The 56,260-nt window shown below is 42.1% G+C and carries 53 protein-coding genes and 1 pseudogene; 28 read left to right on the top strand and 26 right to left on the bottom strand.

Annotated elements, in window-relative coordinates; all coding sequences use genetic code 11:
• Positions 1-332: 332 nt before the first annotated feature.
• Entirely contained in the window at positions 333-1,376 is a 1,044-nt protein-coding gene (locus AAEZ02_RS12590) for an IS110 family RNA-guided transposase (protein WP_124012322.1), read from the bottom strand.
• 968 nt (positions 1,377-2,344) lie between these two features.
• On the opposite strand from AAEZ02_RS12590, the gene AAEZ02_RS12585 reads away from it, so the two are divergent.
• Positions 2,345-3,703 carry an NCS2 family permease gene (locus AAEZ02_RS12585; RefSeq protein WP_124012323.1) on the top strand — a complete coding sequence of 453 codons (1,359 nt, stop codon included), beginning with the start codon at positions 2,345-2,347 and terminating at the stop codon, positions 3,701-3,703.
• A 180-nt stretch (positions 3,704-3,883) separates the two neighbouring features.
• Here the strand turns inward: AAEZ02_RS12585 and AAEZ02_RS12580 are convergent, their stop codons facing one another.
• The gene (locus tag AAEZ02_RS12580; RefSeq protein ID WP_351123309.1) at positions 3,884-4,102 is read right to left on the bottom strand and encodes a hypothetical protein; all 219 of its coding nucleotides are present in this window, start codon (positions 4,100-4,102) and stop codon (positions 3,884-3,886) included.
• Positions 4,103-4,259: 157 nt separating this feature from the next.
• Complete coding sequence (locus AAEZ02_RS12575) at positions 4,260-5,030, bottom strand: spermidine synthase (protein WP_124012325.1); 771 nt, start codon at positions 5,028-5,030, stop codon at positions 4,260-4,262.
• Positions 5,031-5,848: 818 nt separating this feature from the next.
• Between AAEZ02_RS12575 and AAEZ02_RS12570 the strand changes: the two genes are divergently transcribed.
• The 3 genes from AAEZ02_RS12570 to purT all read left to right on the top strand — a co-directional run bounded on the left by AAEZ02_RS12570 (position 5,849) and on the right by purT (position 9,367).
• Complete coding sequence (locus tag AAEZ02_RS12570) at positions 5,849-7,150, top strand: DEAD/DEAH box helicase (RefSeq protein WP_101034414.1); 1,302 nt, start codon at positions 5,849-5,851, stop codon at positions 7,148-7,150.
• Between the two features lie 114 nt (positions 7,151-7,264).
• A complete protein-coding gene (locus AAEZ02_RS12565) occupies positions 7,265-7,897 on the top strand; it encodes a peroxiredoxin-like family protein (protein ID WP_351088453.1) in 633 nt (210 codons plus the stop codon).
• A 273-nt stretch (positions 7,898-8,170) separates the two neighbouring features.
• The gene (purT, locus tag AAEZ02_RS12560; protein WP_124012327.1) at positions 8,171-9,367 is read left to right on the top strand and encodes a formate-dependent phosphoribosylglycinamide formyltransferase; all 1,197 of its coding nucleotides are present in this window, start codon (positions 8,171-8,173) and stop codon (positions 9,365-9,367) included.
• A 98-nt stretch (positions 9,368-9,465) separates the two neighbouring features.
• Here purT and AAEZ02_RS12555 read toward each other — a convergent pair whose 3' ends face one another.
• From AAEZ02_RS12555 to AAEZ02_RS12535, 5 genes are all read right to left on the bottom strand, one after another.
• The gene (locus AAEZ02_RS12555; RefSeq protein ID WP_124012328.1) at positions 9,466-9,924 is read right to left on the bottom strand and encodes a hypothetical protein; all 459 of its coding nucleotides are present in this window, start codon (positions 9,922-9,924) and stop codon (positions 9,466-9,468) included.
• Between the two features lie 98 nt (positions 9,925-10,022).
• A complete protein-coding gene (locus AAEZ02_RS12550) occupies positions 10,023-10,976 on the bottom strand; it encodes a D-2-hydroxyacid dehydrogenase (RefSeq protein ID WP_351088471.1) in 954 nt (317 codons plus the stop codon).
• A 42-nt stretch (positions 10,977-11,018) separates the two neighbouring features.
• Entirely contained in the window at positions 11,019-11,792 is a 774-nt protein-coding gene (djlA, locus tag AAEZ02_RS12545) for a co-chaperone DjlA (RefSeq protein WP_101034409.1), read from the bottom strand.
• A gap of 59 nt (positions 11,793-11,851) precedes the next feature.
• Positions 11,852-12,541, bottom strand: a complete 690-nt coding sequence (gene murU / locus AAEZ02_RS12540) for an N-acetylmuramate alpha-1-phosphate uridylyltransferase MurU (RefSeq protein WP_335689335.1) — start codon at positions 12,539-12,541, stop codon at positions 11,852-11,854.
• Positions 12,538-13,566 carry an aminoglycoside phosphotransferase family protein gene (locus AAEZ02_RS12535; RefSeq protein ID WP_351123305.1) on the bottom strand — a complete coding sequence of 343 codons (1,029 nt, stop codon included), beginning with the start codon at positions 13,564-13,566 and terminating at the stop codon, positions 12,538-12,540. Before AAEZ02_RS12535 ends, murU begins: the two co-directional genes overlap by 4 nt.
• 143 nt (positions 13,567-13,709) lie before the next feature.
• Here AAEZ02_RS12535 and lptD point away from each other — a divergent pair, with 143 nt between their 5' ends.
• The 7 genes from lptD (at position 13,710) to AAEZ02_RS12500 (ending at position 22,697) form a co-directional block, all read left to right on the top strand.
• Positions 13,710-16,010, top strand: a complete 2,301-nt coding sequence (gene lptD / locus AAEZ02_RS12530; protein WP_351123302.1) for an LPS assembly protein LptD — start codon at positions 13,710-13,712, stop codon at positions 16,008-16,010.
• A gap of 144 nt (positions 16,011-16,154) precedes the next feature.
• A complete protein-coding gene (surA, locus tag AAEZ02_RS12525) occupies positions 16,155-17,459 on the top strand; it encodes a peptidylprolyl isomerase SurA (protein ID WP_124012330.1) in 1,305 nt (434 codons plus the stop codon).
• Positions 17,460-17,468: 9 nt separating this feature from the next.
• Entirely contained in the window at positions 17,469-18,452 is a 984-nt protein-coding gene (gene pdxA, locus AAEZ02_RS12520) for a 4-hydroxythreonine-4-phosphate dehydrogenase PdxA (protein WP_101034404.1), read from the top strand.
• Positions 18,453-18,461: 9 nt separating this feature from the next.
• Entirely contained in the window at positions 18,462-19,268 is an 807-nt protein-coding gene (rsmA, locus tag AAEZ02_RS12515; RefSeq protein WP_101034403.1) for a 16S rRNA (adenine(1518)-N(6)/adenine(1519)-N(6))-dimethyltransferase RsmA, read from the top strand.
• A 48-nt stretch (positions 19,269-19,316) separates the two neighbouring features.
• On the top strand, positions 19,317-19,697 hold the full coding sequence (gene apaG / locus AAEZ02_RS12510) for a Co2+/Mg2+ efflux facilitator ApaG/CorD (RefSeq protein ID WP_101034402.1): 381 nt from the start codon (positions 19,317-19,319) through the stop codon (positions 19,695-19,697).
• A 3-nt stretch (positions 19,698-19,700) separates the two neighbouring features.
• Entirely contained in the window at positions 19,701-20,519 is an 819-nt protein-coding gene (locus tag AAEZ02_RS12505; RefSeq protein ID WP_351076729.1) for a symmetrical bis(5'-nucleosyl)-tetraphosphatase, read from the top strand.
• Positions 20,520-20,675: 156 nt separating this feature from the next.
• Complete coding sequence (locus AAEZ02_RS12500; RefSeq protein ID WP_351076732.1) at positions 20,676-22,697, top strand: methyl-accepting chemotaxis protein; 2,022 nt, start codon at positions 20,676-20,678, stop codon at positions 22,695-22,697.
• Between the two features lie 345 nt (positions 22,698-23,042).
• Here the strand turns inward: AAEZ02_RS12500 and AAEZ02_RS12495 are convergent, their stop codons facing one another.
• The 7 genes from AAEZ02_RS12495 to rplU all read right to left on the bottom strand — a co-directional run bounded on the left by AAEZ02_RS12495 (position 23,043) and on the right by rplU (position 27,280).
• Positions 23,043-23,429: a DUF3718 domain-containing protein gene (locus AAEZ02_RS12495; protein WP_351076735.1), complete on the bottom strand. Its 387-nt coding sequence runs from the start codon at positions 23,427-23,429 to the stop codon at positions 23,043-23,045.
• Positions 23,430-23,524: 95 nt separating this feature from the next.
• Positions 23,525-24,007, bottom strand: a complete 483-nt coding sequence (gene folA, locus AAEZ02_RS12490) for a type 3 dihydrofolate reductase (protein ID WP_101034398.1) — start codon at positions 24,005-24,007, stop codon at positions 23,525-23,527.
• Between the two features lie 19 nt (positions 24,008-24,026).
• Positions 24,027-24,497, bottom strand: coding sequence for a threonine/serine exporter family protein (locus AAEZ02_RS12485; protein WP_101034397.1), 471 nt, complete (start codon positions 24,495-24,497; stop codon positions 24,027-24,029).
• Between the two features lie 55 nt (positions 24,498-24,552).
• Positions 24,553-25,311, bottom strand: coding sequence for a threonine/serine exporter family protein (locus AAEZ02_RS12480; RefSeq protein WP_101034396.1), 759 nt, complete (start codon positions 25,309-25,311; stop codon positions 24,553-24,555).
• A 20-nt stretch (positions 25,312-25,331) separates the two neighbouring features.
• Positions 25,332-26,498 (bottom strand): Obg family GTPase CgtA, encoded by a 1,167-nt coding sequence (gene cgtA, locus AAEZ02_RS12475; RefSeq protein WP_351076743.1) that lies wholly within the window; start codon positions 26,496-26,498, stop codon positions 25,332-25,334.
• A gap of 199 nt (positions 26,499-26,697) precedes the next feature.
• Positions 26,698-26,952 carry a 50S ribosomal protein L27 gene (gene rpmA / locus AAEZ02_RS12470; RefSeq protein ID WP_006080527.1) on the bottom strand — a complete coding sequence of 85 codons (255 nt, stop codon included), beginning with the start codon at positions 26,950-26,952 and terminating at the stop codon, positions 26,698-26,700.
• Between the two features lie 16 nt (positions 26,953-26,968).
• Positions 26,969-27,280: a 50S ribosomal protein L21 gene (gene rplU, locus AAEZ02_RS12465; protein WP_011638532.1), complete on the bottom strand. Its 312-nt coding sequence runs from the start codon at positions 27,278-27,280 to the stop codon at positions 26,969-26,971.
• 404 nt (positions 27,281-27,684) lie between these two features.
• On the opposite strand from rplU, the gene ispB reads away from it, so the two are divergent.
• Positions 27,685-28,656: an octaprenyl diphosphate synthase gene (gene ispB, locus AAEZ02_RS12460; protein WP_351076750.1), complete on the top strand. Its 972-nt coding sequence runs from the start codon at positions 27,685-27,687 to the stop codon at positions 28,654-28,656.
• 101 nt (positions 28,657-28,757) lie between these two features.
• On the opposite strand, the gene ung is transcribed toward ispB, so the two are convergent.
• Complete coding sequence (gene ung, locus AAEZ02_RS12455; protein WP_124012335.1) at positions 28,758-29,417, bottom strand: uracil-DNA glycosylase; 660 nt, start codon at positions 29,415-29,417, stop codon at positions 28,758-28,760.
• A gap of 89 nt (positions 29,418-29,506) precedes the next feature.
• Here ung and AAEZ02_RS12450 point away from each other — a divergent pair, with 89 nt between their 5' ends.
• Positions 29,507-30,058 carry a prepilin-type N-terminal cleavage/methylation domain-containing protein gene (locus tag AAEZ02_RS12450; protein ID WP_372491490.1) on the top strand — a complete coding sequence of 184 codons (552 nt, stop codon included), beginning with the start codon at positions 29,507-29,509 and terminating at the stop codon, positions 30,056-30,058.
• Positions 30,059-30,130: 72 nt separating this feature from the next.
• Entirely contained in the window at positions 30,131-30,457 is a 327-nt protein-coding gene (locus AAEZ02_RS12445) for a DUF3144 domain-containing protein (RefSeq protein WP_101034392.1), read from the top strand.
• Positions 30,458-30,675: 218 nt separating this feature from the next.
• Here the strand turns inward: AAEZ02_RS12445 and AAEZ02_RS12440 are convergent, their stop codons facing one another.
• On the bottom strand, positions 30,676-31,293 hold the full coding sequence (locus AAEZ02_RS12440) for a LysE family translocator (protein WP_351076756.1): 618 nt from the start codon (positions 31,291-31,293) through the stop codon (positions 30,676-30,678).
• 138 nt (positions 31,294-31,431) lie between these two features.
• On the opposite strand from AAEZ02_RS12440, the gene AAEZ02_RS12435 reads away from it, so the two are divergent.
• Complete coding sequence (locus AAEZ02_RS12435) at positions 31,432-31,962, top strand: thioredoxin family protein (protein ID WP_372491488.1); 531 nt, start codon at positions 31,432-31,434, stop codon at positions 31,960-31,962.
• 82 nt (positions 31,963-32,044) lie between these two features.
• Here AAEZ02_RS12435 and AAEZ02_RS12430 read toward each other — a convergent pair whose 3' ends face one another.
• On the bottom strand, positions 32,045-34,630 hold the full coding sequence (locus tag AAEZ02_RS12430) for a TonB-dependent receptor plug domain-containing protein (protein WP_124012339.1): 2,586 nt from the start codon (positions 34,628-34,630) through the stop codon (positions 32,045-32,047).
• A 509-nt stretch (positions 34,631-35,139) separates the two neighbouring features.
• Between AAEZ02_RS12430 and AAEZ02_RS12425 the strand changes: the two genes are divergently transcribed.
• On the top strand, positions 35,140-36,738 hold the full coding sequence (locus AAEZ02_RS12425; protein ID WP_351123296.1) for an AMP-binding protein: 1,599 nt from the start codon (positions 35,140-35,142) through the stop codon (positions 36,736-36,738).
• A gap of 337 nt (positions 36,739-37,075) precedes the next feature.
• Here AAEZ02_RS12425 and AAEZ02_RS12420 read toward each other — a convergent pair whose 3' ends face one another.
• Positions 37,076-38,896 (bottom strand): ABC transporter transmembrane domain-containing protein, encoded by a 1,821-nt coding sequence (locus tag AAEZ02_RS12420; protein WP_164839444.1) that lies wholly within the window; start codon positions 38,894-38,896, stop codon positions 37,076-37,078.
• Between the two features lie 135 nt (positions 38,897-39,031).
• Between AAEZ02_RS12420 and AAEZ02_RS12415 the strand changes: the two genes are divergently transcribed.
• Positions 39,032-39,301 (top strand): type II secretion system protein, encoded by a 270-nt coding sequence (locus AAEZ02_RS12415; RefSeq protein WP_351123293.1) that lies wholly within the window; start codon positions 39,032-39,034, stop codon positions 39,299-39,301.
• Between the two features lie 33 nt (positions 39,302-39,334).
• On the top strand, positions 39,335-39,511 hold the full coding sequence (locus AAEZ02_RS12410; protein WP_351123290.1) for a hypothetical protein: 177 nt from the start codon (positions 39,335-39,337) through the stop codon (positions 39,509-39,511).
• Between the two features lie 16 nt (positions 39,512-39,527).
• On the opposite strand, the gene AAEZ02_RS12405 is transcribed toward AAEZ02_RS12410, so the two are convergent.
• Positions 39,528-39,938 carry a hypothetical protein gene (locus tag AAEZ02_RS12405; protein WP_124012674.1) on the bottom strand — a complete coding sequence of 137 codons (411 nt, stop codon included), beginning with the start codon at positions 39,936-39,938 and terminating at the stop codon, positions 39,528-39,530.
• Positions 39,939-40,268: 330 nt separating this feature from the next.
• Here AAEZ02_RS12405 and AAEZ02_RS12400 point away from each other — a divergent pair, with 330 nt between their 5' ends.
• The 3 genes from AAEZ02_RS12400 to AAEZ02_RS12390 all read left to right on the top strand — a co-directional run bounded on the left by AAEZ02_RS12400 (position 40,269) and on the right by AAEZ02_RS12390 (position 43,495).
• Positions 40,269-41,453, top strand: coding sequence for a methyltransferase (locus AAEZ02_RS12400; protein ID WP_124012342.1), 1,185 nt, complete (start codon positions 40,269-40,271; stop codon positions 41,451-41,453).
• A gap of 207 nt (positions 41,454-41,660) precedes the next feature.
• Positions 41,661-42,602, top strand: a complete 942-nt coding sequence (locus AAEZ02_RS12395) for a sugar kinase (RefSeq protein ID WP_351123287.1) — start codon at positions 41,661-41,663, stop codon at positions 42,600-42,602.
• A gap of 119 nt (positions 42,603-42,721) precedes the next feature.
• On the top strand, positions 42,722-43,495 hold the full coding sequence (locus tag AAEZ02_RS12390) for a class I SAM-dependent methyltransferase (RefSeq protein ID WP_124012344.1): 774 nt from the start codon (positions 42,722-42,724) through the stop codon (positions 43,493-43,495).
• 24 nt (positions 43,496-43,519) lie between these two features.
• Here the strand turns inward: AAEZ02_RS12390 and AAEZ02_RS12385 are convergent, their stop codons facing one another.
• Both AAEZ02_RS12385 and AAEZ02_RS12380 read right to left on the bottom strand, forming a co-directional pair.
• Positions 43,520-44,407, bottom strand: coding sequence for a sterol desaturase family protein (locus AAEZ02_RS12385; protein WP_124012345.1), 888 nt, complete (start codon positions 44,405-44,407; stop codon positions 43,520-43,522).
• Between the two features lie 188 nt (positions 44,408-44,595).
• Complete coding sequence (locus AAEZ02_RS12380; RefSeq protein ID WP_351123284.1) at positions 44,596-45,663, bottom strand: DUF2804 domain-containing protein; 1,068 nt, start codon at positions 45,661-45,663, stop codon at positions 44,596-44,598.
• 230 nt (positions 45,664-45,893) lie between these two features.
• On the opposite strand from AAEZ02_RS12380, the gene AAEZ02_RS12375 reads away from it, so the two are divergent.
• The 4 genes from AAEZ02_RS12375 (at position 45,894) to AAEZ02_RS12360 (ending at position 49,267) form a co-directional block, all read left to right on the top strand.
• Positions 45,894-46,460 carry a YajG family lipoprotein gene (locus AAEZ02_RS12375; RefSeq protein ID WP_351123281.1) on the top strand — a complete coding sequence of 189 codons (567 nt, stop codon included), beginning with the start codon at positions 45,894-45,896 and terminating at the stop codon, positions 46,458-46,460.
• Between the two features lie 57 nt (positions 46,461-46,517).
• Positions 46,518-47,102: a peptidylprolyl isomerase gene (locus AAEZ02_RS12370; RefSeq protein ID WP_124012348.1), complete on the top strand. Its 585-nt coding sequence runs from the start codon at positions 46,518-46,520 to the stop codon at positions 47,100-47,102.
• A gap of 331 nt (positions 47,103-47,433) precedes the next feature.
• On the top strand, positions 47,434-47,766 hold the full coding sequence (locus tag AAEZ02_RS12365) for a hypothetical protein (protein WP_124012675.1): 333 nt from the start codon (positions 47,434-47,436) through the stop codon (positions 47,764-47,766).
• A 100-nt stretch (positions 47,767-47,866) separates the two neighbouring features.
• A complete protein-coding gene (locus AAEZ02_RS12360) occupies positions 47,867-49,267 on the top strand; it encodes an AmpG family muropeptide MFS transporter (RefSeq protein ID WP_351123278.1) in 1,401 nt (466 codons plus the stop codon).
• A 164-nt stretch (positions 49,268-49,431) separates the two neighbouring features.
• Here AAEZ02_RS12360 and AAEZ02_RS12355 read toward each other — a convergent pair whose 3' ends face one another.
• Entirely contained in the window at positions 49,432-49,731 is a 300-nt protein-coding gene (locus AAEZ02_RS12355) for a type II toxin-antitoxin system RelE/ParE family toxin (protein WP_351123275.1), read from the bottom strand.
• On the bottom strand, positions 49,719-49,976 hold the full coding sequence (locus AAEZ02_RS12350) for a type II toxin-antitoxin system Phd/YefM family antitoxin (RefSeq protein WP_351123272.1): 258 nt from the start codon (positions 49,974-49,976) through the stop codon (positions 49,719-49,721). The genes AAEZ02_RS12355 and AAEZ02_RS12350 overlap by 13 nt, the downstream gene beginning before the upstream one ends.
• A gap of 268 nt (positions 49,977-50,244) precedes the next feature.
• Between AAEZ02_RS12350 and AAEZ02_RS12345 the strand changes: the two genes are divergently transcribed.
• Together AAEZ02_RS12345 and AAEZ02_RS12340 are read left to right on the top strand one after the other, a co-directional pair.
• Positions 50,245-51,135, top strand: a complete 891-nt coding sequence (locus tag AAEZ02_RS12345; protein ID WP_351123269.1) for a tyrosine-type recombinase/integrase — start codon at positions 50,245-50,247, stop codon at positions 51,133-51,135.
• 19 nt (positions 51,136-51,154) lie between these two features.
• Positions 51,155-52,007: pseudogene (locus AAEZ02_RS12340) on the top strand (IS91 family transposase); the annotation flags it as partial.
• Between the two features lie 267 nt (positions 52,008-52,274).
• Here the strand turns inward: AAEZ02_RS12340 and AAEZ02_RS12335 are convergent.
• Entirely contained in the window at positions 52,275-52,565 is a 291-nt protein-coding gene (locus AAEZ02_RS12335) for a hypothetical protein (protein WP_351123266.1), read from the bottom strand.
• A 630-nt stretch (positions 52,566-53,195) separates the two neighbouring features.
• Here AAEZ02_RS12335 and AAEZ02_RS12330 point away from each other — a divergent pair.
• Positions 53,196-54,146 (top strand): IS110 family RNA-guided transposase, encoded by a 951-nt coding sequence (locus AAEZ02_RS12330; protein WP_351123263.1) that lies wholly within the window; start codon positions 53,196-53,198, stop codon positions 54,144-54,146.
• A gap of 42 nt (positions 54,147-54,188) precedes the next feature.
• Here AAEZ02_RS12330 and AAEZ02_RS12325 read toward each other — a convergent pair whose 3' ends face one another.
• Complete coding sequence (locus tag AAEZ02_RS12325) at positions 54,189-55,775, bottom strand: LA2681 family HEPN domain-containing protein (RefSeq protein WP_351123260.1); 1,587 nt, start codon at positions 55,773-55,775, stop codon at positions 54,189-54,191.
• Positions 55,776-56,260: the final 485 nt, after the last annotated feature.

The raw sequence follows: 56,260 nt of genomic DNA, 5'->3' as shown, positions 1-56,260 counted from the left end.
TTAAGTGATTTATTACCTTGGCATGCCGATCTAAAAGCTTGATGATATCGGGCTCCACCGCTTAATTGACCGCTTACATATATACGGGCTTAACAGCCAAGCTGCGCCCCTAATGAAATCCGTACCACTGCGCCTGTCAATTGAAACACCCATGCGGATTAGGCTTTTCCTATCCTTGGCCTATTCGGGCTAGCACTGGTTGGACTGAGCCATTTCTTCATCGTTCACAACAACCCCGGTGAGTATTTAATGTGCTATCTTGCGGCTCTTATCACCCAGTCGGACTCGGAGTCCTTGGCCAGACCGAGCTCTGCAAGATAGCGACAACAGTGTTAACAAGTACCATGGTTTACACCTTGATTTGCTGCATATTGCGGAGCATAAGGCACTTGTTTTTGTAATAAAATCCATATCAGTCTGGCGAGTCTATGAGCCGTGGCAACCACCGTACTGCAGATGCTTTTTCGGCTTCTTAGCTGCGTTATCCAGAGGTTTAAATCATCTTGTTTTTTACTCGCATGGCTGACGACGGTTCTGGCTCCATGAATAAGCTGTTTGCGTAAATAGCCGTTGCCACGTTTGGTAATACTGCCATTAACACTTCGATGGCCTGAGGCAAATTGCTTGGGGGTTAACCCCAGCCACACACCCAGTTCTTTAGCAGTATTAAACGCCTGACCTTTGCCAATTGATGCAACAAACGCTGACGCGATAATGGGCCCTACACCAGGAATGCTTAATAAAATTTTGCCATTAGGGTCACGCTCGACAAGTTTTTTTATCAAGGTATTAATTCTGTCTAAATGAGTATTAACACTTTGATATTCATCCCAGAAATCATTAGCCATCAACTTAATGATAGGGCGTTGTGACGCATCGTTAATGATGTCCCACATAGCAACTTCAAATGTTTTATAGCCTTGGGCAAAGCAAATCCCAAAATCGACTAATACACCCCGAATTTGATTAGTGCAGGCCGTTTTCTCCTTCACTAAACGTTCTCTGACTCGGTGTAACATCAATATTTCTTGCTGCTCTTCGGTTTTCACTGGCACGAAACGAATGTTTGGCCTAAAGCTGGCTTCAAAAATCGCCATTGTGTCATTGTTGTCATTTTTACTGCCTCGCACGAACGGGGTGACATGTTGGGCAGGAATGAGCTTAACGTTATGCCCCATAACGAGAAACTTACGTCCCCAGTAATGGGATGAATAACAAGCCTCAAAGACCACATCGCAATGGGGTTGTTGCAACATAAACTCAATCAGTTGAGTGCGATTTAAACGTTTATTGAAGACTTGCTTTGCATGGCTATCCATTCCTAAAACTTGGAAAACATTTTTTGCCAAATCAATCGCAATAGTGGTAACTTTCATGGTGGACGCTCCTTAAGTAACTGTATGGTTCAACATCAGTTTGGCGCATTGACGCCGTATTAGGGAGCGTCCATCTCATCACCCAAAATACTGACTTTAAAACGGCTGATTCAACTCTGAACTTGAGGACGTTGAAGAAAATAGTGTGAGTCCTGACATGGATGTCAGGCTAGCTTTCGAGGTACAGGATGTACCATCGGAAGCGTTAGCATTTTCGAATAAGTCCGAAGCAGCATACAAATGAAGTCCAAAGCTGGATTAATCCCCATGGCGACCTTTTCGCTGTTTGAAAATGTTGCGGGGCGGCTGGGAGTTCCAAGAGGGAACAGCCGTTGGTTTCCTCTTGGTCTGGTGTGGGTGAAGCGCCACGACGTTAGTGGCCGCAGGCCATAGCTTAAAAATACTTTGGGCCACTAACGAATTTAGCATTAACGCTTCACTGTCACGTCTTCACGGATACACAGCAATAATAGCTAACGATTTTCGACCTCGATAATCGACTACTGCGAGTTAATTTTCCACTCGCGGCAAACACTGTTATGCCTTCATATCGGCATTGAGTTGCCGGACTAAGGCCGCTGATAAGTTATTGGCAATACATACTGGAGAGTAGTTGTCACTGCAGTGAGTCATTTTATGATGCGGCAGGTAAAACAGCCGGTTACTTTTGTGTGTTTATGGGCGTTGTTTTATCTATGTAACAAAAATTGTTAACTGCTTCCTGTTTCCTTATGGTCGATTGTTGTAAACTCCGCGCCAACAAAGGCTATGTTGGTAAGAGTAAATTTTACCAGACATGTGGATAACAAATTTGTTTACCACAATACTCGCAGGTCACTAACGCCATAAGCGCCAAGTGGATCTCTCACCTAAGTCTATCTCGATTGGGGCTCTACCTGCCATAGCTGTGTCGCCAATGAATGATCATTGGTTAACTCATATTTAAGAGATCAAAAGGTATAATATCTATGAAGTCTGAACAGACTCTCTCTAACTCGACTGCTGCTTCTGATCCATTTTTGGATAGCTATTTCAATATTTCTGCCCGTGGAAGTACCTTAAAACGTGAAGTCATTGCGGGCTTAACGACGTTTTTGGCTATGGTTTATTCGGTAATTGTAGTGCCTAACATGCTTGGCACTGCAGGGTTTGACCCTGCTGCGGTATTTATCGCGACTTGCTTAATTGCCGCTTTTGGTTCGTTACTCATGGGGCTATGGGCTAATTTGCCGATGGCCATAGGGTGTGCAATATCACTCACGGCCTTTACGGCATTTAGTATGGTGCTGGGCCAAGGCATATCCATTCCTGTCACCCTTGGCGCTATTTTTCTTATGGGTGTCGTATTTACCTTTGTGAGTGTCACGGGTATTCGTCAGTGGGTACTGACGAACTTGCCAACCGGTATCGCTCATGGTACGGGTATTGGTATTGGTTTGTTTTTACTGCTTATTGCGACCAATAGCGTGAAATTAATTGTCTCCAACGATGCCGGTTTACCCGTACAGCTTGGTGATATTAATAGCTTACCGGTTATCGCAACAATAATTGGCCTTGCTATGACGATTGGGCTTGAGCGCCGAGGCATGCCAGGTGGCATATTGCTGGTGATTGTCGGACTCTCTGTCTTTGGGTTAATATTTGATCCGAACGTGACATATCAAGGCTTATTTGCATTGCCTGACTTGATGTCGGAAACATCACTGATTGGCCAGCTCGATATTATGGGCGCACTGAATCCAGTGGTACTGCCGATTGTGTTGGCGTTGGTGATGACCGCAATATTTGATGCCACTGGCACGATTCGAGCGGTGGCAGGCCAAGCGGAACTTCTTGATGAAAATGACAATATTGTGGGTGGTGGTAAAGCACTGACATCAGATTCTGTCAGCAGTATTGTTGCTGGCCTAGTCGGCGGTGCCCCTGCGGCCGTTTATATTGAATCCGCTGCAGGAACCGCTGCAGGTGGCAAAACTGGCCTGACCGCTACCATAGTTGGCTTGCTGTTTTTGATGATGATGTTTTTAGCGCCGTTAAGCTATTTAGTGCCGGCTTATGCGACCGCGCCAGCGCTTATGTATGTTGGATTACTGATGCTAAGCAACGTCACTAAGCTTGATTTTGACGATAAAGTGGATGCGATGGCAGGCCTAACCTGCGCAGTATTTATCATTTTAAGCTGTAATATCGTCACTGGGATCATGCTTGGCTTTGTGACCTTAGTGATTGGCCGCATATGCAGCGGCGAGTGGCGTAAACTGCGACTTGGCGTCATCGCCATTACACTCGGTTTAGTCGCGTTCTATCTAGGTGGTTGGGCAATTTAACCCGATAATAGACTCAATAGTGAGGCCAGCCATAGAGGCTGGCCTTTTTATTAGCGGCTTTTTGTTAGCGGCGTAATACGGCTAAGGCCTAGAAAGACGAGGCTCTTGTTAGTGGCCTACCATAGCGACTTTCATCTTCAGCAGGTGCTGGTGGTAGCTGGCCGCTAGCAATATGGGCGTTTAACCATAATAGCTGCAGGGGTTACGGAATTCATCGCGGCGCAGTGATACATCTAAGTCCACATCTAGGCCCACATCTAAGTCCACATCTAAGTCCACATCTAAGTCCACATCTAAGTCCACATCTAAGTCCACATTTAAGTCCACATCTAGGCCCACATTTAAGCCCGCTTCACTTATCCATGTCAGGGCAATCCCCTTGCTTTTAAACGCCAGCATCACCTTGAATACACTATAGTGTTAGCTAGACAGCAAAAGCGCTAAGGCCCATAAGCAAACCCTTGTCTTGACCCATAGGAGGCATTCACCCTTTTCTAGCAATCATAAAACCAAAGATATATCTCAATAGCGTAGCCAGTAAAAATAGCTATCCGCATCACTCTTCGCAAAAATCTTGTGTCTCTAACAGTAATTTGGCATAAGGTTCCATCGGAATGTTCATTTCCTGTTGCAACCATTGACCTTTAGCCAGTAGATCTTGTTCTTTTAGCGCGGGAATGTCATTTTTGAATGCAAGAACAATCGTGTTTCCACTATCGACTTCGAAACTGAGTAGTTGGTTGTCAAATACGCCCGCGAGTAATTCATCTAACTCTTCTCGTAAGTTAACTGTCGTATGCCAGATATTGAGCACGAGGACACCTTGTTGGTTGAGTGCCTGTTTACAATCACGCAAGTAGGATTGTTGTACTTGCTTCGGTTCCATGCCCTTAGCGTTGTAGAGATCTGAAAAGATAATATCGCTTTTTATGTCGGTGTGTTTCATGTAGTTAACCGCATCATCTATATGAATACACAGGCGATCCGTGTCGGGTAAGTAAAAATATTCTGTTGCAGTATTGGCCACGGCTGCACGATATTCGACCGCATGGACCTGCAATTCGGAGAAACTACTGAGTAGATTTTTTGCCATTGAGCCGGCGCCCAGCCCCATAATCGTGGCCGTTTTTACTGTGGGGATAAACAATAAACCCGCCATCATGGCCTGAGTGTAGCCCAGAGCTAATCCATTAATGTCTTTTAGTTTCATACTACTTTGATAGATTTTCCCATCAAAGCTGAGGATCCGGCTGGTCCTTGTTTGGTAAACATAAATTGGGCCGTGCTCATCGTTTATTGATGAGATGCAGTTTCCTTTGATATCCATGATCTTTTTAATACCTTTTAAATACGGGTATATAACGGGTAGAGCATTATAACGAAAAAGAGGGCTAGGTGTTTCTCGATGATTTTTTCTGCTTTAATCAATAAAATCCTTTAGCGGACAGCCACTTTTATGTCTTGCGCTATCACGCGACAAAGGACGATGCTTGGATCGGAGATATCTTGTTAACCAAGCCAAGAGGGTCTAGGCCGCGATGAACATCGACCATATCGTCAAGTATCATAATGAGTGTCGGCTAAATCATTGATAACGGATGGCCAGTATTTAAGCTGAATGTGAATTTAAATCTAAATATGAACCGAATATAAAGATAGAAAAACCACTAAGATGCCCAAAATTGTCAGTTGAAATAGGCAAAAATTGATACCTTGGTAAGCGCTTGGATCACTAGACACGGCACATTTGCTACGGGTACTGGCTGCAGTTCAATGTCAAAAAACATGTTCGCGGATTTTGCTAGAACACGACACCTCAATGTCGTTGCCATCGAGTCATTTCCGTTAGAACGATATCGCCTAAAAAATCTTAGCGCCAGACACAGATAAAGTTCAGGATTTATACAAAAGTTTGTTATACTCCGCGGCCGCTTATCTATGGCACAAAATTGGCGCTTAATTCAGGCTTAACGTTTTTCAACTATCCTAAGATGTTAATCACGCTAAATTAAGCATAGAATCGACCATTAGATAAGGCTCTAAACCATAAAATTCCAGATTAATTTGCGAACACTTTTTGTTAACTGATGTTGACTGAATCGCATATCAATCGCTTTGTTTTGATGTACATACAGGAACTGCACCATGAAATTTGAATCTTTTAGCTTCGCCCCAGAATTACTACGCGCGATCGCTGAGTGCGGTTATCAAGCTATGACACCCGTTCAACAACAAGCGATCCCTGCGATCCGTCGTGGTGAAGATGTGTTAGCCAGCGCCCAAACCGGTACCGGTAAAACGGCGGCGTTTGCATTGCCTATTTTACAAAAAATGTGTGACACCCCCAAAGAGACGCTACCGTCTAACACTCGCACCTTAATTCTAACGCCAACCCGTGAGCTTGCTGCGCAGGTTGCCGACAATATTAGCGCCTACAGTAAATACCTTAACGTAACGGTATTAACCATTTACGGTGGCGTTAAAATGGACTCTCAATCACAGAAACTTAAACGTGGTGCCGACGTGATTGTGGCTACCCCAGGGCGTTTGCTTGAACACATTGTAGCCTGTAACTTAAGTTTATCTAACGTTGAATTTTTAGTCCTAGATGAAGCCGATCGCATGCTCGATATGGGCTTTAGTGCTGATATTAAAAAAATTATCCAAGCGGTAAACAAAAAGCGTCAAAACATGTTGTTTTCTGCGACCTTCTCTACTGAAGTGAAAAAGTTAGCCAATGAGATGCTTAATAAGCCTAAAATTATTGCCGCTGATAAGCAAAACACCACGGCGGACACCGTTAGCCAAGTGGTGTATCCGGTTGAGCAACGTCGTAAACATGAATTATTATCTGAGTTAATTGGCACTAAAAATTGGCAACGTGTCTTAGTGTTCACCGCGACGCGTGATGCGGCAGATAAATTAGTGAAAGAGCTAAACTTAGACGGGATTGTTTCTGGTGTGGTTCATGGCGAGAAAGCCCAAGGTAGCCGTCGTCGTGCACTGCGTGAATTTGTTGAAGGTAAAATTCGCGTATTAGTCGCCACCGAAGTGGCTGCTCGCGGACTCGATATCCAAAATCTAGAATATGTTGTTAACTACGATTTACCGTTTTTAGCCGAAGATTATGTCCACCGTATTGGCCGTACTGGTCGTGCGGGTAAAACCGGTGTTGCCATTTCATTTGTGAGCCGCGAAGAAGAACGCACCTTAGCGGACATTGAAAAATTAATCGGCCAGAAAATCCGCCGGGTCACAGTGCCAGGTTACGAAGTCGGCAGCCGTGAGGTATTGCTCAAGCAAATTGAACAACGCCGTAGCTTTGCTAAAAAGCAACAACGTAGCGATAACGTGGGCGAGCAGATGATTGCCGAGAAAAACATGGATGGACGTCGGGTTAAAGTCGGTAAAGCCAGTAGCACGGTAAAATACAAAAAGATTAAATAGCATCACACTATTTAATCAACTAGGCGCTTAGGCGCCTTTTTTGTGTTTGGATGAAATTATTGTGTTTATGCTATGGTCTATTGTTGTTGGGACATCACTTCACAAGGACTTACTATGCTAAAAACGCTACTTATCGCTACCGCACTGACCCTAACCAGTTTAGCCAGTATGGCTAAACCCATTGCCAGTGACGAAAATCATGTAATACCCCTGCTTAATGGTCATCAAATTCCGGCGATTACACTGCAAGATGTTGATGGCAAAGCGGTTGATCTGAGTCAATTGGTAGCCCAAAAACCCACGGTCTTTTTCTTTTATCGTGGCGGCTGGTGTCCATTTTGTAATTCGCAAATGGGCCAGCTCAAAGCCATTGAACCTAAACTCATTGAGCTAGGTTTTCAGTTAGTGGGGATTTCACCCGACACCCCAGAAAAAATGCGCGCCTCGATAACGACTAAAAAACTGGATTATTTACTGCTGTCCGATGCATCAATGGCCGCTTCACAAGCTTTTGGTTTGGCGTATTACACCAGTGAAAAAACCACCCAGACTTACCAAGCTAAGCTGAATGTCGACAATACCCTGTTTACCACGCCACAAGGTGATAAACGCTTGGTGTTGCCTGTGCCTGCGGTATACGTGGCAGACAAAACCGGCTTAATCCATTTTCAATATGTTAATCCCAACTATAAAGTTCGCCCGGCTCCTGAATTGATTTTAACTGCAGCAGAGCTGTTGGTTAACTAATCGCGCCCTGTGCAATCGATTCCAATGGCACAGCCAACATCAGCGATGTAGTCAATGATGTTGGCTTATTCAACTATTTTTTATCACATGCAGAGCATTTATTCTAAGCATACAAACACCTACTTATCGCCATAAAACACAATCATCGCTCACATTTTATCGCCTTATCCCCCTTGGTTTAGCTAAACAATGCTTTTTCTGTTGGATTTATAACACCATATCTCGTTACACTGTTCTTCATATAAAAATATATCCTATTTAGTAAGGCCGCACATGACCATAGCAACCCCAACGACTTTTGGCACAGCAAACACCCCAGGCACAATCAAAGCGATGTTGTTAGGCTGTGGCGAACTCGGTAAAGAAGTCGCCATAGAATTACAACGTTACGGCATTGAGGTGATTGGGGTCGACCGCTACCCGAATGCACCAGCCATGCAAATTGCTCATCGTTTTCATGTGATCAACATGCTCGATGCCGATGCACTCAAAACGGTTATTGAACTCGAGCAGCCTGACTTGGTGATCCCTGAAATCGAAGCGATTGCGACTAAAACGTTATTGGAACTGGAGCAACAAGGCTTGCGGGTGGTGCCGACAGCAAAGGCGACCCAACTAACCATGGATCGCGAAGGCATTCGACGCTTGGCGGCAGAAACATTAGCCGTGCCCACATCGGCTTACTTTTTTTGCGACAACCAAGATGAATTTGAACAAGCTGTTGCCACCATTGGAATGCCTTGTGTGGTTAAACCTGTGATGAGTTCATCGGGTAAAGGCCAAAGTGTGATTAAAACGGCAAAGCAAGTTCAACCGGCGTGGGCTTATGCTCAAGAAGGTGGCCGAGCAGGTCAAGGGCGGGTGATTGTTGAAGCCTTTATTCCTTTTGACTATGAAATCACCCTACTGACCATCAGTGCGGTCAATGGCATCCACTTTTGTGACCCGATTGGTCATCGACAAGAAGACGGTGATTACCGTGAATCTTGGCAACCACAAGCGATGCCCGCGAAGGTATTGCACAAAGCCCAAGCCATGAGTCAGCGAGTTGTTGAAGCCTTAGGGGGTTATGGACTGTTTGGTGTAGAGCTATTTATTAAAGGTGATGAGGTGTATTTTTCTGAAGTGTCACCCAGACCACATGATACCGGTTTAGTCACCTTAATCAGTCAGGATTTGTCAGAGTTTGCCTTACATGTGCGCGCCATTTTAGGCTTACCCATCAGCAATATTGTGCAACACGGTCCCAGCGCCTCTGCGGTTATTCTGGCTGAAGGCACATCAACCAATATCCGTTACCAAGGCATGGCTGAAGCACTCGCGCCTGTTGATACTCAACTGCGTTTATTTGGTAAACCAGACATTGATGGACGCCGTCGTTTAGGGGTAGCGTTAGCCAGAGACAACACGGTTGAAGAAGCCATCGAAAAAGCCAAAACGGTTGCCAGTAAGATTAAGGTATTGTTTTAAGCAAAGCTGAAGTGAACTGGATCAAACTAAAGTTAATTAACAACAAACTAAGCCGCAGATTATCTGCGGTTTAGTTTTTTGCAACTTAGCGTTAAGAATTAGGCTTTTGGTTTTGGCAGTGGTTTTGGCAGTGGTTTATTGGCTAAATGAAAGTGGACTAACATCAGTAAACGAAACAGTGCTTTAAGCTTACGATCTTGATCAAGCTTACCTGCGTTAATCAGTTTTTGCAGCAGCGTTATTTTCAGGTACAGATTTTTAACCAGCACATCACTTGGCTCACCTAAATACTTATCAAACTCTTTATAACCCTCAATGGTGCGCGACGCTAACTTACCCTGGCGAATATGTAATCCCGACAGCATCGCATGTTCAAACGCTTTGGTTTCTAGGCCGTTAATAATGTCTGCGGTGCTAACAGCTTGCGCTACGCCATCAACAAAAAAATGAATGTTGGCTTCAATTTCAAATTGCAGCGCATGGGTATCATGACGCACGTTATCAAACCTGGTGCGCTCTTTATCGACAAAATCAAACAGGACTTTCCATAGTGACATGTGCAGAACTCCGTTCTAAATGAGAGTTTAAGCGATGGTGATTAGTGCTCGTTGCTAAGAATGCGAGTGCCTAAGAGCACTCATTGTTAGCGACTGATTTAGCCGTTGATTCTATTCAATATTTTACCTTGCTGGAAATGGCGCACATTCTCAATGGCAATATTGAGTAGATTTTGTCTGGCTTGTAATGTCGCCCATGCAATATGCGGCGTGATGCTAATATTGGCGGCACTGAGTAGCGGATTATTCGCACTCGGTGGCTCAGTCGATAATACGTCGACTCCGGCAAAGCCATTATGGTCATTTAACCATTGGGCCAAATCTGCTTCATTAATTAAATCACCACGGGCAGTATTAATCAGTAAACAACCGGATGGAAGTAAAGCTAAACTGGATTTATTCATCATGTGTTTGGTTAATGGATTAAGTGGGCAATGCAGTGACACAATATTGGCTTGGGTTAATAACGTCTCCAGTTCACACCAGTGAACGCCCTTGGGTAAAGCGGTTTTAGGTTTGGCACTGGTGATCAACACCTTCATGCCAAACGCCACGCCTAATGTTGCCACTTGTTGGCCAATATCGCCATAACCGACAACACCTAAGGTTAGGCCTTTTAGCGAGGTTAATGGGCTTAAGGTAAAACAAAAATCTCTATTAGCAGCCCACTCTCCAGCTTTAACAGCTTGATTGTGTAACGCCACCTGTTGATGATGATGCAAAATATGCGCAAATACCATTTGTGCCACAGCATCTGGACCATAGGCAGGAATATTGGTAACGCTAATACCCTGCTCTGTCGCCGCCTCAACATCGACCACATTGGTGCCGGTCGCGAGCACACCGATGTAGGTTAACCTGGGCAGTTGTTTTAAGGTCTCTGCGCTTAACAGGGTTTTGTTAGTCAGTACTATATCTGCTTCGTGACAGCGATTAACCACCTGATCGAGTGTTGTATGATCGTAAATATCACACTGGCCTAGCGCTTCAAGCGCCTGCCAACTCAAATCACCTGAGTTAAGTGTATAACCATCTAATACCACTATTTTCATCACGTACTTCAGTCCTTTGCTTGGTCTACTCTCAGTGTAAAATTAACGCATACCACGCGAGGTTTTTATGCGTTCATAAGCGACTTGAATATCTTGAGCTTTGGTTTTAGCCAACTCCATCATTTCAGCTGGTAACCCTTTTGCCACAAGCTTGTCAGGATGATGTTCATTCATCAATTTTCGGTAGGTTCGTTTAATATCTTGATCGCTAGCAGATTCTTTTACCCCGAGTAACAAATAGGCATCAATCAGCGAAATTTTATTACCTTGCGGCGCCTGATGATGGCTAAACTCTGCTTGCCAACGAGCCAGTAAGGCATCAAGTTGTGCACCAAGACCAAGTTTAGCGGCAATCACTGACAATATTTGTTTTTCATTTGCATGTAATTCACCATCAGTCAAAGCAGTTTGAATTTGGATTTCCAAAAACATCTGCGCCAACTCAACCCGGCCTTGTGTGGCTTGTCGAAACAGTTCTAGCTGCTTGAGTAAATCAAAATCCGCTTGGCGACCTTGACGAAAAGCGGTTTGCGCATCGACACGTGATTGCCCAGACAGCTTCATTTGATCCATTAACAGGGTTGCAATGCGAACATCAGTTTCGGTCACCCTCCCAGAGGCTTTGGCTACATGACCCATAACCGCAAAGGTGGAATTAAAAAACATCGCCTGACGTTCACTACCTTTACGAATTAACGACTTGAATCCTTGGCGTTTATCAAAAGCATGACCTAACCATAACCCTAATATTGCCCCGAAAAAACGCCCAAACATAAACCCAATGATAAACCCAAAAATTTTACCCCAAATTCGCATTTTTTCTTCCACTATATTTAAAATAATTACGCCACTGTGCGCCCATCATTTGACCTAACTTAAGGCAACAACAAAGAGACTAAACGTGTTTGTAACTGTTCAAGTCGCTCGAGTGTTCCTACGTCACACCAATAAGCATTAAAATATTCACCATAGATCCGCTGTTGGGTAATCGACTGTTTCAATAACGGTCCCAAAGCATGCTTACCTTGAGGCAATGCGCTAAATAATTGAGGATGATAAATCCCCAGTCCAGCAAATGTTAACCTTTGTTCATCCTGCAAGGTTAATTGCCCTTGCGCAGCAATCGAAAAATCGCCTACTAGATGGTGGTCTGGATTGTCGACTAACCATAAATAGCCCAAGGCATCACCTTGGCTCACTCGCTGATAAGCCGCGGTCATATCGGGCAAGTGATCGATAAAAATATCACCATTGATCACTAAAAAAGGCTCGTCACCCAACAAAGGTAATGCTTGCTTTATGCCACCGGCGGTTTCTAACGCCGTGGTTTCTTCACTGTAGCTAATCTGCAGTCCCCAACGACTCCCATCGCCTAACATTTCAGGTAACTTATACCCTAACCAAGCTTGATTAATTACCACGTCGGTCACACCGATTAACGCCAATTTTTCTAAGTGATATTCAATTAAGGGTTTACCCGCAACACTCACTAACGGCTTAGGTAACGAGTCGGTTAATGGTCGTAAACGCTCCCCACGTCCCGCAGCTAAAATCATCGCTTTCATGCTTCGCTTACCGCCTCATTGATGATCTTATGGTTTACTAACGGTAAAATCACCTTTTTAATCCATACGCCAAAATCAGCAATTTGTGGGTATTGCATCCCAATATCAGCTATATACTGTAAGGTTAATGGAATATCAGCTAGATAACCGTCTTTGCCATCACGATGGTATAAACGCGCAAAAATACCTGCCGCTTTAATGTGGCGCTGTAAGCCCATTAAATCAGACCATTGTTTATAGGTTGAAAACTTAACCTCTTTAGCCATCAATTTATGATCTATTGCAAGTTGATAGTGATACCTCATCAAGTGATCAATAATATCGTCTGGCCAACGCACGTAACAATCGCGCAGCAATGATACCGCATCATAAGTCACCGGCCCATGCACCGCATCTTGAAAGTCGATAACCGCTAATGCATGATCATTTATCAGTAAATTACGGCTATGGTAGTCACGGTGCATCCCCACTTTGGGTTGTGCAAGCACATTTTGGGTCAACGCACTAAACGTTGACGTCACCATTTTTTGCTCATTGTCCGTCAATACGTAATCTAAATGTTTGTTTAATAGCCAATCAACAAAAATAGCTAACTCTCTCGCCACAAATGCACCATCGTAATCTGCTAACGGTCCATTTTCGGTATCGGTCACAGTCGCAATCACCGGGAGTAAATTTAATGCCTGCTGATAATAGTCGGCTACATTGTCTTTATTGAGCACCGACAATAGTTGTAACTCACCCACATCAGTTTGCAAAACAAAACCATACTCATCGCAGGTTGCAAGCACTTCGGGTACCAGTAGCCCAACGCGTTGGTAGGCCTTTGCTATTGCAACAAAAGGGGCGATGGGCACTAAATCGATGGGCGAATCAGAGACAATATAATGGTTATCTTGATGATGAATACGAAAATAGCGTCGAAAACTGGCATCACCACAGATCAAGTTAATGGCAACTCCATCGCCGAAATATTGGTTTAACCAGTCACTTAACGCGATAAATCTTGGATCAGATAAAATCATCTCAATGGCTCTTAACGAAAAATTGCTTTATTATAGCCAGCATAACATTTGGAAACAGCTAAAGAATGGAATGTTTCATTTAGCTGAGTATCTTTTCTCTCCAAAACTTTTCCAGCATCAGAATTCATAAATTATTGACAACAATGCAGATCCGTTATTTTCTGGCATTATGCCTACTCCCAAATATCGTGTTGGCTGATGAGCCAACAACGACACCAGCGCCTGCGTTGCAATGCGTTGTAGTTCCTCCGGTTTCTCGTTCATTCGAAGACCGCGCAGCATTAACTGGCATCTCAGACGATCAGATTGTTATCATTAGCGATCAATCCACCGTAGCTTACAATAACCAGGCTGAGTTTTCGGGTGATGTGAGTTTCAGCCAAGGACGTCGTCATATTGCCGCTGACAATGCCGTGCTGGATCAAAAGCAGCAACGTTTAAATGCAAACGGTAACCTTATATTTAAAGATGAGTTATTTACCATCACCGCAAATTCATTAGAAGCACAAATGAGCGCCAATAATGCCACTCTGAAAGGAGCTCAATATTGGTTACATGGACAACAAGTGCATGGTGACGCAGAAAAGCTTCAGATCACTTCAGACAATAATCTATTGCTGACAAAAACTAACTTCACTACCTGCCCTCCCGGTGATGAATCATGGTTACTCGAAGCTGAAATGATCAAAATTGATAGCGAAGAAGAATGGGGCGAAATTTGGAATGCCAAACTGCGTATTGCCAACATCCCAGTGTTATACATTCCGTATATGACGATCCCAGTGTCAGATAAACGTAAATCAGGCTTTCTATTCCCTAGTTTTAGCACGAGTACCACCAACGGCGTTGAAATTAGTACCCCGTATTATTGGAATATCGCGCCAGAATTTGATTTAACGTTTACGCCAGACTATATGTCATCTCGTGGTTTATACACCAAAACTGAATTCAGATATTTGGCGGGTGAACGTCAGAATGGCCAAGTTAATTTTGAATATTTAGGCAGTGATAATAAGCTCACTAATAACGCAAATCGTTACCTTTACCACTGGAGTCATCAAGGTGCGGTGAATGACAATTGGCGGGTAAGAGCAAATTATACAGATGTATCTGATAATAATTATTTCAACGATTTAAATTCCGACGTCAATCAGTCAACCGACAACCAGTTATCACGTATTGGTGAAGCCAGTTATTTTGAACGTGACTGGGACTTCAACATGCGAGTACAAGACATTAAAGTACTTGGCGAAGATGAAAAACCGTATCAAGTGATGCCACAGTTAAACTTTAACTATCGTTCTGCGGACATTATTAATTCTATTGATTTCAGGTTTAATTCTGAACTGACCAATTTTCGCCATCAAGATAACGAGTACAATACAGCAACCCGCTTACACTTAGTGCCCAGCTTAATTTGGCCAATTCAAGGACCTGCAGGCTCGTTTACCAGTGAAGTTAAATTACTGCAAACTCAGTATTGGCAACAAAATATCGACGACGACTCAACATTAGACGACAGTATAAGCCGCACGATTCCACAAGCGCGTTTACATGGTCAGGTCAATTTTGAGCGGGCAACACAACTGTTTGACGAGCAATACCGTCAAACGCTCGAACCCCAGATCCAATATCTTTATGTCGGCTATGAAGATCAATCCAATATTGGTATTTATGACACCGCACAATTGCAAGAAGACTATTATGGTTTATTCCGCGATCGCCAATATTCAGGTTTAGACCGCGTGGCAGATGCCAACCAGTTTACCTTAGGTTTCACCACTCGTTTGTTTGATCAAACTAACCGCGAAAAACTTAAGTTTAGCGTGGGTCAAATCATCTATTTAGAAAACTCAAAAGTCAGCATTGAAAATACCTACGAAGAAGCCACTCAGTCAACGTCGGTCTTGGCAGCTGAATTAGATGCCCAGTTATACAACGATTGGTTTGTCAGTGGTTCGGTTCAGCACGATACTGAAACGGGTAAAAATAAAAAGAATGAAGTCACCTTAGATTATCGTCCAAGTAATGACAGATTATTGCAACTAAGTTATCGTTATGTACCCGACTTGCTCAATACCAACACCAATGACCAAGTAGATATTTCGCAGGCTGGTGTGCGTGCATCGTGGCCCATTAGTGACAACTTATATTTTGTGGGTAACTACTATTACGACCTCAATGAATCTCGTAGTATTGAAACTTACACTGGCGTGCAATACGAATCATGTTGCTGGGCATTGCGTCTGAGTTATCATTATCGTATCAAAACCAACTACGATGATGATTTATCAGAAACCATTGACGGACGTGAGGAGTTTGAAAGCGGTGTTTACCTGAACTTTGTCATTAAAGGCTTAGGGGGATCGGGTCCGTTAGGGGTCGACGACATGTTAAATGAAGGCTTATTTAACTACCGTAAACCACTTTACTTGAGGAATTAGCATTCTTTTGTGATAGATTGCTGAACCTAGCGATAAACTCATAGTCCAATAACAACAAACACGCTGTTGTGTATGAAGTAGTAACCTTATTTTGGCGATGTATCGCCAGTTTATATTGAATCGAATGTGCCAAGGATTTTGTGGATGAAACACAGTAAAAAAATAATTTTTGCATTACTAGCACTGGCTGTGAGCCATACCAGTGTTGCAGCACCAATGCCATTAGATCGCGTATCAGTACAAATTAATGATGGTATCATTCTTGAAAGTGAAATAACCAACATGGTTACGACTGTTAAAGCCAATGCTAAAGCAGCGAAACAAACATTACCCTCTGATGATGCTTTACGCACTCAAGTTATTGAACGCCTTATTTTAACCCATTTGCAAATGCAAATGGCTGAACGTATCGGCTTACAAATTGGTGATTTGCAATTAGACCAAACCATTGCCAATATCGCTAAAGAACAAAAAATGACCGTTGCACAAATGCAACAATCGATTGAAAGTGAAGGCACCAGCTTTAGCCAATATCGCGAACAGTTACGTCAAGAAGTCACCCTAGGTGAAATTCAGCGTATCCAAGTGCAACGCCGTATTCAAGTGTCGCCACAAGAAATTAGCGGCTTAGTTAAATTAATTCAAGAACAAGGCTTAAAAGATGTTGAGTTCCAAATTGGTCACATTCTGATTGAAGTGCCAAGTAGCCCAACCAGTGAACAACTCGAAAGTGCTAGCAGTCGTGCAGATATCGTGCTTAAACGTTTAAATGGTGGAGAGGATTTCCGTAGCACAGCTATCGCGTCTTCATCAGGTCCTAAAGCATTAGAAGGCGGCATATGGGACTTTATGAACATTAACGAAATGCCGACCTTGTTTGCAGAAGTTATTAATACCGCAAAAAAAGGCGACATTATTGGTCCGATTAAATCGGGTTCCGGCTTTCATATTATTAAAGTAGTAGACACTCGTGGTTTGCAAACCCAAGAAGTTGAGGAAGTAAAATCACGCCACATTCTACTCAAGCCATCGCCAATCCTATCGGAAGATCGTGCTAAAGCAATGTTGGCCAACTTTTTAACTCAAGTTCGTTCTGGTGACGCTGATTTTGCTAAATTAGCCAGTCAGTATTCAGAAGATCCTGGTTCTGCTGCTAAAGGTGGCGAATTAGGTTGGGCAGACCCAAGCATGTATGTGCAAGAGTTCTCTCAAACCCTTTCGAGTCTTCAAGAAGGTCAATTCAGTGAGCCATTCCGTTCAACGCACGGCTGGCATATTGTTCAACTTGAATCGCGTCGTACAACCGATGCAACAGAGCAATTTAACAGCAACCGTGCTCATCAATTAATCTTCCGTCGTAAGTTTAATGAAGAGTTACAAACCTGGTTAGACGAAATGCGTTCTGAAGCGTATATCGAAATCGTTGAGCCAGCAAGCAAACGAGGCTAAGCAAAATTAATGACTAAACGTATTGCCATCACCCCAGGTGAACCAGCAAGTATTGGTCCCGACTTAGTCATCAAACTCGCTCAACAGGCCTGGCCTGTTGAGCTAGTTGTCTGTGCCGATCCCAATTTACTCATCACACGAGCTAAAATGCTTGGACTGCCTTTACAACTCAGGCCTTATCAACCATCGCAGCCACCGAAACCACAAACGGCAGGAACATTAACCATTGCTCCTTTTACATTAGCCGAAGAGGCTAAGTGTGGTGTGTTGAATGAAGCAAACAGTGCCTATGTAGTAGAAACCTTGCGTTATGCCGGTGAAAAAAATATGTCGAATGAATTCGACGCCGTCGTAACCGGTCCCGTACATAAAGGGATTATTAACCAAGCGGGTATCCCGTTTAGTGGTCATACTGAGTATTTTGCACTGCAAGCCAACTGTGCTGATGTGGTGATGATGTTGGCCGCGCCTGGTCTACAAGTGGCGCTAATGACCACTCACATTCCACTGGCCTACGTTGCAAAAGCGATTACTCGCGACCGATTGCATCATATTATTACTATTTTGCACCGCGAATTAGTCAGCAAATTTGGTTTAGGCTCACCTAAAATTTATGTCTGTGGGCTCAATCCACATGCAGGAGAAGACGGTCACTTAGGTCGTGAAGAAATTGATACCATCATACCGGCGCTCAATGAGTTACGAGAACAAGGCATGGATATTGTTGGCCCGTTGCCAGCAGATACCTTATTTCAACCTAAGTATCTTGAACAAGCTGACGTCGTATTGGCCATGTATCATGACCAAGGATTACCTGTGCTTAAATCATTAGGATTTGGTAAGTCGGTCAATATCACCTTAGGTTTACCTTATGTTCGCACCTCAGTCGATCATGGCACCGCGCTCGAGTTGGCTGGAAGTGGTAAAGCAGATTGCGGCAGTTTTACCTGTGCATTAAACAAAGCCATCGAATTGGCCTCAAAAAGTAAGTAACCCATTTTAATGAGTAATAAAGTACATTTAGGCCACACGGCCAGAAAGCGTTTTGGACAGAACTTCTTAACCGACCAAGGCGTGATTAGCAGTATCGTAGGCGCTATTGCTCCAGATAATAATCATGTTATGGTTGAAATTGGACCAGGCCTAGGCGCCTTAACTGAGCCTGTTGCAGATATGATTGATAACTTAACCGTGGTTGAATTAGATCGCGACTTAGTTAAACGCTTACAATATCATCCAATACTTAAAGACAAGCTAACCATTCACCAAGGTGATGCGTTACAGTTTGATTTTGGTCAGTTGCAACAAGCTGGCAAAAAAATGAAAGTGTTTGGCAATCTGCCTTACAATATTTCAACACCACTTATGTTTCATTTGTTTGAGTTTGCTGAACAAATAGAAACCATGCATTTTATGTTGCAAAAAGAAGTGGTCTTGCGCTTATCGGCGAGCCCTGGCACTAAAGCTTATGGACGTTTAACCGTAATGGCACAATATTATTGCCAAGTGGTACCCGTATTAGAAGTGCCACCGGAAAGCTTTACCCCGGCGCCCAAAGTTGACTCTGCAGTGATTAGATTATTGCCTTTTGAAGTCAAACCTTGGCCGTGTAAAGATGTCCACGTATTAAGGCACTTAGTCACGACAGCATTTAATATGCGTCGAAAGACGTTGCGTAATAATTTGAAAACATTACTATCAGACGAGGATTTTGTAACACTTCAAGTTGATTCGAGTTTGCGTCCAGAGCAAATTAGTGTCCCGCAATATGTGGCAATGGCTAATATGCTGTGTGACAAAAAAGATTAATCATAAGGGTATGCATAAAGAGCATGCCCTTTCGCTTTAGGATGTAATATGAGCCAAGTTAAATCGCCTATTAAAATTAAAATCGACACCCAATATTTAGAGCAACAATCAGATGTCGCTGATAATAAATATCTTTTTAGCTATACCATTACCATCATCAATCTAGGTGATAACAAAGTGACCCTGAAAGACCGTCATTGGATTATCACCAATGCTGACGGCAAACAGAATGAAGTAAAAGGCCCTGGTGTAGTCGGAGAAACACCCACTATTGCGCCTAATACTGCTTACCAATATACCAGTGGTACAGTGATGGAGACGCCAGTGGGCTTTATGCAAGGATTTTATGGTATGGAAGATCATAAAGGAGAGCGTTTTTTAGCGACAATCCCACCTTTTCGCCTTGCTGTCCCGGGGATACTTCAATAACTCATGGCCCATTATTTTGTTGGCGATGTTCAGGGCTGTAATTCCGAATTACAACTATTACTCCAAAAAGTAGCGTTTAATCCATCCAAAGATCAACTTTGGGCAGTGGGCGATCTTATTGCCAGAGGGACTGAATCGTTAGACACTCTGCGTTTTTTCCAGTCATTACAAGACTCTGCTAAAGTGGTGCTCGGTAATCATGATCTACATTTATTGGCTCTGCACGGAAAATTAAAGCGAGCCAATCCACAAGATCATCTTGAAGCGTTACTCAATGCACCCGATATTGATGGTTTGGTTAATTGGATCCGCCAACAACCGTTAGTCAGAACCTTGCCCGAACATAATATCATCATGACCCATGCCGGCGTGCCTCCTCAGTGGGATATAGCAACCCTTAAACATGAAGCAAAGCAAGTTAGCTTAGCATTGCAGCAAGACGATTATTTAACCGCATTAATTGCCCAAATGTATACCAACGATGCAGAACAGTGGTCCCCCACATTAACCGGTATCGACAGACTACGTTACGGTATTAATGCATTAACTCGGATGAGATTTTTGCACCTCGATGGTCATCTTGATTTTAAGTGTAAATCACCGCCAAGCGAACAACACTCAGCCCAATTACGTCCATGGTTTGAACTCCCATCAAAAACAGTACCACAATACACCCTAGTCTTCGGTCATTGGGCTGCTTTAATGGGCCAGACTAATAATGCGCGCATTCTCGCATTAGATACTGGCTGCTGCTGGGGAGAACACTTAACCTTATGGCATCTTGAAAAAAATGAAAAAATCACTCAAAAAAAGTTAATTTAACGTTAAACTAAAGTAGCATTTAGCCGATAGTTAACTGTAGCGTTTATTACCTTACCATCGATACAACCACCCTTTAATAAATTCGATATTCTAATATACGATCGCACTTACAAGATAAAAATCAGCATCAAATAATAATAATAGCCGGAGTACTGTATGAAAATAAATGTAGCGACCAGAGTCATTGGCGGTTTTACTGTGGTGACGCTGTTACTGATGGTCCTCGGTGGTGTGAACATGCTGAGTAACAATAGTATTAAAGATGGCACGACGATTCTTAAAACTATCAGTTTACCTGCACTTGAAACCACGAGTATTTTAAGTGAGAACCTAAGCACCCAGCAAATTGAAGCACTATTTGCTTATTACAGTACTCATTCATCGAAAATTCCAGCGATAGAGAAAAAGCTAACCAACTTAGATAACACATTTGAATCCGATCTGACTCGTCTAAACACCTTAGTTAAATCCCAGTCACAACTGACAACACCTCTGATAGGTCTCACTAAAAGCTACCGCGCTTATGAAAAAAGTGCCGTAAACATGATCGCAGAGCGTGAAAGAGCGCTAAGTCAACAAGAGCAATTACTTAGTCTACGCAGTAATTTCGAAAATTCCGCTGACGATGCATCATCGATATTACTGGATATCATTGACCTTGAAACCAGTGAAAACGATACCGAGAAAAGCCTCGCTGCCACAGCAAGCGCCATTGACAGTACTTTTATCAATATGATCACCACTATTTATGACCTTGTGGCCGCTACTGAACAAAGCAAATATGACCTGATCATCAAAGAGTTGGATTACTTAACCAGTGAAGCTAAGGCTAAACTTGACTACATTAATCGTCAAGGTAACGGTATTGTAAATAATTCAACCTTAGAAGATCTCACCACTGAATCAGCGAAAGTGCTTAAATTACTGAATGGAGCAGATTCGATTCAGGCATTGAAACAAAAGCAACTAAATCATGATTTTGCTGCCGCTAAAATGCTTACTAACACTCAAAGTGCAGCAAAAACAGTCAATAAAAGAATGACAGTGCTCGCTAAATCAATCGATAACTTTGCCATGGAGATCAGTAACGCAGCCATTGAAATTATCGATTCAGCAACCATTAAAACCTTATTAGTGGTATTAATCGCCATCATTGTCGCCATTATTGTCAGTATTGCAGTGGTAAAACCATTAACCCGCTCGTTAGAAAAAGTCAATAAAGCCCTGAATGTTCTGGCATCAGGTGATTTAACCCATAAATTGGATGACACGGGACACGATGAATTCGCAGAATTAGCCAAAAACTGCAACAGGTTAGTCGACAGTCTCCGCAGTCTTATTGTTGGAATTGTTGATCGCTCAAACCAATTAGCGGCTGCGGCTGAAGAAACCTCTGCAATTACCTCGCAGACAACCATTGGTATTCAAGAGCAAAAAAGCCAAGTTGATCAAGTCGCGGCGGCAACCACAGAGCTGAGCTCAAGTGCACAACAGGTGTCAATGAGTGCAGACCAAGCACTCAATGAAATAAAACAAGCCGACCAGGAAGCTCAGCACATGCGTGTGCTTGCAGAAGAAAGCAAAAACACCATTCTCGCGCTTGCTGAAGAAGTCGCTAAAGCCGGTATTGTCATCAACAAAGTGCATTCCGATAGTGCTTCTATTGGTTCGATTTTAGATGTCATTCGTAGTATTGCTGACCAAACGAACTTACTTGCCCTGAACGCCGCGATTGAGGCCGCTAGGGCCGGCGAACAAGGGCGAGGTTTTGCTGTTGTTGCTGATGAAGTGCGTAACTTGGCGTCGCGTACCCAGCATTCAACCAGTGAAATTCAACAAATGATTGAAGTGTTGCAAGTCGGCACTCAAGAAGCTGTGGCAGTAATGGAACAGAGTCGAGGCCAAGCTAACAGCTGTGTTGAAAAGAACGAGCAATCTAATATTGCCTTAGAAACTATCAGTAAGTCTGTTCACAAAGCCTACGATTCAGGTAACCATATTGCTCAAGCGGCACAAGAGCAAAATATTGTTAGCCAACAAGTCTCAGAAAAACTCGAGCACATTGCTGCGATTTCTGAAGAGACATCGACGGGAGCAGACCAAACAGCACAATCGAGTCACCAAGTTGCTGTGCTTGCTGAAGAGCTACAAGCCTCTGTACGCGAGTTTAAAGTGTAAAAGCAATCATGGTATTGCACGACAACAAAAAAGGCCTACAAGGCCTTTTTTGTTTAGTAGAATAACGTCATGAAGCACACGATATAATCTACACATATAATATGCGCTAAACAGATAATGCGATCTAAAATGATAATATGATCTAAACAGATAATATGCTCTAAACAGATAATGCGATCTAAATACATAATATAATCTAATACCTATTACGATGTACGTATATTGTGCTGATAAATGCTTGCCGTAGAATAAAAAATGCCGACAAATAATGTCGGCATTTTGTTTATATTATCGTACTCATTCGATGACTGATGATACATCATCAGAATCCATCAGCGGGGCGGCTTAACCGCCTATACGTTCCTTGATCACAGCACTAATGGCACTTTCACTATGGCCATTTTCAGCAGCCCAATCTAAAATTGTTTTACCATCGGCTTCAGGATTGGCAAGGTCAGAAGAGGGTAAACGTTTAGCGATATACTCCCCGACATCGTCAGCATTTGACTTGTAGGCAGTACGCAATAAACTGCTGCCATCACAATAAATACCTGAATAAACGTTCCGTAATTTAACACGATTTTGTTTCATTTTTTTACGTAAACGGTGTTTATCATCTGATTGTACATAATTACAAATATTTGCAACTAATTGATCTGTATCGGCGATAACAGGGGCTGACACAGAAGATGCTGCAATCAGGGCTGCAATAGCCACAGGCAATAGACGCATCTGACACTCCTTTCTAATTATAGTTATTTAGCAATGAACTTAGCTTATTGTGTAAATAGCCAGTTCATCCAATTTCAGGGTTAAACACTGCTAATTTAACACTTTTTGTGTAAAGTGTTAAAACTATATTGCAATCCTTTGTCGTTTGTTGCATTTTCTGAGTTCTGTAAAACCCAAGAACCATCATCCCAATCAGGAAAGACGGTGTCACCATCTACATCGACATCAATAAAAGTAAGATAAAGAACGTCGGCTTTTGGCAATATTTGTTGGTAAAGCTGACCACCGCCAATCACCACGATTTCATCACAATCACCAGCAATGGTAATAGCCTCATCAAAGCTTGTCACGCAGGACACACCCTCAAAACTCAGCTGACTATCACGGCTAATCACAATATTATGCCGTCCAGGCAATGGCCGCCCGATTGACTCAAATGTTTTGCGGCCCATCACCACGGGTTTAGATAGCGTCATGGCCTTAAAGTGGCGTAAATCTTCGGGTAAATGCCAGGGCATTTTATTGTCTTTACCAATGACTCGATTGTTAGCCATAGCAGCTATCATCGCGATACGCATTATATCAAAATCCTTGTCGTTAAATAATCGGTCTGTTGCGATAGTAAAGTAAGCTAGGTAACGCTAATCCAACAGCAAGCGCACCTAGAATAAACACCGTTTTTAACCCGTTTACGATGACCTGAGCACTGAGCTCTGGACTGACTTGGCTTTGTGCCGTTAATTGAATTAATGCGATGACAGTATTGAATGCGTAGGTACCTGGCACCATAGGAATAATAGCCGCCACGGCGTACATCAATGGTGGCGCAAGGTGACGTTTAGCGAACTGAATGGTGATCAAGCCAACAATCGCAGCTGCAACAAAGGTCGCCCATTCAATTGGCATTGAAAAATTTAATAAAAAAGTTCTTGAACTATGACCTATGGCACCCGCTATGGCGCAGTAGATTAAATAGCGCTTAGGGACATTAAACACCATCGCAAAACCGACTGCGGGTATCGCCGAAAAAAAAGCATCATGTAACAGTAAACTCAGCAGGGATAACATTAAAAAATGCCCCCCAGTTGCATTGCAATGGTAACAACCGATGCTAAGGTTAACATTAAAAAATGCCCCCTAGTTGCATTGCAATGGTAATACCAATAACCGATGCTAAGGTTAACAAGGTCGCATGGCCCCAACGAGAAATACCCACATTCATGTGGCCTTTAACCATATCAGAAATGGCATTAATCAGTGGAAATCCTGGGACAAGCATTAACACGCTTGCCGCCATTGCCGCTTGAGGCGTTTCGGTAATAGAGGAAATGTAGCCAATTTGGGCAATGCCAGTGATCACAAACGCGGTCAGCGAGAAGTTAACTAATAAATTGAAATGCCGCGAGGCAAGAAATAACCGCACCATCATTCCAGTCGATGAGGCAAAAAATGTGATTAGGCACGCCATCAGATCACCATCAAATAAATGACAGAAGCTTGCACATGACAAACCAATCATAGGAATTACAGCAATAGCGGGGTACGATTTAGGAGTAATATGAGCGAGGCGTCTACGAACTTCATTAGCACCATAAATACCTTTTTCTGTCAGTATACAAATGCGTTGAAGTTCACAAATCACCATCATATTAATGCCATGAGCACGAATACGACGGGTCGTGGTAACGCATCGTCCTTGTACTAAGCTAGTTAATACTAATGCATTAGATGAAATCGATAACTCAATGCTAGCAAGACCTAGCGCTTTACCAAGGCGCTGGCTAATCTCTTCAACAAGATCAGACTCAGCACCATAGGCCAACAGTAGTTGCGCACAGCGCACTACAAGACGGGTAATTTCATTTTGGCTATCTTCGTACACGAAATCCTCAAATGAGCAATTTAGCGTTGGTAGATGACTTCTACATCATAATCATCATCATCAAAATCATCATCAAAGTCATCATCATAATCTTCATTGGTAATTTCTTCTTCACCACTATGATAATTATCCCATTTGAATTCGACGTCTGCATCAGGGATTATTTCTTCAACAATGGCCGGTAAACTTCTAATATAATCAAGCACTTTAATGCTTAACTCTTCAGTGCCAGTTCTGTTGAACGCTGACATGGTGTACACATCACCCTGCCAATCTAATTCATTAACGATTTGATCAATCTTTTGCTGAAGTTCATCTTCAGGTATCAAATCTATTTTGTTAAACACTAACCAACGCGGTTTTGCTGCTAGCTTTGGAGAATATTTTTCAAGCTCACCTACAATGGCACGAGCAGAATACACTGGATCGGTACCATCAATGGGTTCGATATCGATTATATGTAACAACATACGGCAACGTTCAAGATGCTTTAAGAAACGAATACCTAAGCCAGCACCTTCAGCAGCGCCTTCAATTAGACCTGGGATATCGGCAATAACAAAGCTTTGACCTGGACGCGGATTAACCACTCCAAGGTTGGGTACCAAAGTGGTAAACGGGTAGTCAGCGACTTTAGGCGTCGCACGTGATACCGAGCGGATAAAGGTTGATTTACCGGCATTTGGCATGCCTAACAAACCCACATCAGCAAGCAATAAAAGCTCGAGCTTCAATGAACGGACTTCACCTGGGGTACCTAAGCTCTTTTGACGCGGGGCACGGTTAGTACTGGTCTTAAAACGAGTATTACCTAAACCATGAAAACCACCCTTAGCCACAAGTAACTTTTGCCCATTAGCAGTTAAATCGCCCAGAGACTCACCAGTGTCTTGATCAATAGCACGAGTACCGACAGGTACTTGAAGAACTAAATCTTTACCACCATGGCCAGTACAATCACGACCACGGCCATTTGTGCCACGTTCAGCCATATGAAAACGAGTAAAGCGGTAATCAATCAGTGTATTGAGGTTTTCGTTAGCTTGCAGATATACACTGCCGCCATCACCACCATCACCACCGTCAGGGCCACCATCGGGAACATACTTTTCGCGTCTAAAACTCACGCAACCGCTTCCACCGTCACCGGCTTCTACGCGAATATTCGATTCATCAACAAACTTCATACTGACTCCTGACGCCACATAATCTGTAATTATAGCCCCAAATCAATGGGGTTTGCAGGAAAGCGCTGAAGATAGTATTCATCACGATATCGCCTACTGCATATAACAAAACCATCAAACTATCTATAATAGTTTAGTGATATAAAAAACACAAAAGCCCCACCATAGGCAGGGCTTTCGAGATCTAGCTTGTAAAGAGTTAAGCTTCGATGCTAATAAACTTACGGTTATTAGCGCCTTTAACTTCAAACTTTACTTTACCGTCTGTTAATGCAAACAAAGTATGGTCACGACCAATACCTACATTTACACCAGCGTGGAATTTAGTACCACGTTGACGAACGATAATGTTACCAGCTAGAACTGATTCACCACCAAAGCGCTTAACACCAAGACGCTTACTTTCTGAATCGCGGCCGTTACGAGTAGAACCGCCAGCTTTTTTATGTGCCATGAGTTAGACTCCTAAATTATGCGCTAATCGCAGTGATTTTAACTTCAGTGAACCACTGACGGTGGCCCATTTTCTTGTCGTGATGCTTACGACGACGGAACTTGATAATAGTTACCTTTTCGCCGCGACCGTGGCCAACTACTTCAGCTACGACTTTACCGCCAGCAACTAAAGGAGCACCAACATGCACTGTTTCACCATCAGCGATCAATAAAACTTGATCGAATTCTACGGTTTCACCAGTAGCAACTTCTAATTTTTCTAAACGAACTGTATGACCTTCAGCAACACGATGTTGCTTACCGCCACTTTGAAAAACAGCGTACATGGCTATTTTACTCCAAATGACTAACACACTAACTCATATTATTGACGAGACTAGGTGCTAAAAAACTTTTAATGACAATGGGCGCGGATTCTACGCGAAGAATTATCATCAGGCAAGTCATAATTCACTCTCAAATAAAAAAGACCTTATTACTGCACACTATTCATTAATAGCTAATGTGTCATCTTTAAAATTTAGTTAACATGGTTGTGTTCATTTAGATCTACGTTTTATAGGTGAATTGAGAGTAATCCAGCAAACTATCGCAAAATCAGGATTCTGTCGGCTCAATTGTGGAAATACATACTTTGAAAAATAGCACTGATATCCTGTAAGATATGCGCTCTAATTCGATATGATTAATTAAGGGTGCAAAGCCTGTCGCCCAACAACCAGAGACTATTATGGATTTAAACGCCATTCGTCAACTGGCTGACACTGATATGCAAGCAGTCAATCAGCTGATATACAAACAACTTGAATCTGATGTAGCCCTAATCAATCAATTAGGCTTTTACATTATCAATGGCGGTGGTAAACGTTTACGCCCGTTATTATCAGTATTAGCCGCCCGAACTGTTGACTACCAAGGCGAACATCACCTTAAGCTTGCGGCAATTATTGAATTTATTCATACAGCGTCTTTATTACATGACGATGTTGTTGATGAATCGACGCTGCGTCGGGGCCGTGAAACGGCCAATGCTTTATTTGGTAATAGCGCGAGCGTGCTCGTAGGTGACTTTTTATACACTCGCTCATTTCAAATGATGACCGAGATAGACAACATGAAAGTGCTTAAAGTCCTTGCCCATACGACTAACGTGCTCGCAGAAGGTGAAGTTTTACAGTTGATGAACTGTAATGACCCAGATACCACCGAAGCAAACTACATGCGTGTTATCTACTGTAAAACGGCAAAGTTATTTGAAGCGGCAACTCAATTAGCCGGCGTATTAGCTAAGGTTAGTCCAGAACAAGAGCAAGCATTGGCTGACTACGGTAAATACCTCGGCACGGCTTTTCAATTAACCGATGATTTACTCGATTATACGGCTAACGCCGACGAGCTAGGCAAAAACATTGGCGATGACCTTGCTGAAGGGAAACCAACATTACCGTTAATTTACGCAATGGAAAACGGCTCTGATCAAGCAAGAAAATTGATTAGAGACGCTATTAAGCATAGCGATGGAACCAAAGTAATTGATGACATTTTAGTCGCATTAGATGAGTCTGGAGCCTTGACTTATACTCAAGAAAAAGCTCAAGTCGAAGCACAAAAAGCCATTGATGCACTGAGTATTTTCCCAGAAAATGACTACAAACAAGCATTAATTTCATTAGCTCACTTGTCGGTTAATCGCAATAATTAGCAGTAGCTAAAAACTGAATGGTTCGCGATGACATTGATTTTCTGATAACGATGTATTGAAAAAAAGGTGTGAATATCATATTCACGCCTTCTTTTTTGTTATCAAACTTGCCAATTAATGGGTTTTTTACCCTGTTCAAATAATATTTTATTTACGCTTGAAAAATGACCGCAGCCAAAAAAACCACGGTAAGCAGATAATGGCGATGGATGTGGCCCCTGCAGCACATGATGAGGTGCGGTAATCAATCGACCTTTTTTAATCGCATGATTTCCCCAACACACAAATATAATGGGCGATGATTGCTGATTCAATCGACTCAATACATTATCAGTAAACACCTCCCAGCCTGATTTAGCATGTGAATGAGCTACCCCCTGCTCTACCGTCAGCACGGTATTTAATAATAATACTCCTTGCTTAGCCCATGGGGTCAAATCGCCGTGTTCGGGTATTACAAAGCCTTCAATATCATTACGTAATTCTTTATAGATATTCGCTAATGATGGCGGCGGTTTTATGCCTTTTTTAACCGAAAAAGACAACCCATGAGCTTGATTGGGCCCATGGTAAGGGTCTTGCCCCAATATCACCACTTTAACCTTTGACAGCGGTGTTAAATCAAAAGCCGCGAATACTTCATCATCAGGTGGATAAACGGTTTTATTATTGACCCTTTGTGAGGCTATAAAGCTTTGCAAATGTTGATAATATGCCTGAGATTGTTGTTGCTCAAACAGCTCTTGCCAATGAGAAGTCATTCAATGTATTCCTTAAAAGAAAACGACAAATTTGTGAACCACTTAGTCTTTGGTTTACTATTAACAGCTTAATCACCCTTATGAATAATATGATGCCATTACATAATAACAAAAGCACTGCTAATAACGGTTTTACCCTTATTGAACTTGTCGTGGTTATTATCATACTTGGGATCATCGCAATTATCGCTTTGCCTAGGTTCGTCGATTTAGGCCAAGACGCTAGAATAGCCAGTGTAAAAACCACTGGCGGGGCATTTTCTTCGGCAATAACCTTGGCCCATATAAAATGGGCCGCCATGGGGTATTCAGGCCCAGCAGATAATCTAGCTATTTTCAGTCAAGCTGGAACCGATGGCGAACTTGATATGAACCAATGGGGTTACCCTGCACAAAATTATCCACCTTACGAAGCTTCGCCAAGATTGAATAATGTTAATGACTGCCTTTCCGTCTGGCCTACTCTGTTGCAGGATGGTCCCAGCGTATCGAGCAGTGCTAATAAAGATACATCTGATTACCAAGCTCAATATATCAACCCAGACCAATGCCGTTATTACTTCAACTTACTACCGCTTATATCGATATATTATGATTCACGTAACGGCCAAGTGTTGGTAGATTCAGATCCCAATCGATAATTTTTTACCTGATATTTTCAATTAAAGACGTTACACTCAGTAGAAAATTAACTTACCAACAAAGTGGATCTAATGTCTGAAGCCAAAACAGAATTAACAATGTATCAAGTAGCTGACCAATTTATTGCCCTAGCCAATCAACTAAGCCAACAAGAAAATGATATTGGTAAAGTCGGTACAGCAATGAGATTTGCTTCTGCACGCTTTAATGCGTTCGAAGCCTCAATTAAATCAGCTGATCTTGCCGCTGAAAAAGATCATGCATTAGCTTGGTTTTCTGATGAATTTAAAGCCATGCTAAAAGAAAACTTAGAAGACCATATCGCTAACCCTCCTGTCGCTGCACCTGAACAAGAACAAAAAGGCGATGATAGCGTGCAACAGTTTAAAGGCGGCTAACATTCATTCTACGCACCACAGATGATTAGTTGTAACAATAATCCCTAGCAGATTACTGCTAGGGATTATTGTTAATGACCGCCTTGCTCATCACTGACCACGAACTGTTGCCAAATATAAGCGTCACATGTCATCGTCTCAATTCACTTTTCACTCTAACCATTGCATTTTATTGCCGCCAATATCATTTATTAGTCTAAGCACCTCAAACGCACGCGCTATAACAGAGTGTAGATAACCCTAATAGAAAGCAGGATCAATACAATTCCAGAAAGCCTGTCAATCAGCTTGGTCTTTTCACGTAACCTAGGTAATACAGCTGAATGTGATAACACGAATGCAATAATGGTATACCACAAGCCATCAATAATTAACGGCGTAAGCACAATCAAACCTTGACCGGTAACGGTCTGAGCCGCTAACACAAACTGACTGAACAAGGCTAAGAAAAACAGTAATATCTTTGGGTTAAATAACGAAATAACAATACCATCTCTTGCTGCAATCCACAGACCTGTAGGTTTGCCCGCAGCCAACTTTTGCTGCATACCGCCTTTAGACCCTAGAGCCTTAATCCCCATCCACGCTAAGTAAATCGCCCCGATGATGGCTATGGTATTAAAAATTAATGGGGATGCCTTTAATACTGCGGCCAGTCCTAGTAAAGTGACTAACGCATACACACCAATCCCTATCGAATGCGCCCAAGCACACACAACGCCATGTAATCTTCCGCCACTGAGCGTATGCCTCACTACCATAGCTAAACTAGGTCCTGGGGACATTGCTCCCAAACAACAAATAGCGAGGAGTCCCAGCCAAGTACTTAACGTCATAACACCTCTTATTTACAATGAACAATCATGAGTCTTTGTACAAAATACATTTTAACAACCAGTTAAGCCGACAATGCTAATGTACTGAAACTCCACGAGATGATAAAGCATTTACACAGGAAACCTATGGCGACATTAATGATGATATTACTTTTGGTTATGTTCAGCGCCGTAGTCATACTGATTTGGGCAAAAATAAAGGGCAAACCGATCCCGACCTTAGTGATCGTTATGCTCATTTTCATGGGGATCTGTTTTGCCGGTGTTATTGCCTTTATTAATAAAGGTGAAGACTATCAAGCCTACCAAACATTGAATTGGCAGCCACTTGAACCGCAAAAAATTGCTGACTATGTGGCACAAGGAAATATCGTGTTGGTTGATATTACGGCAGACTGGTGTGTGCCCTGCCAAACCAATAAAGCCAATGTGCTTCATCGCGAGCAAGTGGTCAATACATTAAACCAACGGCACATTATCTTAATGCAAGGTAACTGGACCCGAGCTGATACTGTTATTGAGCAGTATATGGGCCTGCAAGCGGTTGCTGGTACCCCATATAATAAAGTCTATGGCCCAGCCTATCCAAATGGTATTGAGCTGCCTAAAGCACTTATTATTGACGACCTTTACCATGCTTTATCGTTAGCCAACCCGAACGGTGCTTAAGTGGCAGTATGAAAATAAAAAAAGACTGCCGCAGCAGTCTTTTTGTCATTGAGCCAATAACGCTCATTGCCACTTCAATTAATTAGAAGCGATAGTTTACACGGCCATAGTAGAAACCACCGTTGTAATCGAATGGACCACTTTCATAGTACACCGCACCTAACGCACCTAAAGTGCCGTCTTTTAGCTTCTGCGCTTCTTGATCGAAGATGTTGTTTGCACCCACTGATACCGTTAGGTTATCAAGTACCGCATAACTGACTTCAAGGTCGATAGTCACTGCAGCATCAGCCATTTCAGACCCAGCAGCAGAGGTATCATCAGCATGGGTTGCATAGTACTCACCAAAGACATTACCACGAACTGACATGCTTAAATCATCCCAGCTTTGGCCCCAAGTAAGGGTGGCACGGTGTGCAGGAATACCATCTTCTAAACGACGAACCTTACCTGCATCCGTTGTTTCAGGATCAAATTTATCAACAATGGTATCTGTCCAACCATAGGCTAAACTAAATTTGGCATCACCTGACAGCATTTCTGTCATATAAGTACCTACAATATCAACACCTTGAGTCGTTGTATCAAAATCATTAGTGTAGAAAGTTACCGCCGAGATTAACTCAGGGAATTCAACACCGGCAGCTCTTAATGCATCATAGTCACTGGCTTCAACCGAAATTTGGCTTGACTGTGCAATGCGACCGGTTACTTCAATGTTGTAGTAATCAACCGTTAAGAACAAGTTATCGTATTGATACACAAAACCAGCTGCATAGCTAACAGACTCTTCTGGATTAAGTACTTCACCCCCATAAAAAGCAGATAAAGGATTGGTTGGCGGCGCAGTAAAGGTTTGGATCAAGTCACCGTTAACAATCGATGTTTGAGTGTTCACTACGTTTTCTTGACCCACAGTTGGCGCACGGAAACCAGTACTGTGTGAAGCACGAAATGATAATTCATCGGTTGCAACATACTGCGCGGTTAACTTGTAGTTTAATGTGTCGCCAAAAGTAGAGAAATTTTCATAACGCAGTGCAAAGCCTAATAATAAGTCTTCGGTTAAATACGCTTCAATGTCGGTATAAACACCAATGTTGCTTCGGTCATTTTTACCGGCTGATTCTGGACCAAAACCTTTAAAGCCGTGTGAGCCAATGTTGAAGCCTTGATCAGCATAAGGACCTGCAATCCATGAAGCTTCATCACCTTGACCAATCTCAAATGACTCTTCACGCCATTCAAAACCAGTAGCAAAGCTAATATCTTCTAAGCTACCAATAGTCACGAAACGACTAAAGTCTATGTTAACAGTTGTTTCGACTTGCTCGTATGAACCAGTATCAAAGTCAGTTGGTGTATCTAAACCCATTGATGGGTTTAATGAGTTCTTTAAACCAAAGCTGGCTTTGTTACTGCCCGTACCTGCGCTCACATCATACATCCACTCGCCAGACTCGCCTTTTACACCAGCGAAGAAAGACATATCTTCAATTTTACCGGTGAACTGAGGTGTATACCCGCCTGGACGGATTTGGTTCATTGAGAAACAGTTCGGATCGGCAACCATCGCTTGATACTCTGGCGTATTAAGCACGTTTGGTACTTCAGCAGAGATAACACCACAAGTCGATTGGTCGCCATTTATCGCACCAACCAATAGCTCTCTCGTATCATCATCTGGATCATCTGGATCATTTGGATTGATTGTTGAATAAACCAAACTACGATCTTGTGGATTACGATAGTAAAAACCACCCGTCGCTTTGCGTGAGGACACATTACCAAAAGCGTATAAATGGGTGTTGTCATTGATATCAAAGCCTGAATTTACAAATACGGTAAAATCATCATTGATTTCTGGGTTACCCCAAGTTTGCGCAGGGTCTTGAATGGATGTATTACCCGCTGCGGCAATCGCTGCGGCATCTGGGCGTTGTACACTGCGGCTAGTCGCATCAGCGGTTTTATATTGTGCACTGAGGTTAATAAAACCATCATCCGTCAAAGGTAAACCAATATTACCGTCAATGGTGGTTGCTGCGCCGTCACCTTCGTAATATTCACCCTGACTAACAGTAATTGATCCACCTTCAGAAGCATCCTTTAATACGAAGTTCATCACACCCGCAATCGCATCGGATCCATACTGCGCCGCAGCACCGTCACGTAATACTTCAACTTGCTTTAATGCCACACCAGGGATCACTGAAATATCAGGGCCTTGCGCACCATCGTTAATGCCACCACCTTGGAAAGCAATAACGGAAGCACGATGACGGCGTTTTCCGTTGACCAAAATAAGCGTACTGTCAGACGGGAGGCCACGTAAGTTGACCGGGCGAACAAGCGTCGCGGCATCACTAATAGGTTGTGCTCGAGAGTTAAAAGAAGGCACTGATGTCACTAACATATCGATCATGTCAGTCGAACCATTTTTTTTCAGGTCATCACTGCTGATAATATCAATTGGAACCGGTGAATCACCAATCGAACGAGGTGCCGCACGAGAACCTACGACTGCGATTTTTTCGACATTTTCTTTTTTTGCGATGTCTTCATCTTCAGCAAAAGCTTGAGAGCTAATAACCGTTCCGGCAAGTGCAAATGAAATGGCTAAGCTCAGAGAGCTGATACCAAATTTAGATTTTTTTGATTGAATCATTATTATGTTCTCAATTGCTTATTATTGTTGTTTGTCGACGATATTTTTCACAAAAATGAGTGAAAAACATGTCTCTCCCTATCGAAACATTCCCTATTTCTAATACATTTTTATAACAATTAAATTACAATTACTAACACTTTTTTGGATAAATAAGCACATGCTAAATAGGTGTTAACAAAAACACAACCTAAGCAGTTGATTTTTAGTGACATAGATCACACAAAAAATTATTTTCAATAAGTAAACTTTTACAACACAATCTCTATAAAACTCAACTGTAACCATAATTTTACGTTTAAAACCGTGTTTTTTATAACGAGAGTTTTAAATAAAAACATCTAACGTGAATCATCTAATTCCGATTCAATTTCAGTCAATCTTTGCCAATTAATATTGACCCGTGTAGCTTAGTAAAATAATCTAAACGGACGTTTGATTTATACTTGTTACTAATAATCAAAAATAATAACCAAAAATAATAACCAAAAATATCTAAGGTGGTATGTATGGCATATGATGCAGATTCAATACTTGATTTACACCAATACACATCCATAGTTGATTTAATCGAAAAAGCTTGCGACAAGTATGCAGATAACACGGCATATGCCTGTCTTGGAAAAGGCACTACGTTTGCTGAAATAGAACGAAATTCTCGCCATTTTGCCAGTTATTTACAGCATTGCACCTCGTTGCAACCGGGCGACAGAGTCGCAATCCAGCTGCCTAATATTACTCAGTTTGTTATCGCAGCTTATGGCGCGATTCGTGCGGGAATGGTGTTAGTCAATACCAACCCAATGTACACCGAGCGCGAACTTATTCATCAATTTAACGACTCAGGTGCAAAAGCCTTAGTTGTGTTATCTGATTTACTGCCAACCTTACCCAACGTCATCAGCAAAACAGCAGTAGAGTTGGTTATTTCAACCCACGCAATGGATCTTATTCAGCCACAACAACAGCCAGATACGTTATTCGATAAAGTCACCTTTATCGCCGTGTTAGCGGAAGGAGCCCAACATCAATACCACCCCGTAAAACCAACCCACGATGACTTAATTGCATTGCAATACACAGGTGGAACAACAGGTTTGTCCAAAGGCGCTATGCTCAACCATGGCAACCTTTTAGCCAATTCTGGCCAAGTAAAGTCACGAATTGCCAGCACCATGACCGAAGGACATGATGTATTTGTCGCACCATTACCGATTTATCATATCTATGCTTTTATGGTTAATTTAGTGTTGTATTTTGAGGCCGGTGGTTGCTCAGTATTAATTCCAAACCCTCGTGATATTTCTGGGCTAATCAATACCATGAAGGCCTATCCATTTACCGGGTTTGCCGGCTTAAACACATTATTTGTCGGTCTATGCCATCAACCAGAATTTAAAGCCCTAGATTTCAGTAAAATGAAAATAACCATTTCGGGTGGTACGGCATTAACCAGTGCAGCGGCTAATTTATGGCAGCAAACCACAGGTTGTATGATTTCAGAAGGCTATGGTTTGTCTGAAACATCTCCGGTAGTCAGCATTAATGCCCCAGGATATCAACGCCTTGGCACTATTGGTAAACCAGTATTAGGGACTGAAGTTCGAGTACTGGATATAGATGATAATGAGGTCGCTGTCGGACAAGCTGGCGAACTTGCCGTGCGTGGCCCGCAAGTGATGCTAGGGTATTGGAATAAGCCAGAAGAAACCGCTAACGTCATGACCAAAGACGGCTTTTTTAAGACTGGCGATATTGGGGTTGAGAGTGAAGATGGTTATCACACCATTGTCGATCGGAAAAAGGATATGATTATTGTCTCTGGCTTTAACGTTTATCCTAATGAAATCGAAGATGTGCTATCAACCCATGAGTTAGTGCTCGAATGTGCCGTGGTGGGGGTTGAAGATGAACGTTCTGGTGAAGCAGTAAAAGCCGTGATTGTTCTAAAACAACAATCGACGAATATTGATGAGACAAAACAAATCATTAAAGATTATTGTCGCAGCCAACTGACTGCATATAAAGTGCCACGAATTATTGAGTTTACAGAACAATTACCAAAAAGTGCAGTTGGCAAAATTTTGCGTCGGGAGCTCCGTAAATAGAGAGCAAGTAAGTAGAGATCGAGTAAGTAGAGCGTTATGTTGGTAAAACGTCAGGTCACTCACCTCAACTCAGGATAATAAGCACTCATCAAGCTGTCGTTATCAAGTGCGATTATCTAACTGTGATTATCTAACTGTGATTATCTAACTGTGATTATCGAACTGTGATTATCGAACTGTGATTATCGAACTGTGATTATCGAACTGTGATTATCGAACTGTGATTAACGAACTGTGATTAACGTCATTTAACACGGTTAATCAATTTGAATAAAAAAGATGCCTAGGCATCTTTTTTATTCGTCACACACAAGCTCATACCTTAAAGCGATAACGATTATGACAACTCGTTATCCATCAATAACTGTAAACTGGCAAATTCACGATATAGCTCATTGCTCGCCATTAATTCGTTGTGGGTGCCGCTGGCAACGAATAGCCCTTTATCTATCACAAAAATTCGGTCTGCATTGATCACGGTCGCCAAACGATGGGCAATAATCACCGTAGTCCGTTTGGCCATAAGTGAATCAAGCGCCTGCTTTACTTTGATTTCGCTTATGGCATCTAACGCACTCGTCGCTTCATCAAGCAGTAATATTGGTCTGTCAGCAAGAATAGCTCTTGCAATAGCAATACGTTGCTTTTGCCCGCCAGACAAACGGACTCCACGTTCACCTAAGTAGGTCCAATAGCCTTCAGTAAACTCGCTAATAAACTCATCCGCTTTAGCGGCAATACAGGCCTGCTTAACCTCTTCATCACTGGCATCTAAGCGACCATAACGCACATTGTCGAGGACATTCATGGCAAAAATCACCGACTCTTGCGGCACAAGCGCATACTGTTGGCGTAAGTCAGCCAATGTCAGAGTCGAAATATCAATACCATCTAATAAAATTCGCCCTTGTTTAGGCTGATAAAAACGCATCATTAATTCAAATATGGTGCTCTTCCCTGCTCCGCTAGGCCCTACTAACGCCACTCTTTCACCTGGAGCAATCGTTATCGACAACTGGCGGATCACGTCTTGTCCCAGATCAGACGGATAAGCAAAGCTCACCTTATCAAAACTAAGCAAACCATTAACAGGCACGACTAATTGATTCGGTGTAACTTGCTCAGGTATATCAATAGGCGTATTAACTAACTCAACTAACCGCTCTGCTGCGCCAGAGGCGCGTTGGATCTCGCTAAACACTTCACTGATGGTCGCCACCGAGCCTGCAACCATAACGGCATAAAACATAAACGCAGACAGCTCACCACCGGTGATACTGCCAGACATAACATCTTGTGCCCCAATCCAAGTCACAAAGGCTATCGCCACAATGCTTAAAAACATCACAGTTGAAATCAGTAGTGCGCGATATTTGATCCTGCCTTTAGCCACATCCATTACCGCCTCAACTCGGTCGGCAAAGAGTTGGCGGTCTTTAGCTTCGTGGGTATACGCTTGAACAGTATGAATTTCATGTAATGTCTCATCGATATACGCACCAAGATCGCCGACCCTATCTTGGCTTTTCCGCGACAAGGTTCTCACTTTCCGTCCAAAAAAACTGACTGGCCCTAATACCAAAGGCACCGCTAACAACACTAATGCCGTCAATTTAACACTGGTAAAAGCCATCATAACGATGCCACCAACCACAGTCACACTTGAACGCAGCGCCATAGATAAACTGGACCCAACAACGCTTTGTAATAAAGTGCTGTCTGCGGTAAATCGTGAAATCACCTCCCCCGTTCGCTGAGTCGCAAAAAAAGCAGGTGATAACAATAATAAATGATTGTATACCTGTAACCGAATATCAGCACTGACCCGCTCGCCAAGCCAAGTCATGATATAAAACCGGCAGAAAACCGCAGTGCCACTGATCGCGGTAATAGCAACTATAAACAACATAATTTCATTCAAGCGCCCAGCATTATCAGCAATAAAGCCTTCATCGACCATTAACCGAACACCTTGCCCAAGCGATAGCCATGCCAGCGATCCAATAAACAGAAATACAATAGCCGCCACTACCTTCATACGATAAGGAGACAGAAATTGTAAAATCCAAGGTAAAACAGAATGCCGTAAAGGAGGTTTAGCAGAAGATGGGGACTCAGTTGAAATAGTCGTTGGATTCGTCACAGTATTAACCAGCATATATAACTAAGATATTCTGATAATACCAACAAAACACCACATTGTAGATGCCTTAACAATAAGGGCCGACACAGCAGGATTACGACCGCCGAAAAAATGATGCTAGTATCACTAAAAAATAAGATGAAAAATAGCATGAGAAATAATATAAGACAATCACACGGCTTTACATTAATAGAGTTGGTTGTTGTTATGATTATTTTGGCCTTATTGGCCGTTGTCGCGCAAAGTAAATTTATTGATTTACGCACTGACGCAATAGTGTCGACTATGGATGGAATGGAAACAGCCATGCAGTCAGCTGCAACATTAACCTATTCAAAAGCCGCTATTGCTGGCGTCGAGAGGCTTGCGATAACTACGCTGAATATTGATGGTGTCGATATTAAGTTGGCCTATGGTTAGCCAGATGGTACCGCTGCGGGTATACCATTATTAATGAATCTACCTGAAAATGATTGGAACAAACGCGAAAGTGTGTTTCCTGGAGCATGGATATACTGGCATGGAGTGATCACTGAGGACGCTGGCAAAGCGGCGTGTTATTTACGTTATAGGCAAGCAACATCAACCACGGAACGCCCTATTATTAATGTTCAAACCAGCGGCTGTTAACAGCCCAAAAATGCCATTAAGATTCAGGATAACGCTTTTCAATCGCTTTCAAAGAGCGTAAAAACAAGCCTAAACCACCCACGCTGAGCACCAAAATAACGATTAAATCAAACGCGCTCATGTAAGAAAAACGAAAATGAATCGAGCTTATTACCCCAAAAATCAACGCCACTAACGAACCAAATGTCAGCAACCACCCGAGAATATTTTTAGCGTTATAAAACATAATTCCCACGCCAAACATAAAGGGTATCATCACCATGCCACTGGTAAATCCAAAGCCGCCCAGCTGATATAAATGGCTGCTAAAACCAAATGAGCTGGTTACTTTGATAGCATTTAACAACATATAAAAGCCACCACAGATCATCACTAACCCAATAAAGAACTGACCCATTCCACCAGATGTTCCACCAGCACCTTTCATCATTATTCCTTGAAAACCATTATTTTACGGCAATAGATTGATATTACTCAACCGTACCGTTAATAGCAATTATCTCTGTTGCATGAGTCTTTTTACCGAATAATGATTTACCATCAAAGCAAAATATTTATATCACCTTGTTTATATTAAAAATTCAACATGGAGTGTAAAAATAGCTATTCCAGGAGGAAAGACAGATAACCGATAGAATCGCGGCACTAGGCTAATTGTCCTTATTAACTTGTTTAAGCCTAAGCCTCGCGCTGCTAGGTGTTATCTGAGATAATATCTGGCTATTTTATCGATATTCTTTTATTAGGTAACACAGTTATGACAACCCAATTTGCTTGTTCAGGTATAGAGCTTGAGCTTTTTCGTTATCCAAGCCAACAAGCATCAAACTTACAAGCATGGGATGCCGCTGATGAACACCTAATCAAATATTTAATCGACGCCGAAATAACAGCAACCACTACCGCCATTCTTAATGATAACTTTGGGGCGCTAACGTGTGCCTTAGCAACCCAAAACCCAAACAGTTCATTGCTTGTCGAAACGGATGCAAAAACCAGTTTACTGGGCTGTCAGCAAAATTTATTACACAACAAACTGGCACCTAGCGACATACATTGGTTAAATAGCCGCGATACATTGCCGCAAAATATTCAGTTAGTGCTGATGAAGTTGCCGAAAAATCTACACTACTTTGGCCAGCAACTTGCCCGTTTATCCACAGTGCTACCTGCAGGAACCAAAGTCCTGATTGGGGCTAAAGCTAAGTCAATTAATCCAGCATTGCTGGCCAGTATTGAAAAAAACCTTGGCCCAGCCTCAGCCAGTTTAGCGTGGAAAAACACACGGGTTATCAGCTGTATTAGCGATGGCAAACAACGCCCATTAGCAAAAGCGGTGAGTTGGAATGTCGATGAGCTCAAACTCACTATGAGTAATCTTGCTAATGTATTTGCTGCCAATAAACTCGATATCGGCGCAAGGATTATGCTCGACAACATGCCCAAAGGTGAATTCAACCACATTATAGACTTAGGCTGCGGTAACGGCATTTTAGGATTACACGCAAAGCAATGTTATCCCGATGCGCATATTCACTTTGTGGATGATTCTGATATGGCTATAGCCTCGGCCAAGCATAATTGGCAAGCTAACGCTTTAGAGACTCACACCACAAACGCTCAGGCCCAAAACCCAGATGGTCAAAACCCAGCGGCGCCTCAAGCCTTTTTCCATTGGGACGATTGCCTGAGCAACTTGCCCGCAGGTGTTGAGCCAGACTTAGTGATATGCAATCCACCGTTTCATCAAGGTGAAGCCATCACCGACCATATCGCTTGGCAAATGTTTGTTGACGCCCATAAGCGTTTAAAGAAAGGTGGCTTATTACATATCGTCGGCAATCGGCACTTGGCCTATCACGTTAAAATAAACCGCATTTTTAAAAACTGCACCACGGTTGCATCCAATGGTAAGTTTGTAATTTTACAAGCCACGAAATAACCCCATTAACGACTGACAGTGAGCCCTTCAGTCGCTTGACCAAGAGTGGATAAAGCGCCAACCCGGTCTACGAATGACTTTTGCAGACCTTAGAGCGAATGTCCACTAAAGCATTTCCAACTTAACCTAATACGCAAATTAACCAATACAAAGTCGTCTTTAAAAAAATGTAAGCGTTATTTTTACGTTAAAAAGGAAGTTATAACCGTGAAAAGTATTTTTTTATTTGGTGAGTGTATGGTCGAATTACAACGTGTAACGGCCACCAGCTTACAGCAATCTTTTGCTGGTGATGTGTATAACACTGGGGTTTACCTTAAGCGCACCTTTAGCGATATTAGCACGCACCTAGTCACAGCCATTGGCCAAGACAGTTTTAGCCAGGCCATGTTGCAACGCTTTGAAGATGAAAAAATTAATACCGATATGGTCTTTAAAAGCACTGACAAAATTGCCGGCCTGTATGCAATACAAACTGACAGTAATGGCGAGCGCAGCTTTACTTATTGGCGCAGCGACTCAGCAGCACGGCAAATGATGCAATTTATTGACGAAGCAGCCATCAGTAAAATCTCTCAGGCGGATATGGTGTTTTTTTCAGGCATTTCTTTAGCGGTTATTAAAGAAGAAGATCGCGAAGCATTTTGGTTACTGATTAAACAATGTAAGCAAGCGGGTGTCAGTATTGTGTTTGACCCTAACTACCGCGCAAGAATGTGGCACAGTCCAGACCAAGCAAAGGCACAGTTTGATATTGCGTTTAGTGTGGCCGATGTCGTACTGCCAAGTGTTGATGACTTTAATCAACTTTACGGTATTCATTCTGTTGAAGACATCATTGCGTTCTGCCAGCCTTACGCCATTAACGAACTGGTGGTTAAAAGCGGTAAAAACAGCATTCACTATGTGATTAATGACCAGCAACAGCATTTTTCGATTACACCAGTAAAAAACGTTATCGACACCACATCAGCGGGCGACTCGTTCAACGGGGTGTATTTAGGCGCGCGCTTAACTGGCGTTGATATCAGCGCCGCCATTAAATTAGCCTCCCAAGCAGCGGGATTTGTGATTCAGCATAAAGGCGCCATTGCACCTAAAATTGAGTTTCATCAATTTATTGAACGTCAAAAATTAATCATGCAATAACAGCTAAAGAGTCATCTTTTGTCGCTTATTGAGTCATTCGTGTTTTAGCTTCAAACCAAGTAATATTATTGAGTCATTTGGACAATTTACCCTATAAAAGCAATAAGAAGACATTGAAAATGGACTATTTAGCCATCAATAAACACGCATGGAACCAGCGAACTCAAATCCACCTCGACTCAACATTTTACGACTTAGACGCATTTATCCAAGGTAAGTCATCATTAAACCCCATTGAACTTGAACAGGTCGGCGATGTACACCACAAAAGCCTGTTGCATCTACAATGTCACTTTGGCCAAGACAGCTTATCGTGGGCAAGACTTGGCGCCAATGTCACTGGCGTAGACTTATCCTGCGAGTCGATAGTAAAGGCTAAGCAACTAGCGGCCCAATTGCAATTATCGGCAAGATTCATTAACCAGGACATCTATCAATTTGGTGAAAACAATATCAAGCAATACGATATCGTGTTCACCTCATACGGAGTGTTATCTTGGTTACCAGACTTAACCCGCTGGGCGCAAACCATTGCTGGCGCATTACGTCCAGGCGGTGAATTTCATTTGGTTGAGTTCCACCCTTTTAATGATGTGTTGTGTGGTTATGGATACTTTCCCCAGACACAACCGGATATCGAAGATGAAGTCACCTACACCGAAAACCACAACGACCAAATTGAAACGGTAGTCACTTGGCCGCATCCGATAAGCGAAGTCATTAGCGCACTCATTAATGCGGGACTCAGTATCGAAGCGTTTAACGAGCATCCTTACAGTCCCTACAACTGCGTCGAAGGTTTGGAGTTTGTGGCAGGTAAAGGTTACCAGCTAAAACATCAAGGCCACCTCATGCCACTTATTTACTCTATCAAGGCAATAAAAGTAGTATAAAAGTAAACGCGTCGCCGCTTTAGGTTAGCTTAAAGTGGTATTCGTTCTTGGGGGGGGCTGTTGATGGGTTGCGGGCGGTGCAAATAATATTCGTAACCGCTGCCCTAGAGATAATTGCGCTTGGGTGACATCACGCCACATCTCGCGCCATTCACTAAATGTCACCACTATCGGGTTAAAACTGTTTACCGGTTTAGTAATACCGTATACCACGGTTTCAATCTCAGGCTCGAACGTACCAAAAATTTTGTCCCATATAATCAGCACCCCGGCATAATTTTTGTCGATATATTGCGGGTTACGCCCATGATGAACACGATGATGGGACGGCGTATTAAAAATCAACTCTAGCGGCCCTAACGACTTAATCGCTTGGGTGTGAACAAAAAACTGCAATCCAAGATTAAGTAACACCGCAAACACCACCCAATTAGGATCAAAGCCAATCACCACTAACGGTAACCAAAACAGCCACATTCCCGCCAGTGGATACATTAAGCTTTGTCTAAATGCAGTAGTGAAATTCATATTTTCAGAGCTGTGATGCACCACATGTGCCGCCCACATCCAACGAATACGATGGCTAGCGCGATGAAACCAGTAATAACAAAAGTCTTGAGCAATAAGCAATAAACCAAAAGTGAATAATGTCATTTCGATATCAAATAAGCGCCAGCCAAAAAAGTGTAAATAGATCTTCGCAATCAATAAGCCCGCGATAATATCCGCCACTTGATGCATGCCTGCCAATACAAAATTACACAACACTTCGCCGGGGCGATATTGAGCATTACTCGGCAATCGCTGGGCGCGAACACCAAACCACCACTCCAATAAAATGCAGCCGAAAAAAATCGGCGCTAACACCAGTAATAACCACTCTGGGTGAGCTATCAGTAAATCCATGTCCATATGTTATCCATTTCTATTTATTATTATTTTAACAACGTTTGTAATAACGCTTCGCTACTTCGCATTCCTAATCAAATCGCTCTTCCGGCACAACCCATTTTAGTAAACCGCTTTTAATAATCCGTTTTTAATAGGCCATAGACCATAGACTAAAAAATCACTTATCTAGTCGACACCGTTAGTCGTCATCACCATTTGGCAAAATGATCTTCTGTTAAGCCTAGCTGGTTTTTTAAGCGATATTGTTTGCCATTATTATCGCCAATCATCCCGCTAAAATAACCAATGTATTGTCTAAAATTGTTTTTTAACCAGATTAAATTCAGCTTTTCGCTACGTTGATTTAACGGCCTAAAATACAAATCAACTTGACCATCATTGGTGGTGATATGCCACAAATCTTGTTGTGAGTGTCGATTAAAATCAAACTGCGCGCAGCCCAACAAGTGACGCTCGCCATTTACCCACATGACATTTTCGGTCTGACCGGTTTCGTTAACCCCAGCCGCCAAATTCAACCCAATAACACCGTCTTCAGTTTGGGCATTGATTGAAGCCCAACGCCAACTGGTTTCACGGCGCATAAATCCGGCCGAAAAATCATAACCCGCCAGCGCATATTGTAAAGGCTGCGGTTCATGATGAATGGTTAATTGCCCCGTTACGGCTAAGCCATTATGCTTTTGAGTATAGGTCCAGCCGTTATAACCTGTTGGAGTACACAAGCTGATGGGTAAACTCAATGGCGCAGGTTGAATACGTAAATTGGCTTGTATGTCTGCAAGATTAATCTCGACTTGCCATTGTCCGTCGACAATATCAATAACAATACCTTTTTGTTTACGGCCAATCTCGGCGCGCCCACGTTTTGGAGAATCACTTAACTGGCACCCAAGCCCTAGCGGGGTTAACCATTGCGTTTGAGTAAGCTTGTTGGTGTTAATGTCATAAAGGTAACAAAAACCATTGGCGACATAGCGAATATCGGCAATCGCAACAGCAATAATATAATGAGGGGTAATAATGTTAACAAACTGGAACTGCTTAAAATCGAAATGCTTAGCCAATGTCGATGCGGGTTTGTCCATTACCGTCGAATAAACAAATTGATTAACATTGAGTGAATCAACAATCCCATCAAATAAGCCAAATACTGGCTGGCCATTAGTTTTGATCAATTTATCTGGAGCCAATTGTGGTTGTTTATGTTGCATTACATTACCTACATCACATTGTTTATCTGACTTAAGTTGCATAACACTAACCTGAATTGATCAGTCATTAATGTCAACAACCGAGTAACATTGATGCCGTGTCTCTCAGTAAAAAGGGGGGGCAAACGGAATATTGATTATTAGTTACACCGGTATGAATAGTGACGCACATAACTTGAGTTATCTTTAATAACAACATAACCCTAGCGATACTGGAAACCCAGACAAATTCTGGTATGATTTATCTACCTATTGCTCGTTATTGTTGTCTCATGAAGTTACTAATCACTATTTTACTGTCTACATTATTGTTAACAGCTTGCGCCAGTCATGAACCGACTCATGTTGGTCTTAATCCCACTCTGGGTCGGATCCAGTTACAAACTGAAGCGGATTTCCCTGTGATGGTAGACACCATCGACACTCGCGAAGCAAGCTTTGTGGTGCGTTTTAATGAAGAAGGCAAAGCGCCTAGACTGGTGAGCGCCAGTGAGCCGATCCGTCAACAACTGGAAAAGCTGTTCCGTGATGGGATAAAAAAAGCGGGTTATGTCATAGATCCTGCCGCACGCAATTCAGTGCAGTTTCAGCTAAATTATTTGTTGGCTGATGTCACTGATACCACGTTCAGTTTTGAATCAAAAACACGCTTAGTGATCAACGTATTGGCTAAAAATTCACAGCAAGAATTCACTAAATCGTATAATGCTAACGGTTATTTAAAAGGCCCGTTAAGCCCTGATTTTGCAACGCTTGAATTAGATATCACCAAACTAGTTGATAAACTTACCACTGAAATACTTAACGATGAAGAATTACACCAGTTTATTCAACGTTAACCCAACTCGCGCCATCACGTATTGGCATCAAAGATGTCAATAAAAGGACTGAAGATTATGTTGAAATGGCTAGCCACATGTCTATTGCTATTAACCAGTTTACACACCCATGCCGCGGTTGATATTCAAAAAAACACCTTATATCCGCAAGTTGAGTTTGACACCTCAATGGGAAAAATTGTGGTTGAGTTAGATCGCACCCGTGCACCGCTTACCGTGGATAACTTTTTAACCTATGTGGTTACAGGCGAATATGATAATACGATTTTTCATCGTGTCATTGCCGAATTTGTGGTTCAAGGCGGTGGGTTAACCACTAAACTAGAAGAACGCCCTTCACACGATCCCGTAGTGAATGAATCTGGCAATGGTTTATCAAATTCTCTTGGTTCAATTGCAATGGCTCGAGATAACAACCCCCATTCAGCAACACGGCAGTTTTACTTCAATCTGGCTGACAATACCAAATTAGACCCGTCTAAACGTCGCTGGGGCTATACTGTTTTTGGTGAAGTGACTCAAGGAATGGAGGTATTAGAAGCTATTTCATTGGTACCGACTGAAAATAACACTACGCTAAACTGGCCCGATTTTCCGGTAAATACTGTTATGCTAAAAAAGGCCACCTTACTGCCTCGCTAATCTCCTGCTATTCGTCTATACCTATCGACGGTAATGCGCGCATACCATCGTTATTCGCGCATTACCGTCGAGCACCTTTAACCAATACCAGCATCATTATCATTAATAAGGCTATCTTTAGCTCATATGATGATGCAATTACTTCTTACCCTGTATATTTTTACTAGCTTATAAATCAACTAATAGCACTATAGAATGACAAAATGACACTTTTTTTAAGGTTTTCACCTTCAACAACGTTATTAACGTCTATACTCTATTTTATTCACTCACTCAGTTAGCTGCGCAATTATTCGCAACCGCATTCCAAATACTCAAGGACGCACTTATGATGACGGCTAATGATTTTATTGAAACCAAAGCCCCACAGCTTGCCTATTACGGCAAAGCTTTTTTAGACAATCAGTTAGATTACAAAGAAATACAACTGTATATGTGGGATGTGTTGGAAGAATGGCAATTTATATCAAACCATTCTAATCAATTAACCGAGCAACCTAGCGATACCGAAAAAGTATTTTGGCACTTATTGTATTGTTTTGATCATTGGTCTGGTTGGACTATTAAAGGCAATCAGTATTTACGCCAGCAGGTTAATGAATGTTGCGACTACATCAATATTGGCGGTAATGTGCCACAAAGCTGTATTGGTATCAGACCTTAAGGTTAATTAATCCAAACTGATTGAATAAACTCTTCGAATGGCTTGAACCTAAGCCCCTTGCAACATAAGCTAGAGCCATTCTCCTTCATCCAGTTGTCTTATGTCGGTTTTTTTGTCTCGTACCCGTGAAGCATTATCGGTTTATTACCATAAACGAGTATTGATATTACTCTTGATGGGCTTTTCTGCCGGCTTACCTTTAATGCTGGTTTTTTCGACCCTCAGTTTCTGGTTACGTGAAGCGGGTATCGATCGAGCCGCGATTGGTTACTTTAGCTGGATAGCGCTGACTTATGCTTTTAAATGGGCATGGTCTCCATTAGTCGACCGTATGTCGCTCCCCTTATTCACCCGCTTTTTAGGCCGACGACGTGGCTGGATGCTATTTGCACAACTGTGTTTAGTGGGTGCCATTCTCGGCATGTCGGTTAGCGATCCTGTGGTTAATCTTGACCGTCTGGCGTTATGTGCACTGCTGTTAGCCTTCGCCTCTGCCACTCAAGACATCGTAATCGACGCTTTTCGGATTGAATCCGCTCCAGAAAAAATGCAAGCAGCGCTAGCCGCTGCATACCAAGTGGGCTATCGCAGCGCGATGATCATTGCTACTGCTGGCGCGTTAACCATCGCGGCTTGGGTATCACCAGGTAATGATGCTTATAACCTACAAGCTTGGCAAACGGCATACTTTGCTATGGCCATGTTAATGGGCATTGGCATTATTACCACCCTATGCAGTAAAGAACCTCAAGTTGATACTAAATACGCTGACGATAAAGAACGCCAATTAAGGGCGGAGTTTGCGGCCAAGTATCCTGCAAAAGTCGCCGGAGCATTAGCTTGGCTATACAGTGCCAGCGTATTGCCTTTTATTGACTTTTTTAAACGTCATGGCAAAAGCGCCATTCTGATTCTGTTGTTAATTTCATGCTATCGCATCTCAGATATTGTCATGGGCATTATGGCCAATGTGTTTTATGTCGATATCGGTTTTAGTAAAGAAGAAATCGCTTTTATCAGTAAAGTCTATGGTTTAATCATGACCTTAGTCGGTGCCGCTTTTGGTGGGGTATTAATCATGCGCTATGGCACCATGAAAATTCTGTTCTTGGGCGCCTTGCTAGTCGCGGTCACCAACCTGCTGTTTGCTTGGCAAGCGTATATTGGCTATAACGTACCATTTTTAACCTTGGCGATTTCGGTGGATAATTTTAGTGCCGGTATTGCGACGGCGGCGTTTATTGCCTATTTATCGAGTTTAACCAGCACGGGTTATAGCGCTACCCAATATGCATTATTGTCATCCATTATGTTGTTGTTTCCTAAGTTTATCGCTGGATTTTCGGGTTTGTATGTTGATGCGTTTGGTTATATCAATTTCTTTGTTGCAGCGAGTTTGATTGGTTTTCCGGTGTTGTTGTTAGTGGTGTTGGTTGATCGATCGCAAAAACAAGTGATTGCAGCGAAGCTAGCATCATCGGATGGTTCGATTGATGTGTGAACGGATGTGGGTAAACCACAACTGTAGCAACTGTATGACCAGTTTGTTGTCATTCTTTTATACCTCCAAACTTCGTTTGGATTAAGGTCGCAAGGTTCCACCCTGCACGGATTTTTTATGGCCTGCGGCCACTAACGTCGTGGTGTTTCACCCACACCAAGGCCTTAAGTAAGCAGTAAGAATTTTCTTAAATCACGTTCTTGCCTCATGACATGCAAAATAAAAACATTGCCATTTTCTATTTTATAAAATACACGACAAGGATTAACTACAATTTCTCGATAATTTAGATTGCTTAGCTCTATCGGTACCTTTCCAGATTCAGGAAAAGTGTCAAGACGTTCCACTTTTTCAAACATGTTTGTGACCCATGTCTTAGCAGACAACATATTACTTAAAGAAATATATTCTGCTATATCATTTAGGTCATCAAGCGCAGGGTTTGTCCAAATTATTTCAGCCATTTATTCATTTTCTCTTTAGCTTCAATATTTGAGCTAGTTTCCCCTCGGCTTATTGCAGACTCTCCTTTCGCAATAGCTTCAAGAATTTGCATTCGCTTTTGCATAAATTCAAAATCATCAACATCTACAAGGTATGCTGAAGGTTGACCGTGTTCAGTAATTAATACGGGTTCTTTAGTAGAGTGAAGTTCGGATAAAATTTTCGTAGCGTGACGCTTCAATGTTGTAACGAGTTCAACTCTCATAACATATCTCGACCTAAAAATGTATCACTATAGTAGCACTTTGATTGCGAGTTGGGAAATACCGCTACGCCCAAATAACAGGCTAAAAATTGTTTGCTAAAGTGTGTAGCGAAGCGGAACCGAGCAAACTGTTTTTAGTCCTGCTTGATTTTCTTGTTGAACGAAGCCGCTCTGCGGCAGAAAAAGATAAAATCACACTCAAATTGATCTCATCAATAATACTTTCTAGAAGCGACCTAATTGAAGTTGCTCACCTAGGAGTATCACCATGAACACATCCGAACAACAACGCTTTGATTTTCTTTATGAACAACATCTTACCAATTTAACACTGCAAGGTAAGCGGCCTGCAACCATCGATGCCTATAGCCGTGCCGTTAGGCGTATTAGTGCTTATTTTGACTGCTGTCCTGATAACCTTTCAACCAATGATTTAAAACGCTACTTTGCTGATTTAATTGCCTCTCACTCCTGGAGTACCGTTAAACTTGACCGTAATGGATTACAGTTTTTCTATCGGTATGTCCTTAACCAATCCTGGCAGTGGCTTAACATCGTCAAGCCACCACAGGTCAAACGCTTACCCGATATTTTCACTCCTGCTGAAGTGTCTATTGTGATTAGCCTCACCCATCAACTACTTTATCAAGTGTGCTTTTTAACCCTTTACAACATGGGCCTTCATTTGGGTGAAGCAGTTTCATTACAGGTTGGCGATATTGATTCTGCGTTGATGCAGGTGCATATTCGTGACGCCAAAGGCGGCAAGGATAGGCTAATACCCTTACCACAGCGCACATTGTTAGCGCTGCGATATTACTGGCAAACTCATCGTCATCCTCAGCTTTTATTTCCTGGTAAAGACGGTAAACCAGGCTCAATGATGGACCGTGGTGGCATTCAAAAGGCGATGAAAAAAGTGATTAGCGACTGCAACATTCACAAATCCATTAGCCCACATAATTTACGCCACAGCTATGCCACTCATCTGCTAGAGCAAGGGTTAGATTTACGCTTAGTACAGCATTTACTCGGTCACAACAGCCTCAACACCACCGCCCGTTACACCCGTCTCACGACGATTACGAGAAAAAATACAGCCTTGTCGGTTAACCAGCTCACCAATAGTTTGGTGTTAAAGTGGGAGTGTGACATATGAAGTTTATCGATATTTTACGCAAATGTTGCCTGTCGATTACTTTATGGTGACATTTACTTTGCCATATGAACTGCGTGTTGTTGCTAAATATCACCCAGAAGCGCTCTATCCAGCCATGTTCTCCGTCGCTGCCAGTGTGCTCAAAGACTTTGGCCTTAACTCACCTAAGCTTGCCGGTGATATTGGTTTTACCGGCGTACTTCATACTCACAACAGGCGACGTGCCCCATCTATTAACAAGAGCCATCCGCATATTCACTTCATCATCCCCGCAGGCAGTTTCAACAAAACTCAAAAGCACTGGAAAAAGAATAAGGGAAAGTACCTGTTCAACTCCTTTAACCTTGCCAACGTCTGGCGTGCGCGCTTGCTGGAGTATTTGGCAAAACGTAACCTCACACTGCCAACCTCACTGCCCAAAAAGTGGGTGGTAGACTGCCAGCATGTGGGCAAAGGCTTGCCTGCGTTGCAGTATCTATCACGCTATCTTTATCGTGGTGTTCTGCCCGACAAAAGCATCGTCAGTCATGTCGAGGGTCAAGTGGGTTTCGAGTTTGAAGACAGCCAAAACAAATCGAAGAAAGTCCGTACTCTACCCGCCACAGAATTTCTCTGGTTAATACTGCAACACGTATTGCCGAAGGGATTAAGACGAGTGAGAGACTCTTGTAACAAACAGTGGACTGCTCAGAGGCAATGCCAAAAAGCTCAGGCAACAAATACAGCTTATGCTAGCAGTTGCAGGGGCAATGTTTCCAATCATTCCCGAGATAAAGCGCAGATTAGCGACGCGCAGTTGCCCCTGCTGTCAGCAACCAATGCGTTTTATGGGCATAGTGAAACGACCGACAAACTTACGGCTCATAACCTAACGCTGGAAAATAAGAAGGATAATGGCTTAATGAATACGATGAAGAGAGATAATTTAAGATACTGAAAATATAGCGTTAAAACAATTAGCAGAGAGGCTAAGGTAGCTTGCTGACTACAGAAAATTAGCACGATAACTATCACATCAAACAGCGCGTTTTCTCGAGCTGTTATTTACATAATAAAGAGTCACTCTCAGGTGTTCGGGCTTGTTCAACACTTGGGATAAGGACGCGGCTTCGCGCGGCCTATCCTTATTAGTTAGGCATTTATTGCTCTGTTGTTACACACTTAAACTCTAACTCTGTAGAGCCAAGTTTTGCTAATTTAGCAGGTGAAACGGTTACTTTAATAGTTTCAACTTTAAGCCCTTTCTCGTGACAAAAAGTATTAGCCTCTTTATAAACTTCAGCTTTATTACTAAGTGAAACACCTAAACCAGGAGAGCCATCTTTTTTACCGATCATATAAGTACCATGACCCATAGGAATTACACCTGTACTTTGACAAGCACTAACACCAAAAATAATTAATGCGACAAATAAAATACGATTTAACACTTAACTCTCCTGAATGCCTAACGTTTTAGTATTTATGCGTTGCGCTGTTTGCAAGGCATAAATCGCTTGTTGGACTTGGCCGATGCCTAGTCAAAATTAATTGGCATGCTTCATGCTATAGGAATTTGCTTTTTTTGATGCTGGCTATGGGATACAGAGCAGTTTTGGACTGTTGATATTGAGTAGCAGGTAAGTTTTTCATTGAAATTCCTTTTCATTTTATTTTTCTATCTTACATCTTTAAGCCTAACGGTTTCAATGAGGATTATGAACTCAATTGAAGCCTCATTTGGCTCCGCGCAGCGGCTTAGTTCAACGCCGCATTAAGCGGACTAAAATTGTTGGTTATAATGTGGAGCGAAGCGGAACCTAACCAACTGTTTTAGTTCCGTTTAAATGCCTTGTATGGATAATAAACCCACCTAATTACACATAATTCCCAGTTTCGGGTAATGTGAGACCCAGGCTTTAGCTGCAACTAAAGCTTTCATTTGTCGTAGTTCGATTGAATGACGGATCCTCTATTGAGAGACCGATAACAAGAAAGAACGCGACAAACGACTCCAAGCAAAATACTCGAATAGTCTACTGGGTCTCGAACCCGCATTTGCAAGCAAGAGTTAGCTTATTATGAAAACAAAAACTAATCAAAACATTAACGTCGGTGTCGATACTGGCAAGTACCAACTCGACATTTATATTCGACCACTCGATATCTATTTTACCGTGTCTAACGATGATAAAGGCATCAAAGAAGCCGTGAGACTCATAAAAAAACACAACCCTGAACGTATTGTTATAGAAGCGACTGGGAGGCTTGAAATGCCCTTTATCATCGCTTGTGCTAATGCCAATTTACCCTTCGTTATCGCTAATCCTGTACACATAAAACGCTTTGCTGGTGCAATTGGCCAACGAGCTAAAACCGATAAGCTAGGTGCACAACTTATCGCTCATTACAGTGAGGCCATCAAACCTCGTCTATCAACGCTAAAACCCGATATCATGCAGGCTATGAGCGATTTGGTCGGAAGACGAAATCAACTACTGGTCATGCAAACTATGGAGAAGAATAGACTTCAAATTCTTCCGAAAGAACTTGCGATGACCATCAAACCTATCCTGACGGTGTTTAAAAATCAGATTGCAAAAATTGAAACTAAAATCGTCAATCTCATCGAGTCAAACCCTGACTATCAAGCTAAAAACCTCATCCTGCAAAGCATGAAAGGGATAGGTAAAATTGCCGCAGCGTCAATCATCAGCAATCTACCGGAATTAGGCTATATCAATAACAAAGAAGCCAGTTCGTTAGTCGGTGTAGCACCAATGAATAAAGAAAGTGGACGCTTCAAAGGCCACCGAAAAATCCAAGGAGGACGACATCAAGTTAGAACCGTTTTATACATGGCCATGATGTCAGCGATACAGTCTAACCCCGTTTTTAAAGGGACTTATCAGCGATTAGTGGCTGCAGGAAAACCAAAGAAAGTGGCTATTATTGCCTGCATCAGGAAGATGGTTGTGATCTTAAATTCGATGCTAAGAGATGGTGTTTTATGGGAAGCGCCAAAAGCATAAAATTAACTATTGACGCCATAGTCTCTTGTTATAAATCGTTTTTCATAAATAATCTTGGCTATTAATGCTATTTGGTAGATAAATAGCTCCTTCTTTTTTTTCATTTATCGCTTTATGACGTACAGCGAATACAAAAGAAAATATTGCAGAACGAGTTAACTGTAATAAACGCTTTAAATGTTCGATGAAATCTTCTTCTTTAATAAATACAATATTTCCCATGAAGTCGTAAGACTTATAAATATCACTAGGTTTTTCAGATTTATGGACAACGACAAATTCATGTTCTAAATCGTTTCGCCATTGTTTGAGGAATGACCATTCTCCATCTTTTTTTTCATTTAAATCTGTTGCAATACTATACAAAGCGAGGAGGCCAGGATTCTTACAATTATTAAATTTTTCTCGGCGATTATCACGATCAAGTTGCCAAAAACTTTGAAAATAAACCATTCCATTAGGAGGATATAAATCAAATAACTGACAAATTGCAATACCGATTTTATCTAATATACCAAAGCATGAACGGAAAGAAGTTCTTAATTTTTCTACATCTAAACCAAGCAACTCATCATTAAATAACTCAGAGAAACACGAATCATGAAGCACTTCATTATCTTGGCCAATTGATACGTATTCAAAATATAAATGTCGAGAAAATGAAAACTCTGACTTTAATCGGTTTAATACCATTTCCATTGGAATAACAAAATCGCCAACCACACCCTCAGTAGTTGGAATAGTTAAATTATCTCTAGAACTACCCACACATGAACAGTACAGACCATGCTCTGATAAACTTAGATTGTGACTTAAGCAGAATTTTCTATAATCGCTTAGCTGTTGATATTCAGACTCAGTTTTTTCTTTGTCATGAACATCTGATTCAATACCAGCTTCTACACACGCTTCATCGATCTTATTTTGATGAAACCTTACTTGCTCTCTATAATGTTCAACCCATTGAGGTGGTATTTCTTCCGAAAAAATAACTTTCTCATAACCCTCTTTAATTTGTTCAAGCATTTGAATCGAGTAAGTATGTGAAACTTGATTTAACATCATTAAGGTTTCAGACCTATTGATCCAAGATTGGGGTATATCTATTTCAAATGAATTTACAAGATCATAACATGCCATAGCTTCAGATATGCGAAACTGCTGTTTTAGTGAGTTACCTAAATTAACAATATAAGTTGGCGAGGTTGTGTTAAACCCATCGGTTGATGATTTTATTGCTTTCCAAAGATCTTTCTTTATTTCTACGAGTTGCTCTATTGTTGAAAAGGTGTGGTTAAATGGGTTTTTCTCTTTAACCAAGTTAGATTTCGCATTACTTAAATTGTAGTAGTATGCATCTTCACTAATTTGCTCAATTATTTCAGTTTTATATTTTTTTAAAATATCCAAACCTTTTTGAGTCGAAGCTACGTTATATAGCATATGCCCGACATCAATAAATATACTCGCAACATTTGATACGACCAAAAAAAATGTGGAGTCTTTTTCATTAACTTGGCTTACTTCTCTATACAGAATTTCAACACCAGATAACGCTTCATCAAATTTTCCAGCACCAACCAATCCTGACAGTCTATTGAGCTCAATGGCTACGATCTCTACTTCCATTTTATGAGCACTCCACTTGAGATTTATAACGTTTTAGTATTTATGCGTTGCGCTGTTTGCAAGGCATAAATCGCTTGTTGGACTTGGCCGATGCCTAGTCAAAATTAATTGGCATGCTTCATGCTATAGGAATTTGCTTTTTTTGATGCTGGCTATGGGATACAGAGCAGTTTTGGACTGTTGATATTGAGTAGCAGGTAAGTTTTTCATTGAAATTCCTTTTCATTTTATTTTTCTATCTTACATCTTTAAACCTAACGGTTTCAATGAGGATTATGAACTCAATTGAAGCCTCATTTGGCTCCGCGCAGCGGCTTAGTTCAACGCCCCATTAAGCGGACTAAAATTGTGGGTTAAAATGTGCAGCGAAGCGAAACCTAACCCACTGTTTTAGTTCCGTTTAAATGCCTTGTTGAACGAAGCCGCTCTGCGGCAGAAAAGATAAAAACACATCTTTAGCCCCATCATAAATACTTACTAGACCC

Origin of the sequence: Shewanella sp. T24-MNA-CIBAN-0130 (genome assembly GCF_040310185.1) — a bacterium.
Lineage (GTDB): Bacteria > Pseudomonadota > Gammaproteobacteria > Enterobacterales > Shewanellaceae > Shewanella > Shewanella psychromarinicola.
The sequence above is the reverse complement of the archived record's forward strand: the minus strand, read 5'-3'. Positions and strand labels throughout refer to the sequence as shown.

Excerpts from the sequence above, each read along its gene's own strand:
- AAEZ02_RS12570 (WP_101034414.1), top strand. The coding sequence starts at position 5,849 with ATGAAATTTGAATCTTTTAGCTTCGCCCCAGAATTACTACGCGCGATC.
- AAEZ02_RS12360 (WP_351123278.1), top strand. The coding sequence starts at position 47,867 with ATGTCGGTTTTTTTGTCTCGTACCCGTGAAGCATTATCGGTTTATTAC.
- AAEZ02_RS12330 (WP_351123263.1), top strand. The coding sequence starts at position 53,196 with ATGAAAACAAAAACTAATCAAAACATTAACGTCGGTGTCGATACTGGC.
- AAEZ02_RS12410 (WP_351123290.1), top strand. The coding sequence starts at position 39,335 with ATGAATCTACCTGAAAATGATTGGAACAAACGCGAAAGTGTGTTTCCT.
- AAEZ02_RS12350 (WP_351123272.1), bottom strand. The coding sequence starts at position 49,976 with ATGAGAGTTGAACTCGTTACAACATTGAAGCGTCACGCTACGAAAATT.
- AAEZ02_RS12585 (WP_124012323.1), top strand. The coding sequence starts at position 2,345 with ATGAAGTCTGAACAGACTCTCTCTAACTCGACTGCTGCTTCTGATCCA.
- pdxA (WP_101034404.1), top strand. The coding sequence starts at position 17,469 with ATGACTAAACGTATTGCCATCACCCCAGGTGAACCAGCAAGTATTGGT.
- AAEZ02_RS12345 (WP_351123269.1), top strand. The coding sequence starts at position 50,245 with ATGAACACATCCGAACAACAACGCTTTGATTTTCTTTATGAACAACAT.
- AAEZ02_RS12325 (WP_351123260.1), bottom strand. The coding sequence starts at position 55,775 with ATGGAAGTAGAGATCGTAGCCATTGAGCTCAATAGACTGTCAGGATTG.
- lptD (WP_351123302.1), top strand. The coding sequence starts at position 13,710 with ATGCAGATCCGTTATTTTCTGGCATTATGCCTACTCCCAAATATCGTG.
- AAEZ02_RS12590 (WP_124012322.1), bottom strand. The coding sequence starts at position 1,376 with ATGAAAGTTACCACTATTGCGATTGATTTGGCAAAAAATGTTTTCCAA.
- folA (WP_101034398.1), bottom strand. The coding sequence starts at position 24,007 with ATGCGTATCGCGATGATAGCTGCTATGGCTAACAATCGAGTCATTGGT.
- rpmA (WP_006080527.1), bottom strand. The coding sequence starts at position 26,952 with ATGGCACATAAAAAAGCTGGCGGTTCTACTCGTAACGGCCGCGATTCA.
- AAEZ02_RS12445 (WP_101034392.1), top strand. The coding sequence starts at position 30,131 with ATGTCTGAAGCCAAAACAGAATTAACAATGTATCAAGTAGCTGACCAA.
- AAEZ02_RS12495 (WP_351076735.1), bottom strand. The coding sequence starts at position 23,429 with ATGCGTCTATTGCCTGTGGCTATTGCAGCCCTGATTGCAGCATCTTCT.
- AAEZ02_RS12365 (WP_124012675.1), top strand. The coding sequence starts at position 47,434 with ATGACGGCTAATGATTTTATTGAAACCAAAGCCCCACAGCTTGCCTAT.
- AAEZ02_RS12400 (WP_124012342.1), top strand. The coding sequence starts at position 40,269 with ATGACAACCCAATTTGCTTGTTCAGGTATAGAGCTTGAGCTTTTTCGT.
- AAEZ02_RS12575 (WP_124012325.1), bottom strand. The coding sequence starts at position 5,030 with ATGGATATCAAAGGAAACTGCATCTCATCAATAAACGATGAGCACGGC.
- AAEZ02_RS12505 (WP_351076729.1), top strand. The coding sequence starts at position 19,701 with ATGGCCCATTATTTTGTTGGCGATGTTCAGGGCTGTAATTCCGAATTA.
- AAEZ02_RS12370 (WP_124012348.1), top strand. The coding sequence starts at position 46,518 with ATGTTGAAATGGCTAGCCACATGTCTATTGCTATTAACCAGTTTACAC.
- AAEZ02_RS12435 (WP_372491488.1), top strand. The coding sequence starts at position 31,432 with ATGATGATATTACTTTTGGTTATGTTCAGCGCCGTAGTCATACTGATT.
- rplU (WP_011638532.1), bottom strand. The coding sequence starts at position 27,280 with ATGTACGCTGTTTTTCAAAGTGGCGGTAAGCAACATCGTGTTGCTGAA.
- AAEZ02_RS12390 (WP_124012344.1), top strand. The coding sequence starts at position 42,722 with ATGGACTATTTAGCCATCAATAAACACGCATGGAACCAGCGAACTCAA.
- AAEZ02_RS12355 (WP_351123275.1), bottom strand. The coding sequence starts at position 49,731 with ATGGCTGAAATAATTTGGACAAACCCTGCGCTTGATGACCTAAATGAT.
- AAEZ02_RS12415 (WP_351123293.1), top strand. The coding sequence starts at position 39,032 with ATGAGAAATAATATAAGACAATCACACGGCTTTACATTAATAGAGTTG.
- djlA (WP_101034409.1), bottom strand. The coding sequence starts at position 11,792 with ATGCGAATTTGGGGTAAAATTTTTGGGTTTATCATTGGGTTTATGTTT.
- AAEZ02_RS12535 (WP_351123305.1), bottom strand. The coding sequence starts at position 13,566 with ATGATTTTATCTGATCCAAGATTTATCGCGTTAAGTGACTGGTTAAAC.
- cgtA (WP_351076743.1), bottom strand. The coding sequence starts at position 26,498 with ATGAAGTTTGTTGATGAATCGAATATTCGCGTAGAAGCCGGTGACGGT.
- AAEZ02_RS12550 (WP_351088471.1), bottom strand. The coding sequence starts at position 10,976 with ATGAAAATAGTGGTATTAGATGGTTATACACTTAACTCAGGTGATTTG.
- AAEZ02_RS12485 (WP_101034397.1), bottom strand. The coding sequence starts at position 24,497 with ATGTTATCCCTGCTGAGTTTACTGTTACATGATGCTTTTTTTTCGGCG.
- ung (WP_124012335.1), bottom strand. The coding sequence starts at position 29,417 with ATGACTTCTCATTGGCAAGAGCTGTTTGAGCAACAACAATCTCAGGCA.
- AAEZ02_RS12565 (WP_351088453.1), top strand. The coding sequence starts at position 7,265 with ATGCTAAAAACGCTACTTATCGCTACCGCACTGACCCTAACCAGTTTA.
- AAEZ02_RS12380 (WP_351123284.1), bottom strand. The coding sequence starts at position 45,663 with ATGCAACTTAAGTCAGATAAACAATGTGATGTAGGTAATGTAATGCAA.
- purT (WP_124012327.1), top strand. The coding sequence starts at position 8,171 with ATGACCATAGCAACCCCAACGACTTTTGGCACAGCAAACACCCCAGGC.
- AAEZ02_RS12430 (WP_124012339.1), bottom strand. The coding sequence starts at position 34,630 with ATGATTCAATCAAAAAAATCTAAATTTGGTATCAGCTCTCTGAGCTTA.
- AAEZ02_RS12440 (WP_351076756.1), bottom strand. The coding sequence starts at position 31,293 with ATGACGTTAAGTACTTGGCTGGGACTCCTCGCTATTTGTTGTTTGGGA.
- surA (WP_124012330.1), top strand. The coding sequence starts at position 16,155 with ATGAAACACAGTAAAAAAATAATTTTTGCATTACTAGCACTGGCTGTG.
- AAEZ02_RS12420 (WP_164839444.1), bottom strand. The coding sequence starts at position 38,896 with ATGCTGGTTAATACTGTGACGAATCCAACGACTATTTCAACTGAGTCC.
- AAEZ02_RS12405 (WP_124012674.1), bottom strand. The coding sequence starts at position 39,938 with ATGAAAGGTGCTGGTGGAACATCTGGTGGAATGGGTCAGTTCTTTATT.
- apaG (WP_101034402.1), top strand. The coding sequence starts at position 19,317 with ATGAGCCAAGTTAAATCGCCTATTAAAATTAAAATCGACACCCAATAT.
- AAEZ02_RS12500 (WP_351076732.1), top strand. The coding sequence starts at position 20,676 with ATGAAAATAAATGTAGCGACCAGAGTCATTGGCGGTTTTACTGTGGTG.
- AAEZ02_RS12555 (WP_124012328.1), bottom strand. The coding sequence starts at position 9,924 with ATGTCACTATGGAAAGTCCTGTTTGATTTTGTCGATAAAGAGCGCACC.
- AAEZ02_RS12385 (WP_124012345.1), bottom strand. The coding sequence starts at position 44,407 with ATGGACATGGATTTACTGATAGCTCACCCAGAGTGGTTATTACTGGTG.
- AAEZ02_RS12375 (WP_351123281.1), top strand. The coding sequence starts at position 45,894 with ATGAAGTTACTAATCACTATTTTACTGTCTACATTATTGTTAACAGCT.
- ispB (WP_351076750.1), top strand. The coding sequence starts at position 27,685 with ATGGATTTAAACGCCATTCGTCAACTGGCTGACACTGATATGCAAGCA.
- rsmA (WP_101034403.1), top strand. The coding sequence starts at position 18,462 with ATGAGTAATAAAGTACATTTAGGCCACACGGCCAGAAAGCGTTTTGGA.
- murU (WP_335689335.1), bottom strand. The coding sequence starts at position 12,541 with ATGAAAGCGATGATTTTAGCTGCGGGACGTGGGGAGCGTTTACGACCA.
- AAEZ02_RS12450 (WP_372491490.1), top strand. The coding sequence starts at position 29,507 with ATGATGCCATTACATAATAACAAAAGCACTGCTAATAACGGTTTTACC.
- AAEZ02_RS12425 (WP_351123296.1), top strand. The coding sequence starts at position 35,140 with ATGGCATATGATGCAGATTCAATACTTGATTTACACCAATACACATCC.
- AAEZ02_RS12580 (WP_351123309.1), bottom strand. The coding sequence starts at position 4,102 with ATGCTGGCGTTTAAAAGCAAGGGGATTGCCCTGACATGGATAAGTGAA.